Genomic DNA, 55,311 nt, shown 5'->3' with positions numbered 1-55,311 from the left:
GAGGACCAGGTCGGCTTCATCGACGAGCGCACCCGCGCCATCTTCGGCCGCGGCTATGCGGCCGAGCCGGAGGCGCTGGTCGCGCAGCTCCGCGGCGACGCAGCGATCGCCGAGGCCGACACGCTGCTGCTGACCATCCCCAACCAGCTCGGCGTCGACTACTGCGCCCATGTGATCGAGGGCATCCTGACCCAGGTCGCCCCCGCCCTCGGCTGGCGCTGACGGGGCGGGCCACCCCCGGGTGGGCCCCTGAATGAGCGTCCCTGAGTGAGTGCCCCTGGACCCTATCCGTCCCAGAGGACCGTGCGGTCGATGCTCTCGAGCGTCGGCCGCCCGGTCAGCGCCATGGCGGTCTCAAGCTCGGTGCGCAGGATCTTCAGCGCATGGATCACGCCCACCGGCCCGCCCACCGCCAGCGCGTGGAGGTAGGGGCGGCCGATGAGCACCGCCCGGGCGCCGAGGGCGAGCGCCTTCAGCACGTCGGTGCCGCGGCGGATGCCGCCATCGAGCAGCAGCGGCACCTGGCCCGCCACCGCCTCGGCGATCCGCGGCAGGGCCTCGATGCTCGCCGGCAGCGTGTCGAGGCTGCGGCCGCCATGGTTCGAGACGATGAGGCCATCGACCCCCTCCGCCAGCGCCCGCCTGGCATCCGCCGGCGCCAGGATGCCCTTGAGGAGCACCGGCAGCCGGGTGAGGGAGCGCAGCCAGGCGATGTCCCGCCAGCTTGCCGCGCCATCGAGCAGGCCGCGGAAGACCTCGCTCTCCGCCGGGCCCGCGCGGGTCGGCGGCGGCGGCGGCAACCCGCGGAGATTGACCGCCTCGACCCCCGGGGGCAGGCGGAAGCCGGCCCGCTGCTCGCGGTTGCGCAGGCTGACGGGGGCATCCGCCGTCACCACCAGGGCGCGGTAGCCGGCCGCCTCGGCGCGGCGGACCAGCGCTTCGGTGAAGCCGCGGTCATGCTGCACATAGAGCTGGAACCAGAGCGGCGCCCTGGCGACGCCGGCGATCTGCTCGAGGCTGTGGCTCGCCTGGGTGCTGACGACCATGGCGGCGCCGATGGCGGCGGCGCCGAAGGCCGCCGCCAGCTCGCCCTCGGGATGAACCAGGCGGTGGAAGGCGACCGGCGCCAGCAGGATCGGGAAGTCGAGCTCCTGGCCGAACAGGGTGAGGCGCGTATGCGGCGCCGGCAGCGCGGCCAGCACGCGGCTTTGCAGCCGCAGCCGGTCGAAGGCCTCGCGGTTGGCGCGCAGCGTCAGCTCGTCCGCGGCGCCGCCGGACAGGTAGGCCCAGGCCGGCTCGCTGATCCGCGGCCGGGCCGTGGCCTCGTAATCGGCGAGGGAGACGATGCCGGCCGGGATGGGGGGAGCGTGGTACATCGGCGCCGAACCTAGAACAGATCCCGACCGGGTGGACGCCCCGATCGGATGACGATGGTTCGATGCTCGAAGCGCGAGCATCGGCTTTGGTCCTGGGCTGCGGCCGCGCCGCGCATCCTCAATCCACAGGCGAGTTACGCAAAACGCATTACGTGTCCGACCCGTATTGCCCCTGTATCACAATGCAACTAAGAGTCACTCGCATTGAATGCCTTGTGAGGACGGAATGTCGAGACGGACGCTGCTGCTGTGTGGGGCTTCGCCGAGCGCCCTTGGCATGGGGCTGGTGATGGCAATCTCCGACACGGCGTCGGCACAAGTGGCACCCCCGGCGCTGGCCCAGGCCGAGACGGCGCCGGCCTTCGCCTCCTCGCCCACCATCGCATTGCCGACGCTCGATGTCCAAGCGCAGGAGCCGGCGAACACCCTGCAGCGCGGCACCGGGTTGAGCCGCATGCCCGGCACGGTGCAGGAGACGCCGCAGACCATCAACATCATCCCGCGCGAGATCCTGGAACAGCAGAACGTCACCACCCTCGACCAGGCGTTGCGCAACGTCCCCGGCATCACCGCCTCCATCGGCGAGGGCAATGGCGGCGTCAACGGCGACCAGTTCCGCATCCGCGGCTTCGCCACGCAGAACGACGTCTATGTCGATGGGCTGAAGGACTTCGGCTCCTACACCCGCGACGCCTTCAACATCGACAGCATCGCGGTGATGAAGGGGCCCTCGGCGACCACCTTCGGCCAGAACAACATCGGCGGCGCCATCAACATCAACACCAAGACGCCCTTCCTCGGCAACAGCTACGGCGGCAGCATCACCGGCGGCCTCGGCCCGCTCTATCGCGGCACCGTCGACATCAACCAGCAGCTCGACTCGACGACCGCCGTGCGGTTGAACCTGATGGGCCAGTACAACCGTGTCGTCGACCGCGACAAGATCGAGTCCGGCCGCTTCGCCATCGCCCCCTCGATCGGCTTCGGCCTCGGGACCAATGTCTCGCTGACCGTCGACTACATGCATTTCGAGGATCGGCGCATCCCCGATTACGGCGTGCCCATCGTGACCGCGCCGGGGCAGACCGTGGGCAAGCCGGTCACCGAATACGGGGTCAGCCGGAAGAACTGGTATGGCTGGGACCTCGACCGCGATGACGTGACGGTGGACCGCTTCACCGCCCGGCTGCGCTACGTGCCGAATGACTGGCTGACGGTGACCAACGACACCCGCTTCAGCTATGTGACGCGCAACTTCGCAGCCTCGCCGACGAGCTGCTCCTCGACCGGCGCCGGCAACTGCACCCAGTACCTGTTCGACAACAACCCCCTCACCGTGCCCACGGTGCAGGCCAGCGCCGCCGGCAACCCCTTCCACCAGGAAACCTGGGGGCTGCAGAACGTCACCACCGCGGTCGCCCGCTTCCACACCGGCTTCCTGCGGCATGAGGCGACCTTCGGGCTCGATGCCTGGCTCCAGCACGACGAGCGCACGGGCTATGCCTACAACCCGGCCACCCGGCCCTTCGTCAGCCTGTTCAATCCGAGCCATTCGGCCGCGGGCTTCAGCGTGGTGGCGGCGACCGGCGCCAATGTGCGCGAGACCGACCAGCGCTACCTGGGCGGCTTCCTGATCGACCGGGTCTGGCTGACGCCGCAGCTCTCGGTCATCGGCGGCGTGCGCGTCAGCAACTACGACATCGACTACAAGACCTATGGCAGCGGCGCCGCCACGACCATCATCTCCTCGAACAACACCTTCGCCGATCCGCGCGCCAGCCTGGTCTTCGAGCCGACCAAGACCCAGACCTACTACTTCTCCTACGCCACCTCCCACAGCCCGCCCGGCTCCTTCATCACCACCCAGCCGGCGACCTTCACCGTCGGCAACAGCGGCCTCTCGCCCGAGACCAACACCATCTACGAGCTGGGCGCCAAGGTCGGCGTCATCGAGAACCGGCTTGGCCTCTATGGCGCGCTCTACCGCATCGAGAAGGGCAACGCCTTCGTGTCGGACCCGATCTCGGGCACCATCACCCAGTCGGGCGACGAGCAGCGCAACCAGGGCATCGAGGTCGGCGTGACGGGCGCGATCACCCGCGACTGGGCCTTCACCGCCAACTACACCTACATGGACAGCGAAACGACGAAGTCCAGCACCGCGGCCAATCTCGGCAAGCGGGTGCAGTACGTGCCGAAGCACGCGGCGGCGCTCTGGACCACCTATGAGGCGATGCGCGACACGCCCTACCAGTTCACGGTGGGCGGCGGCATCACCTATCGCAGCCAGGCCTTCCTGAATGCGGCCAACACCGCCGAGGTCCCGGCGAATTTCACCCTGGATGCGGTGATCTCGCATAATTTCGGCGAGCGGCGGCAGTGGCGCGTGGCCGTCAACGGCTACAACCTCACCAACGAGCTGAACTACGACGCGCTGTTCGGCAACCGCGTCAACCCCTCGGCGGGACGCACGGTGCTGTTCAGCCTCGCCGCCGTATACTAAGAGCGTCCCCTTCTGCCCGAGTTGCGTCACGGCCTGCCGCGGCGAAGCCGCGGCAGGGCAACGGGCAGCGGCGGATCTGATGGGCGCTGTGACGAGCGGGGCCGGGACGGCCCCGCCCGGTGGCCGGCGGGCATGCGGAGGGGATGGGATGCTGATCCAGATCCGACAGGTGCTCTCGCCCGAGGAAGTGGCGCATTGCCGCCGTGCCCTCGAAGCCGCCGCCTGGGCGGATGGGCGGCAGACCGCGGGCGAGCAATCCGCCAAGGCGAAGTTCAATCTGCAAGTGCCGGAGGACAGCCGGGTCAGCCGCGAGCTCGGCGATCTCATCCTGCGGGCGCTCGGCCGCACGCCGCTCTTCACCTCGGCGGCCCTGCCGCTCCGCGTCTATCCGCCCATGTTCAACCGCTACGACAAGGGCATGAAATTCGACGCCCATGTCGACAACGCCATCCGCTACGTGCCCGGCACCAACGGCTTCCGCCTGCGCGCCGATGTCTCCTCGACCCTCTTCCTCACCGACCCCGCCAGCTATGACGGCGGCGAGCTGGTGGTCGAGGACACCTACGGGACGCATGCGGTGAAGCTGCCGGCGGGCGACATGGTGGTCTATCCGGCCACCAGCCTGCACCGGGTGAACGAGATCACCCGCGGCAGTCGCTGGTCCTCCTTCTTCTGGAGCCAGTCCCTGGTGAAGGACGACGGCAAGCGCGCCTTCCTCTACGACATGGACATGGCGATCATCGGCGTCCGCAAGTCCCTGCCGGACGACCACCCGAGCGTCCTCGCCCTGACCTCCAGCTACCACAACCTGCTGCGCCGCTGGTCGGAGATATAGGCCGCGGCCGGCGGCGCCGGCCGCGGCCCGCCCTCAGCGCCGCAGGCGCCGGATCTGGTAGCTGTCGAAGCTGTATTCCGAGAGCTGCAGCCACTGGTAGCCATCCTGGCGGAAGGCGCTCATGTCGCGGTAGATCTCGGCATAGACCGGATCGGCCTTCGCATACTCCTCGTGCATCTTCGCCGTCTCGTCGAAGCAGGCATCGAGCACGCTCTGCGGGAAGGGGCGGAGCTGCGCGCCGGCCGCGACCAGCCGCTTCAGGGCCTGCGGGTTCAGCGCGTCGTATTTCGCCAGGCCGAGCGAGGTGGTGGCCGCGGCGGCCGTCAGCAGGATGCTGCGATAGGCGGCCGGCAGCTCCTCGAACTTCCCCTTGTTGACGAAGAGCGAGAGGATGCCGGTGCCCTCCCACCAGCCGGGATAGTAGTAATAGGGCGCGACCTTGTAGAGGCCGAGCTTCTCGTCGTCATGCGGGCCGATCCACTCGGCGGCGTCGATGGTGCCGCGCTCGAGCGAGGGATAGATGTCGCCGGCGGCGATCTGCTGCGGCACGCTGCCGAGCCGCTGGAAGACATGCCCGGCCAGGCCGCCGATGCGGAATTTCAGCCCCTTCAGGTCCTCGGGCGAGCGGATCTCCTTGCGGAACCAGCCGCCCATCTGCGCGCCGGTGCTGATCAGCGGCCAGCAGAGCACGTTGTGCTTCTCGTAGAGCAGCTTGTTCAGCTTGTCGTTGCCGCCCGCCTCGTAGAGCCAGGCCATCTGCTGCCGGCTGTTCAGGCCGAAGAGCAGCACCGTGCCGAACATGAAGGCCGGGTCGGTGCCGATCGAGTAGGAGGAGGCGGTGAAGCAGCTCTCGACGAAGCCCTTCGAGGTGGCCTCGCGCGCCTCCAGCGCCGGCACGATCTCGCCGGGGGCGAAGATGCGGATGGTGAAATTGCCGTCCGTCGCCTCGCTCACCATGCGCGAGAGGTTGGTCGCCGCGCCGTAGAGCGTGTCGAGGTTGCGCGGGAAGCTGGAGGTGAGCCGCCAGCTCACCTTCGGCGCCGCCTGGGCGAGCGCGGGCGAGGCGAGCCCCGTTGCCGCCGCGGGCAAGGCCGCGGCCTGCAGCATCCTGCGTCTGTTCATGGATCGGTCCCTTCCCGTCGGGGCCTCTTCCGGTGCCCCCTGCGGCGAGGGTAGGACGGATGCCGGGCCAGCGGAATCGCCGGCGCGGACAATTTTGCCCGCGCCGCCGCCTCGCCGCGGGTTGACGCGGTGCAGCGAAAGCGATCCGCTGCCGATTGTCCGATCCTGCCGGAGCCCGCCGATGCGCCCGAACAGCCTGCACGCCGCCGACCTCGCCCATATGGTCCACCAGCAGACGGACCTCGACGCGCATGGCCGCGAGGGCGCGGTGCTGATCAGCCGCGGCGAGGGCGTGCGGGTCTGGGACACCGAGGGGCGGGAATACATCGAGGCGATGGCCGGCCTCTGGTGCGCCAGCCTCGGCTTCTCCGAGCGCCGGCTCGCCAAGGCGGCGCATGACCAGATGCTGGCGCTGCCCTATTACCACACCTTCTTCCAGAAGGGGCACGAGCCGAGCGTCCGGCTGGCCGAGAAGCTCGCCGCCATCGCGCCGGAGGGGCTGGAGCACGTGCTGTTCCAGTGCAGCGGCTCGGAGGCGAACGACGCCGCCATCAAGCTCATCTGGTACTACAACAACGTCACCGGCCGGCCGCAGAAGAAGAAGCTCATCGGCCGCATCCGCGGCTATCACGGCAACACGGTGGCGACCGCCTCGCTCTCCGGCCAGCCGCATATGCAGGCGGATTTCGACCTGCCGCTGACCGACCGCTTCCTGCACGTCTCGAACCCCAATTACTACCGCTTCGGCGAGACGGGGGAGAGCGAGGAGCAGTTCAGCGCCCGCATGGCGGCCGAGCTGGAAGCGCTGATCGCGCGGGAGGGCGGCGAGACTATCGCCGCCTTCTTCGCCGAGCCGGTGCAGGGCGGCGGCGGCGCCATCACCCCGCCGCGCGGCTATTTCGACCGCATCCAGCCGATCCTGAAGAAGCACGACATCCTCCTCGTCGCCGACGAGGTGATCTGCGGCTTCGGCCGCACCGGCCATCTCTGGGGCTCCGAGACCTATGGCATGCGCCCCGACATGCTCACCTGCGCCAAGCAGCTCACCGCCAGCTACCAGCCGCTCTCGGCGCTGCTGATCTCGGACCGCATCCATGCCGCGCTGCTGGAGGGCAGCCGGCGCAACGGCAGCTTCGGCCATGGCTTCACCTATGGCGGCCATCCGGTGGCCTGCGCCGTCGCGCTCGAGACGCTGGCGATCTACGAGGAGCGCGACATCCTCGGCCATGTGCGGCGCGTCTCCCCGGCCTTCCTCGAGGGGCTCGGGCAGTTCCGCGAGCATCCGCTGGTCGGCGATGTGCGCGGCGTCGGCCTGATCGCGGGGGTCGAGCTGGTGGCGGACAAGGCGACGAAGGCGCCCTTCCCGGCCGCCGCCAAGGCCGGGCTCAAGGTGCAGGAGGCCTGCGAGAAGGCCGGGCTGATCGTGCGCGCCATCGGCGACCGCATCGCCTTCACCCCGCCGCTGATCATCACCGAGGCGGAGATCGGCGAGATGTGCGCCCGGTTCCGCGCCGGGCTGGACGCCGCCTGGGCCGGGCTGCGGGACAAGGGCGCGCTGGCGGCGGAATAGCCGGCGCCGCGAAAGCTTCGCTTTCCCGATCGCTGGCGCTGCGGCTAGCCTCCCCGTGTCGCAAGACGCGGGGAGGAACATCGATGCGCAAGATCAGCCTGGCGGCCGCGGCCGCCCTGGCGCTGCTGCCGATCGCGGCCAGCGCCCATGATGGCCATGACCACGGGCCGGCGCCGCTGCTGCTGGCCCAGGCGGCCTCGCCGCCCGCCGCCGCCCCGGCCGGCGCCTGGTACCCCTCCAAATACGGCGCCAACGACCAGATCGGCGCCATGAACCTGCTGACGCCGCAGAAGGTGCTGGAGGCGGCGAAGCTGGTGACGCGCGGCCAGGTCTATGCCCTCGGCGTGCCGGTCGGGCGCGACACCCCGGCCTTCCCGCCGCGCTTCGCCACGGTGACGGTGATGATGCCGGACCAGTTCGCCGGCAGCCTCGTGCCCTCCGAGAACAAGATGTCCTATGCGGACGACATGTTCACCGGCTGGCTCGGCGTCGGCAGCCAGATCGACAGCTTCGCGCATCTCGGCATCGACAACACCTTCTACAACGGCAACAAGGCCGCCGACTTCATGCACACCACGGGGGTGACGAAGCTCGGCGTCGAGGGCATCCCGCCCATGGTCTCGCGCGGCGTGCTGGTGAACATGGCGCAGGCCCGCAACAAGCCGATGCTGGAGGAGGGCGAGATCATCACCGCCGACGACCTGCGCGCCGCCATGCGCGACCAGGGCGTCGAGGTGCGCCAGGGCGACGTGTTCCTCATCCATACCGGCTGGGTCGAGATGCTCGACCGCGACGCGCCGCGCTTCGGCAAGGGCGAGCCGGGCATCGATGTGGGCGCGGCGGAGTTCCTCGCCGGCCTCGGCGTGGTGGCGGTCGGCGCCGATACCTGGGGCGTCGAGGCGGTGCCCTTCAAGAATCCCAACCGCGTCTGGGAAGGCCACCAGGTGCTGCTGGCGAAGAACGGCGTCCATATCCTGGAAGTCATGGACACCCGCGGCCTGGCCCGCGACCAGGTGAAGGAGTTCCTCTTCGTGCTCGGCCAGCCGCGGCTGAAGGGCGCGGTGCAGGCGATCATCAACCCGATCGCCATCCGCTGAGCCCACCCCGCGGCGCCGCCCGGCGGCGTCGCGGGTCGCGCCGCGAGGCGCGCCTGTCGGCGTCGCGCCGCAAGGCGCGCCTTACGGCATCGCGTCACAAGGCGCGCCTTACGGCATCGCGTCACAAGGCGCGCCTTACGGCGCGACGCCGCGAAGCCCTGGCAAACCGGCGGTTTGCGCCCGGCCTCAATCGCCGCGGCGGAACAGCATCAGGGTCACCCAGCGGCCGCGGGTGTAGTTGAAGCCCGTCACCTGGCCGATCTCCTGCACCGACAGGCCGAGCGTCGTCGCCTCGTGCTCGAAGTCGCCCTCGGCGCGGTTGCCGACCGCGACCACCCGGCCCGTCCCGCCGGCCAGGAATTGCGCCGCCTCGGTGCCGGTGCGCAGCAGCCGGGCCTCGCCGCCGATGGCGAAGAGCACCGAGGGCTCGGAATGGCCGGTGATGCCGAACTCGCCCGGCAGCAGCCCGGGCGAGCGCGCCGCCAGGGTGGCGGCCAGGCGCGGCGCGATCCAGAGCGGCTCGAGCCGCGGCACCACCGCTTCCAGCACCGCGGCATAGAGCGGCACGGCGAGCAGCGCGCCGAGCAGCCCGGCCCGCCCCCAGGCGCCGCGCCGGGCGCTGCCGGCCACCAGCCAGACCAGCAGCGCCGCCAGCGGCAGCACCAGCAGCCCGCCGCCGAAGGGCTCCTGCAGCATCACCCAGCAGGCGGCCTCCGCCGCCACGGCGAGGCCGAGCGCCACCAGGCCGAACAGCCAGAGCGTCACCCGCTGCCACCAGCGCGGCGGCATGTGCCGCAGCGGGTCCATCGCCCAGGCGGCGCCGAGCAGCATCAGCGCCGGGTAGAGCGGCAGGGTGTAGTGCGGCAGCTTGGTCTGCACCGCCTCGAAGACCAGCCAGGAGGGCACCACCCAGGCGAGCAGGACCCGCGTCGGCGGGTTCAGCCGGTCGCGCCAGGCCGCCGGCAGGGCGGTGAGCACGATCCAGGCCGAGGGGAAGGCGGCGATGGCGAAGCTCAGCAGGTAGAAGCCAGGCGGGCCGCCATGCTTCTCCTCGCCGCTGCCGATCTTCGACAGCATGTCGCCGCCGACCGCCTGCTCGAAGAAGCGCCCGTCCGTTGCGATGCCGATAGCGACGAACCAGGGCGCCGCGGCGGCGACCATCAGCGGCAGCCCCCAGCCCGGCCGCAGGGCCCGCAGCCAGGGGGCGCCGCGATCGGCGATGGCGAGGGTGATGCCGGCCAGCAGCGGCACCATCGGCCCGACCGGCCCTTTCAGCAGCACGCTCGCCCCGAGCACCAGCCAGAAGCCGGCGGCCTGGCGGGCGGTGAAGCGCTCCGGCCGCAGATAGGCCTGCGAGAACAGCCCCATGGCCGCGGCGACGGTGGCCAGCAGCGCGGCGTCGGTCTTGGCGATATGCGCCTCGGCCACCAGCACCAGGGAGGAGGCGAGCATCGCCGCGCCGAGGAAGGCGGCCCGCCGCCCGACCAGGGAGCGGCCCCAGTGGAAGGTGGCCAGCACCGCCAGGATCCCGCCGAGCAGGCTCGGCAGCCGATAGGGCCAGATATCCCGCCGCGTGCCGAGCTGCGCCGCCTCCACCAGATGCACCGAGGCGGCCTGCAGCCAGTGGATGCCGGCCGGCTTCTTGTTGCGCTCCTCCTCGCCGACGCGGATGCGGACATAGTCGCCGCTCTCGACCATCTGCTTCGTCGCCTGGGCGAAACGGCTTTCGTCGCGGTCGGTCGCCGGCAGGGTGAAGAAGCCGGGCAGCCAGAGGGCGAGGCAAAGCAGCACCAGCGCCAGGCGGGGGCGGCGTTGCAGCGCTTCCGGCAGGGCGCCGAGGGAGCGGTCGGGGCTGGACGGCGCCGAGATATGCATGGGCGGGCGCACTAGCATGGGGCGGTGCCGGCGGCCATAAAGGGCGGCCTCATGGCAGCCCCCACCCAGAATCCGGCCCGTCGCGCCGCCGCCGCCCTGCTCGATGCCGTCCTGTTGCGGCATCGGCCGCTCGAGGAGGCGCTCGACGCCCTGCCGACCGATGGCCGGCCGCACCGGGTGCGGGAGAAGGGGCAGGCGCATCCCGGGGCCGCGGTCTCGCCGCGCGACCGGGCGGCGGCGCACCGGATCGCCGCCGCCGTGCTGCGCCGCACCGGCTCGCTGGATGCGGTGCTGGAGCCCTTCCTGCGGCGGGAGCCGCCCGGGCCGGTGCGCACCGTGCTCCGCCTCGGCGCGGCGGAGCTGCTGCTGCTCGGCACCCCCGCCCATGCCGCCGTCGGCAGTGCCGTCGACCTGGTGCCGAAGCCCTTCGCCGGGCTGGTCAATGCCGTGCTGCGGCGGGTGGCCGAGGCCGGGCCGGCGGCGCTGGCGGGGCTGGAGGCCGAGCGGCTGGACACGCCCGCCTGGCTCTGGAGCGCCTGGCACGCCGCCTATGGCCCGGCGGTGCGCGACATCGCCGCGGCGCACCGGCAGGAGGCGCCGCTCGATCTCAGCCTCGCGCCCGGCGCCGCGCCGCCGGAGGGCGGCGAGGCCCTGCCGACCGGCAGCCACCGCTACCCGGCCGGGACGCGGGTGACCGAGCTCGCCGGCTTCGCCGAGGGCGGCTTCTGGGTGCAGGACGCCGCCGCCGCCCTGCCGGCCCAGCTGCTGGCGGCGCGGCCGGGCGAGCGCGTCGCCGATCTCTGCGCCGCTCCGGGCGGCAAGACGGCGCAGCTCGCCGCCGCCGGCGCCGCGGTGACGGCGGTGGAGCGGGACCCGAAGCGGGCGGCGCGGCTGCAGGAGAACCTGACGCGGCTGCGCCTGCCGGCCGAGCTGGTGGTCGCCGATGCCCTGCGCTGGGAGCCCGGCGGCGCGGCCTTCGACGCCATCCTGCTCGATGCCCCCTGCACCGCGACCGGCACCATCCGCCGCCACCCGGACGTGCCGCATCTGAAGCGGCCGAAGGATGTCGGCGCGGCGGCGGGGCTGCAGCGGGAGCTGCTGGCCGCGGCGGCGCGGCTGCTGGCGCCGGGCGGCCGGCTGGTCCTCGCCACCTGCTCGCTGCAGCCCGAGGAGGGCGAGGCGCATCTGGCGGCGGCCGCGGCGCTCGGCCTCGCCCTCGATCCGGTGCGGCCGGAGGAGCTGCCCGGCCTCGCCGGGGCGATCACCGCCGAGGGGGCGGTCCGCACCCGCCCCAATCTCTGGCCGGACCGCGGCGGCATGGACGGCTTCTTCATGGCCCGGTTCCGCAAGGCCCGCTTCCACAAGGAATGACCGCCGCCAGCGCCGCCGCCGCTTGACGCCGCCGCACCGCCTGTCTCAGGCTGTGCGAAAGGCCGTGCGCAAAGGAACGCGGCGTTGGGGGAAGCGCAGGCGCCCCGGCCCCGCCGGATCCATGCACCAGCCTGTCCTGACGTCCGTTCCACCCGACGGGGACCACCCCGCGCGCCCGGCCACGAGGCAGGGAAGGACGGACGAGATGGAGCGCAACGGGACTTCGCGTCGCACGCTGCTGCAGGCCGGGGCCGGCCTCGGCCTCGCCGCCGGCGTGCCGGCCACGGCACGGGCGCAGACCGCGCCGGCGCGCGGCGGCGATCCGCTGCGGGTCGGGCTGCTGACCGACCTCTCCGGCCCCTTCGCTGGCGCCGGCAGCGTGCCGCTCTTCAACGGCTCCGAGGTGGCGATCGCCCTCTTCAACGAGCGCGGCGGCGTCGATGGCCGGCCGGTGGTCGCGGTCAGCGCCGATAGCCAGAGCAAGGCCGATGTCGCCATCAACGAGGCGGAGCGGCTGCTCGGCCAGGAGGGGCTCGAGGTGGTGATGGGGGTCTATTCCTCCGCCCATGCCGTGCCGCTCTCCGGGCGGTTCGAGGCGCAGAAGAAGATCATGTGGATCACCTCGGCGATCGCCACCGCGGTGCTGAAGGACAAGCATTTCCGCTACGTCTTCCGCCCCACCGTGCATTCCGACCAGTATGCCGAGGGCACGGTCTCGGTGATCCACGAGCAGGCGCAGAAGAAGCTCGGCATGGCGCCGGAGAAGGTGAAGCTCGCCGTCATCTACGAGGACGGGCCCTACGGCACCGGCGTCTCCTCGGCCATCGAGGCGAATGCGAAGAAGTTCAACATGCCGGTGGTGCTGAAGGAGGCCTATTCGGCGACCACGCCCGACCTCTCGACCCTGGTGACCAAGCTGCGGCGGGAACGGCCGGACGTCGTCTACCAGGCCGGCTACAACCCCGACATCACGCTCTTCCTGCGCCAGGCGCGCTCCGGCGGGCTGCGCTTCCGCATGCTCTTCGGCCATGGCGCCGGCTGGTCGCAGATCGACCGGCTGTGGGAGACCTTCGGCAAGGACCTGCAGGGCATGGGCAACGCCGACCCGGCGGCGACGCAGATGCTGGACTGGGAGAGGCTGCAGCCCGGCGTCGGCGAGCTGGCGAAGACCTTCGTCGCCCGCTACCAGGCGAAGCACAAGATGAACGACCTGCCGACGCATGCCTCGATGGGGTTCAACAACACCTGGATCTTCCTCGAGCACGTGCTGAAGCCCGCGGTGCGCAAGACCGGCGGCATGACGGCCGAGGCGCTGCGCGAGGCGGCGCTGCAGGTGGACATCCCCGAGGGCGGCACCATCCAGGGCTACGGCGTGAAATTCGAGCCGCCGGAATCCAGCATGGCCGGGCAGAACAGCCGCAGCCTCTGCGTGGTGATGCAGTTCGACAACGCCAAGTCGCATGTCATCTGGCCGGCCTCGCTGGGCCGCGACCCGGTGCTGCCGCTGCCCCCCGAAAGCCCCTACGCGCTCCGGTCCTGAGCATGGACGCGGCCGGCGCGCCGCTGCTGCAGGTGGAGGGTCTGACCAAGCGCTTCGGCGGCTTCACCGCCGTCGACAAGGTCTCCTTCACCGTCGCGCAGGGCGAGATCCTCGGGCTGCTCGGGCCGAACGGCTCGGGCAAGTCCACCACCTTCAACTGCATCGCCGGCACGCTGCGGCCGAGCGCGGGCTCGGTGCGCCTCGCCGGCGCCGAGATCGGCGGCAGCACGGCGGACGAGACCTGCCGCCGCGGCATCGGCCGCACCTTCCAGATCCCGCGCCCCTTCCGCGGCCTCACCCTGCTCGAGAACGCGACGCTCGCCGCCTTCTACGGCGCGGGCGGGCATATCGACCGCGCCGAGGCGGAGCGGCGGGCGCGCGACGCGCTGCGCCTGGCGCAGCTGCCGGACGACGCGGCGGCGACGGCGCATGGCCTCGGCGCCGCCGGCCTCAAGAAGCTGGAACTGGCGCGGGCGCTGGCGACCCAGCCGAAGCTGCTGCTCGCCGATGAGAGCCTCGGCGGCCTCGATACCGGCGAGATGCGCCAGGCCGCCGACATGCTGAAGCGCATCCGCGACGAGCGCGGCATCACCATCGTCTGGGTGGAGCACATCATGGGCGTGCTTCTCTCCGTCGTCGATCGCGTCGTGGTCCTCGACCATGGCGCCGTCATCTTCCGCGGCACCCCGGCCGAGGCGCAGGAGGATGCACGGGTCGCCGAGGTCTATCTCGGCCCGCCGGAGACCCGCGCGGCATGAGCGCGGCGTTGCAGCCGCCGGGCGCGGCCGCCCGGGCCCCGGGCGAGGCGCTGGAGCTCGCCGGCATCCAGGCCGGCTATGGCGACTTCCAGGCGCTGTTCGGCGTCGGGCTGCGGGTGGAGCCGGGCGAGGCGGTGGGCGTGGTCGGCCCGAACGGCGCCGGCAAGACCACGCTGCTCCGCGTCATCTCCGGCCTGATCCGGCCGCGCGCCGGCACGCTGCGCTATGGCGGGCGCGACCTCACCGAGGTGCCGCCGCATGCGCTGCCCGGGCTCGGCATCGCGCATGTGCCGGAGAACCGCCGCCTCTTCCCGCACCTCACGGTGGAGGAGAATCTCCGCGTCGGCGCCTTCACCCGCGCGGCCCGGCCGCAATTCGAGGCGCGGCGCGAGCATGTCTTCGAGCTCTTCCCGCGCATGAAGCAGCGCCGGCACCAGCTCGCCGGCACCATGTCGGGCGGCGAGCAGCAGATGTGCGCCATCGGCCGGGCGCTGATGTCCGGCCCGAAGATCCTCCTCCTCGACGAGCCCTCGGCCGGCCTCGCGCCCATCGTGGTGCAGCAGGTCTTCGAGCTGGTGCGGCGCATCCGGCAGGAGGGGCTGACGGTGCTGATCGTCGAGCAGAACGTGGCGCAGGTGCTGCGGGTGGTGGACCGCGCCTATGTGCTGGAGACCGGGCGCGTCGCGGCCGAGGGGCGCTCGGCCGAGCTCGCCGCTGACCCGGCGATCCGGCGCAGCTATCTGGGCGGCCATTGATGCGGCCCGACGACGCCCCGGGGGTCGTGGGACAGGCCCTGGGACAGGCCGGGGGACAGGCCGTGGGACACCGAGACAGCGCCCGGCGGGCGCGCTGAGGCCGGCCCGGAAAGGGATCACGCATGAACCTTCTCGACCCCTTCTTCCTGGAGGCGCTGGTCAACGGCATCCTCCTCGGCGGCGTCTTCGCCCTGCCGGCGCTGGGGCTCAACCTCGTCTTCGGCGTCGTGGACGTGGTCTGGCTCTGCTATGCCGAGCTGGTCATGGTCGGCATGTATGCGGTGTGGTTCCTCCACACCCAGGCCGGCTGGCCGCTGCCGCTGGCCTTCGTCGCCTGCCTGCCCATCGTCGCGGCGCTTGGGATGCTGCTGCACCTGCTGGTGGTGCGGCCGCTGCTGACCTCGCCGCCGATCAACCAGGTGCTGGCGACCGGCGGCGTGCTCTTCGTGTTGCAGGGCGCGGCGACGCTGGTCTTCTCCACCGAGTTCCGCTCGCTCGGCGTCGACATGCCGCCGATGGAGGTGGGGGAGGTCTTCGTCAGCGGCACCAAGCTCGCCGCCTTCTGCGCCGCGCTGCTCGGCGCCGCGGTGCTCTGGGCCTTCCTGAAATTCACCTATGTCGGCACCGCCATCCGCGCCATCGCGCGGGACCGCGAGGTGATGCCGCTGATGGGCGTCGATCCCCGCCGCATCTACCTCATCGCCTCGGCGGTCGGCGGCGCGCTGGCCGGCCTCGCCGCCTGCCTGCTGGTGGTGCAGCTCGACGTGCACCCCTTCGTCGGCCTCTCCTTCGGGCCGATCACCTTCATGATCTGCGTCATGGGCGGGCTCGGCAACATGCTCGGCGGCTTCCTCGCCGCCTTCCTGATGGGGCTGATCATCTCGGTCGGCGGCTTCTGGGGCACCACCGAATTCTCCTACGTCGTCGCCTTCGCCTTCTTCATCCTCGTCATGTTCATCCGGCCGAAGGGGCTGTTCGCGCGATGAGCGGATTCGCAAGGGACGTCGCCCTGCTCGCCATCGGGGTGGTGGTGCTGGGGGCGGTGCCGCTGCTCTCGCCGCCGGACTACGCCATGCATGTCCTCATCACCATGGTGCTGACGGCGCTGGCCGGCACCGGCTGGGCGATGATGGGCCGCTTCGGCCTGGTCTCCTTCGGCCATGGCGCCTTCCTCGGCGCCGCGGCCTACACCATGGCGTTGCTCTGGAACGAGGCGGGGCTGACGCCCTGGCTCGGCATCCCGGCCGGCATCCTCGTCGCGGTGGCGATCGGCATGCTGCTGGCCTATCCGGCCTTCCGGCTGCGCGTGGTCGGGCATTACTTCGCGCTGGTCACGCTCGCCGCCGGCGAGATCGTGCGCATCCTGATCGTCGCCCTGCGCGACCATACCGGCGGCTCGCTCGGCATGACGCCGGTGCAGGCGCCGCCGGGGCAGCAATTCCTCGCCATGCAGTTCGACAAGACCGGCTTCTGGTGGGTCGCCCTCATCGCCTGGGCGATCGGGCTGCTCGCCTGGCGGCTGCTCGACCGTTCCATGTCCTCGAAGGCGCTGGCGGCGATCTCGGAGGACGAGGACGCCGCGGCCTCCATCGGCATCCGGGTGACGCGGGAGAAGATGAAGGTGACGGTGATCTCCGTCGCCCTCGCCGCGCTGGCCGGGGCGCTGACGGCGCAGTACCGGCAATACCTCAACCCGGAATCCCTCGCCGGCCTCGGCATCTCGCTGCAGATCGTCTTCGGGGCCATCGCCGGCGGCATGTATGCGGCCTTCGGCCCGACCATCGGGGCGATCATCACCATCGGCCTCGACGAGGCGCTGCGCATCGGCTTCGGCACCGACTTCACCGGCGGCGCGCCGCTGGTCTATGGGCTGCTGCTGGTGCTGTTCATGCTGTTCATGCCGCGCGGCATCGCTGGGCTGTTCGAGCGGCGGGCGCGGCCGGCCACGGCCAAGCCGGCGGCGGAGCGGGCGACGGCTTGATCCCCGCGACGTCGCTGCGCGCCGTCGCGGGGGCCCCGTGAGTCCCTCCTGCCCAGGGCGCGTCACAGCCTGCCGCGGCGAAGCCGCGGCAGGACAACGGGCGGCGACTGGGGTGGCGGGCGTCTCAGGCTGGGTTGGGGGTGGGACGGGGCCGGCGCGGCCAGGCGAGGAGGGCGGCAAGCGGCAGCAGCCAGGCGATGCGGGCCTGGTAGCGGTCATGCGGGCCGGAGAGGGCGCCGGTCGCCGCCGCATTCGCCGTGATCCCGACCAGCACGCAGAGCACCAGGCCGAGGCGCCGCCCATCGCCCGCCCGCGCCGCCCATCCCCAGGCCAGCAGCGCCCCCGCCGCGCCGAGCAGCAGCGCCGCCGGATGCAGCAGCAGGACGGGCGCCGATGCCTGCCGCAGCACCCCGCGCGCCTGCAAGGAGGCCGCGAAGCGCGCCGCCTCCGCCGGCGGGAAGCCGAGGGCCAGCTCCCGCCCCACCGTCCCGGCGAGGTTCTCCGGCCCGAGCGTGTCGCCGACCCGCGCCAGGCCGAGCTGGCGCAGCGTGTTCCGCGCCGCCGCGCGCAGCACGCCGAGCGGCTCGCGCCGCAGCGTCTCGCGCAGGATCACGCCCGCCTCGGGGGCGAGGGCGATCGGGCCGAAACGCTCCGGTCCATCGCTCCGCGGCGGCGAGACCGGCCCGTCCGGCGCCCAGAGGACGACATCGGCATCCCCCGGCAGCCGCCCGGCCCAGCGGCAGAGATGCCAGCCTGCCTCCGGGCAGCGCGCCGCGATCGTGCGTGCCGCCGGCCCGTCGGCGACCAGCCGGGCCAGGGCGAAGACGGCGCCGTAGGGGGAGATGCCGAAGCGGCCATGGACCGCGAGATTCGTCGCCAGCAGCAGGGCAAGCGCGGCAAGCAGGGGCAGGGCGCAGGCCAGCGCCGGGCGCCAGGCGCGCCGCACCGCCAGCATCAGCAGGATCAGCGCCGCGGCGAGGGGCAGGTGCGACAGATGCGCCGCGGCGGCCTGGGTGGCGAGCAGCCCGAGCGCGAGGCGCTCTCCCCGCCCCAGCCGGTCCGCTGCGAAGCCAAGCAGGAAGAGGGCGAGGACGAGGGCCGGCGCCAGCCAGTCCGGCATCAGGAAGGCGGCGAACCAGGGCGCCGCCGTCGCCGCCGCCAGCCCGGCGCAGAGCAGCAGATGCGACCCGGTGGTGACACGTCCTGGAGCGTGATCGCCTGAGGGGGACCCACCGGAAGCGTGACTCACGGGTCCGCGAACCGGCGTGAGCGGATCATGGTCCAGCACCCGCTGCACCAGCCAGAGCAGCCAGGACAGCGCCAGCCCTTGCGCCGCCATCGGCAGCCAGAGGCTCAGGCGGAGATGGAACAGGTGCAGCAGCGGCCCATAGACCATCGGCTTGTCCCAGATCGGGATGCGCTCGATGGTCTGCGCCAGGAAGGCGCCGGTATCGCTGAAGACCAGGGGGTAGCCGTTCAGCGCCGCCGGCCAGAGCAGCAGCGCGGCGCCGCCGAGGATGGTCGGCCAGGCCCTCACGCCCGGCGCGTCACGCGGGGGCGAAGAGCTCGATCACATTGCCCTCCGGATCGGCCACCCGCAGCAGCCGTGGCGGCGCCCCGGCCGGGCCGGGCGCGTCCAGCACCGCGACGCGGGCGGTCAGCATGCGCCGGTGCCAGCGGTCGAGCTCGGCATCGGAGACCGGGAAGGCGAGCAGCGCGCTGCCCTCGGCATGCCGCGCCGAGGCGAAGAGGGCATCGCCGCGCGGCCGCAGCACCAGCTCCACCTCGCCGATGGTGAAGCGCAGCGCATTGCCCGGCTCGGCCGGCGCCAGGCCGAGGATGCGGGCGAAGAACTCGCGCTGGCGATGCGGGTCCTGGCAGGCCAGCTCGACGCGGGCGAGGCGCTCCGGGCTCATGCGCGCCCCGGCTCCCAGCGGGCGGCGGCGGCATCGTCCTCGGCCTTCGCCTCGACCCAGCGCGCGTCGCCGCCGGCGAATTCTTCGCGCTTCCAGAAGGGCGCCCGGGTCTTCAGCCAGTCGATCAGGAAGGCGCAGCTCTCGAGCGCCGCGGCGCGGTGGGAGGAGGCGGTGAGCACCAGCACGATCGGCGCCCCCGGCTCCAGCCGGCCATGGCGGTGGATGACGGTGCAGCCGGTGAGCGGCCAGCGGGCGCAGGCCTGCTCGGCGATGCCCGTGATCGCCCGCTCGGTCATGCCGGGATAGTGCTCCAGCACCAGCGCGGCGAGGCCGTCATCGGCGCGGCAGAGGCCGACGAAGCTGGCCAGGGCGCCGATATCGACCCGGCCGGCGGCGAGCGCCGCGCTCTCGGCGGCGAGGTCGAACGCCGCCTCCTGCACCCGCACGGTCGGCACGACTCGGCCGCCGGGCGTGTCCCGGCGCCCCTGGTTCAGCTCTCCACGGCCGTCGCCGCTCCGGCCATCGGGCGTATCGCAACGCGCCCGATTCAGCTCTTCGCGGTCGTCGCCGCTCCGACCATCGGGCGCGGTCATCCGCCGGTCACCGGGGGGAAGAAGGCGATCTCGGTGGCGCCGGCGAGGGGGGCGTCAGGGGTGGCGAATTCCTGGTCGATGGCGGCGCGGACCTGCCGCGCCTGGGCGAAGGCCGCGGCATGGCCGGGGCTGCGCGCTGCCAGCCAGGCGATCAGCCCGGCCACGTCCCGCACCTCGGGCGGCGGGGAGACCTCCTCCTCCGCGACGCCGACCTTCTGCCGCACCCAGGCGAAATACAGCACCCGCATGCCGGGCCTCACCGCTGGTTCGGCACGACCTGCACCTGCCCGTTGGGGCCGACGAGCGTCGTCGTGGCGCCGTCGTTGATGGCGGTGCCGGAGGCGCCGCCGGGCAGCACATAGCCCTGGATGCGGTCGGTGCCGCCGGTCGTCACCGCGGCGCTGCCGTTCGGGGTCACGATCACCCGGCCATCGTTGCGGCGCGCCGGCGGCCGGGTGTCGCCGGCCGGCGGCACGAAGCTCTGCTGCTGCGGCTCGGTCCGCACCGGCGGCAGGGGCGGCGGCGAGGAGGCGCCGCTGCGCAGGTTGGGCGGCAGCGGCCGCGGCTCGCCGGAGATCGGCGGGCGGTCGTAGTCGCCGGGGCGGTAATTCGGGATGCCCCGCATCGCCGCATCCGGATTGGCCAGGGTCGAGCGCGGCGCCTCCGGCACCGGCCAGACATCGCCATCCTCAGTGCGGAGCGGCGTGACCTCCGTCGGCGCGCCGGTGAGCCGGGCGATGGTGGTGCTCTCCTCGGGCGGCTTCGGATGCGAGGAGCCCCAGGGCATGCCGATCCTGCCGCCGAAATCGCCGATCCCGTCGGCGACCCGGGCGGAGCCGTTGTCGAACCAGCTGCAGCCGCCCAACAGCACCCCGATGCCCAGCAGGGTCACCCTGGCCGCCGTTCCGCCCATCCCTCGCATGAACCCACTCCTGTCGCCCCGCAGTCCGGAGCCCTGCCGGAAGATGCGCCGCCCCTGGCCCCGTCTCAAGGCCGGACTGCCGGCTCCCGCCGCGGCCCGGCGGGGCGGCCGGCGGAGTCGGCCTCGGCATGGTGCAGCCCGGCGACCAGATAGGTGCGCCCGGTCATCAGCGTCAGCGCCGCCGCCACCCAGAGCATCGCCTCGCCGATCAGCGAGACCGGCAGGACGGAGAGATGCAGCACCGAGGCGGCGGAATCGCCCGCCAGCAGCGTGCCGAGCGCCCCCATCTGGAAGCCGGTCTTCCACTTCGCCAGCCGCGAGACGGGCAGGCCGATCTGCAGCCCGGCCAGGTATTCCCGCAGGCCGGAGACCAGGATCTCCCGCAGCAGGATGACGATGGCCGGGTAGAGGGTCCAGTCGGTCAGCCGGCCGTTGCCGGCCATCACCATCAGCGCGGCGCCGACCAGCAGCTTGTCGGCGATCGGGTCCAGCATGCGGCCGAAGCCGGAGACGATCTGCCGCTCCCGGGCGATCTTGCCGTCGTAATAATCGGTGATCGCGGCGGCGGAGAAGACGATGCAGGCCGCGACATCGCCCCAGGGCGTGCGCAGGGCCACCAGCGCCACCAGCAGGGGAACGGCGGCGATGCGCGAAAGGGTCAGCAGGTTGGGCAGATCGGTCGGCATGCCGGCCGCAGTCATGGCCGAGCGCCCGGCGCGGGGCAAGCCCAGGATGGCGCCAGGCCGGCGGAGCGGGGCCCTGTGCCTGGTTGCCGGACCGGCACGATACGACAGGTGGGGCCCCGGGATGGGACCGACGTGCCGGGATGCGGGATCGCGGCCCGCGGCTTGTGGCGGCCCCGGGCCGGCATCACGTCTGGCGCCCGGCCGCTTGCTGTGGCGCAAGGCCCGCTCGCCGGGCCGCCGGTATGGATGGAGGACCCGCGGGCCGGCAGGCGGCCCGCGACAAGACCGGGAGGATGCCGTGAAGGCACGCGATCTCATGACCACCAGCCTCGTCGTGGTGCCGCCGGAGACGCCGGTGGCGGGCGTGGTGGAGCTTCTGGCCGGCCGCGGCATCTCGGCCGTGCCGGTGACGGATGCCGAGGGCAGGCTGGTTGGGCTGGTGACGGAAGGCGACCTGATCCGCCGCCTGGCCGAGGAGACGCGCGGCCCGCTCGGCTGGTTCCTCGGCCTCTTCGCCGATTCCCGGCGGCTGGCGCAGCGCTTCGCCAAGGCGCATGGCGCGAAGGCCGCCGACGTGATGACCCGCGAGCTGGTCACCGTCGACGAGGAGGCCGAGGCGGAGGAGATCGCCCGGCTGATGGAGCGCCACCAGATCCGCCGCGTGCCGGTGCTGAAGGATGGGAAGCTCGCCGGCATCGTCAGCCGCGCCGACCTGCTGCGCGCCGTCCTCGTTCCGCCCGAGGCGGCGCCCGGCGAGCAGACCGACGCGGCCCTGCTGAAGGCGATGATCGCCGCCATGCGGGAGCAGCCCTGGGTCGACACCTTCTACGTCTTCCCGAGCGTGAAGGACGGCACCGTCAGCTTCTACGGTTTCCACCGCTCGGAGGAGGTGCGCCAGGGCCTCGCCGTTCTCGCCCGGGCGGTGCCCGGCGTGACGGCGGTGGAGGACCGGACCGAGCCGATGCCGCGGATCCTGCGCACCTCGCTCTGATACGAACGGCCGTTGATGGTGCCCCATCAACGGCCCCCACTGGCAGTCCCCTCGGCGCCGGGCGTCATCCCTCCGCCATGCCGGGATGGAAATGCCCGTAGATGCGGCGGGCCACGCTCGGACCGATGCCCGGCGCGTTCTCCAGATCGGCCAGCGCCGCGTTGCGCACGCCGCGGGCGCTGCCGAAATGGTTGAGCAGCTTCCGCTTCAGCGCCGTGCCGACGCCCGGGATCTCGTCCAGCTCGCTCCGCACCAGGGATTTCGAGCGGCCGGCGCGGTGGGTGGTGATGGCGAAGCGATGCGCCTCGTCGCGCAGCCGCTGCAGGTAGTAGAGCACCGGGTCGCGCGGCGGCAGCTGGAAGGGCGGATGGCCGGTGCGGTGGAACCACTCGCGCCCGGCATCGCGGTCCGGCCCCTTGGCGACGGCGACCAGGGGGAGGTCGTCCACCCCCATCTCGGCCAGGATCTCTCGCGCTGCGTTGAGCTGGCCGAGCCCGCCATCGATCAGCACCAGGTCGGGCCAGGTGCCGCTCTCGCGCCCCGGGTCCTCCTTCAGGGCGCGGCCGAAGCGGCGCTCGAAGACCTCGCGCATCATGCCGAAGTCGTCGCCTGGCGCGACGGGGCCGCGGATGGAGAATTTGCGGTAGGCCTGCTTCAGGAAGCCCGAGGGGCCGGCGGCGACCATGACGCCATAGGCGTTGCTGCCCTGGATATGGCTGTTGTCGTAGACCTCGATCCGCTCCGGCGTCGCCGGTAGGTCGAAGACCCGCGCCACGCCCTGCAGCAGCGCCTCCTGCGCCGTGCCCTCGGCCAGCTTGCGCTCCAGCGCCTCCCTGGCATTGGTCGCGGCATGCTCGACCGCGGCGCGCTTGTCGCCGCGCTGCGGCCGGTGCAGCTCCACCTTCCGGCCGGCCTTGATGGAGAGCGCCTCGGCGATCAGCGCCTGCTCGGCCGGCTCATGGCTCAGCAGGACCAGCGGCGGCGGCGGCAGGTCGTCGTAGAGCTGGGTGAGGAAGGCCTCCAGCACCTCCTCCGGCCCCTGCTCGCCCTTGCTGAGGAAATAGGGCCGGTTGCCGTTGTTGCGGCCGCCGCGGAAGAAGAAGACCTGCACGCAGGTCTGCCCCGCCATCTGGTGCAGCGCGACGACATCGGCATCGCCGATGCCTTCCATGTTGATCCGGTCGCGGCCCTGCACATGGGTCAGGCCGCGGATGCGGTCGCGGATCGCCGCGGCGCGCTCGAACTCCAGCGCCTCGGCCGCCGCCTCCATCTCCTTGGCCAGCTCCCGCTGGATGCTCGGCGTCTCGCCGGAGAGGAACTGCTTCGCCTGCTGGACGAGGCCGGCATAGTCCTCGCGCGAGATGCGATCGACGCAGGGCGCCGAGCAGCGGCGGATCTGGAACAGCAGGCAGGGCCGGCTGCGCGTGTCGAAAACGGTGTCGCGGCAGCTCCGCAGCAGGAAGACGCGCTGCAGGGCGGTCAGCGTCTGGTTCACCGCCCAGGCCGAGGCGAAGGGCCCCCAATAGCTGGCGCCCTTGCGCCGCCCGCCGCGGTGCTTGGTGATCTGCGGATAGGGGTGGTCCTCGGTCAGGACCAGCCAGGGATAGGATTTGTCGTCGCGGAGGACGATGTTGTAACGCGGTCGCAGCCGCTTGATCAGGTTGGCCTCGAGCAGCAGCGCCTCGGCCTCGGAGGCGGTGGTGATGACCTCGAGGCTGCGGGTCTCGTGCACCATGCGCCGCAGCCGCTCGGGCAGCCGGGCGATCTGGGTGTAGGCATGCACCCGGCGCCGCAGCGCCCGGGCCTTGCCGACATAGAGCGCATCGCCGCGGGCATCGAGCATGCGGTAGACGCCCGGCGCATGCGGCAGCGTGGCGAGGGCGGCCTCGATGACCCGGACTCCCTCCATCACTGGAGCGTCAGCCGCTGGAGCGGCTTGGTCAGATTCCGCTTGACTCATGCGTTCCGATTAGGTTCGGCGATGGCCGGGAACACGGTGAAGGCCCCGGCCACCCTGTGGATAAGCTTGTGGATGTGGAAGCCGGGAGGGGTGCAACCGGTTGCAACTCCCCGGAAAAGCTTGAATGCCAAAGTTTCGGGCGCTTGTCTAAAATGCTGATGTCCAACGATTTCCACGAACCGAACTGGTTCGAAACGGTCACTTTGTAACCATTCTGTTTCAGTTAGAAAGAACCTGACGCTTTCGCGAGGGCGGTGGATGAGTTGCACGCAAACCTGCGTGTCAAGCCCGCGTCCTTTCGATGACAACCCCCACGGATGCGGCATCCGGGAAGGCGTCGGGCTTTTCCACACGCACTCGTGCTCGTAACACCCGCGGGTCCGACAGCGCTGCCTGAGCGATCCGTTCCGCCAGGGTTTCTACCAGGAGCAGGTGGCCCGAGGCGGCCTCCGCCCGCGCCGCCTTCACCAGCCGCTCGTAGTCCACCACCCGGCGGAAGTCATCCGCGCCGACCGCGCTCGGCGCCGCATCGTCCTCCACCGCCAGCTCGATCCCGATCACCACCCGCTGCGGCGCCGCCTTCTCGTGCGGATACACGCCGAGCCGCGCCTGCAGGGTGAGGCCCTGCACGAAGACCAGCCGCAGCCTCTGCCCGGCATCCGGCGCGAAGCTCATTCCTCCGGCCCCCCTGCCACGACGCCGCGCGGCGACCATTGCAGATGCTGCCCGCCATCGAGGGCGAGCATCTGGCCGGTCATGGCCGGCAGGGCGAGGATGGTCATGGCGGCGAGGGCGATCTCCTCCGGGCTGGTGCCGTGGCGCAGCGGCACGCTGGCCGCCTGGCGGTCGAACTGCGCCTGGCTCTGCCGCGGGCTGGGCAGCGCCGGGCCGGGGCCGATGCCGTTCACCCGGATGCGCGGCGCCAGCGCCAGGGCGAGGGATTGGGTCAGCGCCCAGAGACCGGCCTTGGACAGGCTGTAGCTGATGAAATGCGGCGTCAGCGACCAGACGCGCTGGTCGAGCATGTTCAGCACCGCGCCCTCGGCGGCGGCCGGCAGGGCGCGGGCGAAGGCCTGGATGAGCACGAAGGGGGCACGGAGATTGGGCTCCATATGCGAGTCCCAGCTCGCCCGCGTCACGTCCTCCCACTCGTCGCGCTCGAAGGTGCTGGCATTGTTGACCAGCACGCCGAGCGGGCCGAGCGCCGCCATCGCCGCCGGGACCAGCCGCTCGACCTCCGCCTCGCGCGCCAGGTCGGCCTGCAGGGTGACGGCGCGGCGGCCGAGCGTGCGGATCTCGGCCGCCGTCGCCTCGGCCTCGGCGGCGCTGTCCCGGTAGTGCAGCGCGAGATCGAAGCCCTGCCCGGCGAGCGCCAGGGCCAGGGCGCGGCCGAGCCGCCTGGCGCCGCCGGTGACGAGCGCCGCGCGGGGAATGGTCGGGGGAATGGGAGGGGTGGGGCTCATGCCTCCACCCTCTGTAGCAGCCTGCGTCATGGTCTGGGAACGCGCCGGGGCCGCCGTGCGGCGCGAACCGGGCGGTCGAGCGGCCGCGCTGGTCAGCCGTGCAGGCCGCCCGCGAGGGTAACGCCCGCGAGGATGGCGGCGAGGGCAATGAGCGACATGGCACAAATCACGGCTGCGATCCGGCAGGTTGAAGGGGCGGCGCTATAATCCGGTTACAGCCTAAGCGCCAGCAGAAACCGCGGCCCGCCGCACCTCCTCCCGGATCTCGGCCATCAGCCTGGCCTTCAGCGCCCCGAACTCCGGCGTCGTCTTCACCGTCCACTCGCGGGGATAGGGCAGCGGCACCGGGACCTCCGCCTTGATGCGACCGGGGCGGGCGGACATCACCAGCACCCGGTTCGCCAGGAAGATCGCTTCGTCGATGTCATGGGTGACGAAGAGCACCGTCTTGCGGTCCCCCTCCCAGATCTCCAGCAGCAGCTCCTGCATCAGCTCGCGCGTCTGGTGGTCGAGCGCCCCGAAGGGCTCGTCGAGCAGCAGGATCTCCGGGTCGTTGGCCAGGGCCCGGGCGAGCGCGGTGCGCTGCTGCATGCCGCCCGAGAGCTGTCGCGGCCAGTGGTGCTCGAAGCCGGCGAGGCCGGTGCGGGCGATGAAGCGGGCGGCGATGGCGGCCTGCTCCGCCTCCGGCAGGCCGCGCTCGACCAGGCCGTAGCGGATGTTCCGCTCGACGGTCAGCCAGGGGAAGAGGGTGTAGGACTGGAAGACCATGCCGCGATCCGGGCCGGGGCCGGCGACCGGGCGGCCCTCCAGGCTGACGGTGCCGGCGGTCGGGCGGTCGAGCCCGGCGACGATCCTGAGCAGCGTCGACTTGCCGCAGCCCGAAGGGCCGAGGATGGCGACGAACTCGCCCGGCGCGACGGCGAGCGAGGTGGGTTGCAGGGCCAGCGTCGGCGGGGTGCGGCCGCGCGCCGGGAAGGTGCGGGTGACGCCGTCGATGCGGAGCGTCTTGCCGCTCACAGCGCCGCCCAGGGGAAGAGCCGCCGGTTCAGCAGCTTCACCGCGAAATCCGTCACCAGCCCGATCACCCCGATCACCACGATGCCGAAGATCATCTGCCCAGTGTCCAGCAGCCGCTGGCTGTCCATGATCATGTGGCCGATGCCACTGCTCGCCCCGATCAGCTCGGCGACGATGACGTAGGTCCAGGCCCAGCCGAGGACGAGGCGGAGTGTCTCCGCCACCTGCGGCGCCGCGGCCGGGATCACCACCCGCCGCAGGATGCCGAGCGGGCGCGAGCCGAGGGTGTAGGCCGCCTCCACCAGGTCCATGCGCGTGCCGCCGGCGATCACCGCCACCATGATGACGAGCTGGAAGACGCTGCCGATGACGATGACCGCGAGCTTCTGCGCCTCCCCCACCCCGGCCCAGAGGATCAGCAGCGGGATGAAGGCCGAGGCCGGCAGGTAGCGGGCGAAGGAGAAGAAGGGCTCGAAGAAGGCTTCCACGGGTTTGAAGGCGCCCATCAGCAGGCCGAGCGGCACGGCGAAGGCGGCGGCGATCAGGAAGCCGCCGACCACCCGGAAGACGGTGACGGCGATGTCGCCGAGGAAGCCATACTCGGTCAGCAGCGACCAGCCGGCCGCCAGCGTCCGCCCCGGCGAGGCGAGGAACAGCGCCGGCACATGGCCGCCCTCGGTCACCCAGAGCCAGAGGCCGAGGAAGACCGCGAAGAAGCCGGCGCCGAGCAGGAGGCGGGCGCCGGGCGAGACCGGCCGCAGCGGCTGCATGCGCATCCCTCCCCGTTCAGCCCGGTGCCGGCAGGGCGACGTAGATCGCGGCATCCTCGCGCAGCAGCCGCAGCGCGACGCCCTCGCTGCCCGCCGCCCGCAGTGCCGCCGCCGCCTCCTGCGGGCCGCGGATGGCGGCGGTGCCGATGCCGAGGATGATGTCCCCCGTGCGCAGCCCCGCCGCCTCGGCGGTGCCGCCCGGCGTCACCCGCGTCACCAACGCGCCCTGCAACTCCGGCGGCAGGTGCTGCGCCGCCCGGGCCCCGCGGTTGATGGGGCCGAAGGCGAGGCCGTAGCCGTGATGCTCCGGCACCGGCGGCGGGGCAGCGGCCGGGGGCGGTGGCGTCTCGGCGAGGCGCGCGGTCAGCACCCGCTCCTGCCCGGCGCGCCAGACCGAGAGCGCCGCCGCGCTGCCCGGCGCCCGCAGCGCGATGCCATGCGCGATGGCGAGCGGCCCCTCCGCCGGCAGCCCGTCGAGCGCGGTGATGACGTCGCCCGGCTGCAGCCCGGCACGCGCCGCCGGCCCGTCCGGCGCCACGGCATCGACCAGCGCGCCCTGCGGCGGCGCGCCGCCCATCGCCCGCGACAGCTCCCGCGTCATCGCCTGGGCCTGCAGGCCGAGCCAGCCGCGGCGCACCCGGCCCTCCGCCGCCAGCGCCGTGACCACCGGCGCGGCGACCTGCGCCGGCACCGCGAAGCCGATGCCGACCGAGCTGCCGGTCGGGGTGACGATCGCCGTCGTCACGCCGGCGACATGGCCGGTGGCATCGAAGAGCGGGCCGCCGGAATTGCCCGGGTTGATCGCCGCATCGGTCTGGATCAGCTCGCCCCAGGCGAGGCCGCCGAGATTGCGTCCCCGCGCCGAGACGATGCCGAGCGAGACCGAGGCGCCGAGGCCGAAGGGATTGCCGACGACGAGCGCCCAATCGCCCGGCCGCGGCGGCGCCCCCGCGGCGAAGCTGAGGAAGGGCAGCGGCGGCGCGCCGAGCGGCAGCGCGATCCGCAGCACGGCGATGTCGGTGGCGGGGTCGCTGCCGAGCAGCCGGGCGGGGAAGTCCCGGCCATCGGCGAGGGTGACGGTGATGCGCTGCGCCTCGCCGGCCACATGGTGGTTGGTGACGACGGTGCCCTCGGCATCGACGAGGAAGCCGGAGCCGGCGCCGAGCAGCTCGGGCGGGGCCTGGGCGGGGCGGGCGCCATGGCCGCGCGGCGCGGTGGCGGCGTGCTCGAGCGTCTCGATCCGCACCACCGCCGGCTGCACCGCGGCGACGAGATCGGCGAAGCCGGGCGGCGGCGGCACCTCGGCGCGCGCCGGCGCCGCGATCAGGACGGCGGCGAGGGCCAGCAGGGCGCGGGTCGGGCGCATCCGCGGCAGGTCAGGCGAGGAAGCGCGGATCGAGAAGCTTCGACAGGTCGACCTCCTGGCGCACCACGCCGGTCTCGCGCTGCACCGCATAGGCCTTCTGCTGGAACGCCGGCAGGCCGTTGGCGACGTAGTCCCGGTTCTTCGCCGCATCCAGCCATTCGATGAAGGCGGCGCTCGCCTTGAACTGCTCGGCGCTCTGGTTCACCCGCTTGCCCATGATGCCGAAGCTCTTCTCCGGCTCGGCCTTGATCATCTCGACCGCGTCGAACCAGGACTTCACCACCCGCTTCACCGCCTCGGGATTCGCGTTGATGAAGGCGGGCTGGAAGGCGAGGGTGTCGACGATGCAGGGATGGTCGAGCGTCGTCGCCAGGATGCGGCCCTTGTCCTCGCCCATGCCGCGGACCTGGGAGAGATAGGGCTCATAGGTGGCGCAGGCATCGAATTGCCCGGCGACGAAGGCCTGCGCCGCCGGCTGCGGCGCCAGGGTCGCGGTCTGCACATCCTTCACCGAGAGCCCGTTCTCGCGGAACATGTAGGCCATGAGGAAGTAGGGCGAGGTGCCCGGGCCATCCACCGCGATGGTCTTGCCCTTGAGGTCGGCGAAGCCCTTGATGCCGGGCCGGACGCCGATGCCGTCGCCGCCATGGCTGCGGTCCAGCACCAACACCTGCACCAGCGGGATGGTGCTGGCCCAGAGGATCATGGTGTCGACCGTCGTCACCACGCAGTTCAGCGCGCCCGAGGCGAGGGCCAGGTTGCGCTCGCGCTGCGGCACGAATTTGGTCTCGACCTCGATCCCGTTCGCCTTGAACAGCCCGGCCTGCTCGGCCAGCGTCAGCGGGGCGAAGCCGGTCCAGCCCGACATGCCGATGGTGATCTTCGGCAGCCCCTGGGCGCGGGCGAGCCGCGGCGCGGTCAGCGCCGGCAGGGCGAGGGCGCCGGTCGTGCCGGCGAGAAGGCTGCGTCGGAACATGGCGGCGGCGACTCCCACGGCGTCCGGCCGAGCCTATCGGAGAGGATCGGCCGCGCAAGGGCTTATTGCGCCGCAGCAAGCATGCGGGCGAGGTGGATCAGAGATCCGGGTTCATCGTCGCGCTGCTGCCGAAGGGCCGGCTGTCCGGCAGCTCGTCCGTGCCCTGGCCGGTCTCCTGCGCCGCCGCGCCGCCCGGCGCCTCGCAGCACGCCTTGATGCTGGCGAGGGTGCGCTGCAGGGCGGCCTGCATCTCCGCATCGCCAGGCCCATGCGCCGCGGCACCCGGCTTCGAGGCCAGGTGGAGCTGCAGGGCGACGACCGAGCCGCCTTCCGCCGCCGTCACCTCCAGGCTGCCGCCATAGCCGTGCTGGCCATGCGAGCCCCATTGCATCCGGCGCGCCTCGGGCTCGGCCTTCAGCCAGCCCTCGTCGTGGTAGCCATGATCCTCGGCCCGCCCTTCGACGGCGACGTCGTCATGGTCGCCATGCCGGCCCTGCGGATCGACCCGCGTCACCGTCGGCAGGTAGCGTGGCATGTTGCGGATATCGGCGAGGAAGGCGAAGACCTCCGCCGCCGGGCGGGCGATCTCGACGCGGCCGGCATAGTCGCCCATGGGACGTTTCCTCCTGCTGTGCGGCGCGAACGCCGCGGCGGCGGAGGGCGTTCCCGCCCGCCCCGCCGGGGGGGCGGCTACCGCGCCCGGCCGCCGGCGGCGCGCCGGCCGCCGCCACGGGCGCGCTTCTCCGGATCGTAGCCGCCGCCCCCGGGGCCGAGCGGCTTCGGCTTCCAGTCCTGCTTCGCCTTGGGCGCCCGTCGCGCGCCGCCCGCCGCGCCGCGCGGCGCCGCCTCCTGCAGGCTGCGGCCGGCCAGGTTCGGCTCCAGGCCGAGATCGAGCGCCTCCAGCCGCTTGATCTCGTCGCGCAGCCGCGCCGCCTCCTCGAATTCCAGGTCCGCCGCCGCGGCGCGCATGCGCTTCTCCAGCTCGGCGATGGAGGCCCGCAGGTCCTTGCCGACGAACTGCGCCGCGGCATCGCCCTCCACCGCCTCGACCGTCACGTAGTCCTGCTCGTAGACCGACTGCATGACATCGGCGATCTGCCGCTTGATGGTCTGCGGCGTGATGCCGTGCTCGGCATTCCAGGCCATCTGCTTGGTCCGCCGCCGCTCGGTCTCCTCCAGCGCCCGCCGCAGGCTGTCGGTCATCCGGTCGGCATAGAGCACGACGCGGCCCTCGGCGTTGCGGGCGGCGCGGCCGATGGTCTGGATGAGCGAGGTGGTGCTGCGCAGGAACCCCTCCTTGTCGGCATCGAGGATGGCGACCAGCACGCATTCCGGGATGTCGAGCCCCTCGCGCAGCAGGTTGATGCCGACCAGCACGTCGAAGCCGCCGCGCCGCAGGTCGCGGATGATCTCGATCCGCTCCAGCGTGTCCACGTCCGAGTGCAGGTAGCGCACCTTCAGCCCGGCCTCGGTCATGTACTCGGTCAGGTCCTCGGCCATGCGCTTGGTGAGCGTGGTGACGAGGACGCGGCCGCCCCGCTTCACCGCCTCGCGGCACTCGGCCAGCAGGTCGTCCACCTGGCCCTCGACGGGCCGGATATCGGTGACGGGATCGATGAGGCCGGTCGGGCGGATGACCTGCTCGGCGAAGACGCCGCCGGCCTTCTCCATCTCCCAGGGGCCGGGGGTGGCGCTGACGAAGACGGTGTTGGGCCGGTAGGCCTCCCACTCCTCGAATTTCAGCGGCCGGTTGTCCATGCAGGAGGGCAGGCGGAAGCCGAAATCGGCGAGCACGCTCTTCCGCGCGAAGTCGCCGCGATACATGCCGCCGAGCTGGCCGACGGTGACATGGCTCTCGTCGACGATCAGCAGCGCGTTCTCCGGCAGGTATTCGAAGAGGGTCGGCGGCGGCTCGCCCGGGCCGCGGCCGGAGAGGTAGCGGGAGTAGTTCTCGATCCCCTTGCAGGAGCCGGTGGTCTCCAGCATCTCGAGGTCGAATTGCGTGCGCTGGGCGAGGCGCTGCGCCTCCAGCAGCTTGCCCTCCGCCTCCAGCTTCGCCAGGGTCTCCTTCAACTCCTGCTTGATCTGGCCGATCGCCTGGTTGAGGGTCGGCCGCGGCGTCACGTAGTGGCTGTTGGCGTAGATCGCGACCCGCTCCATCTCCGCCGTCACCTCGCCGGTCAGCGGGTCGAATTCGCGGATGCCGTCCACCTCGTCGCCGAACAGGCTGATGCGCCAGGCGCGGTCCTCCAGGTGGGAGGGCCAGATATCCACCGTCTCGCCGCGGATGCGGAAGGTGCCGCGGGCGAAGAAGCTGTCGTTGCGGCGGTATTGCTGCTCGACCAGCCCCTTGACCAGCGTGTCGCGGTCGATCCGCCCGCCGAGCTCGAGCTTGACCACCATGCGGCTGTAGGTCTCGACCGAGCCGATGCCGTAGATGCAGGAGACCGAGGCGACGATGATCACGTCGTTGCGCTCGAGCAGCGCCTGCGTCGCCGAGTGGCGCATGCGGTCGATCTGCTCGTTGATCTGCGCATCCTTCTCGATATAGGTGTCGGTGCGCGGGACATAGGCTTCGGGCTGGTAGTAGTCGTAGTAGGAGACGAAATACTCGACCGCGTTCTCCGGGAAGAACGACTTCATCTCGCCATAGAGCTGCGCCGCCAGGGTCTTGTTCGGCGCCAGGATCAGGGTCGGGCGTTGCACCGCCTCGATCACCTTGGCCATGGTGAAGGTCTTGCCCGAGCCGGTGACGCCGAGCAGCACCTGGTCCCGCTCATCCGCCCGCAGCCCGGCGACGAGCTCGCGGATCGCCGTCGGCTGGTCGCCATTCGGCTCGAAGGGCGAGACGACCTTCAGCACCCGCTCGGGCGGCGGGGCGGGGCGCTTCGGAGGATGGAAGAGAACGGGGGGAAGGGGGCTCATCTTGCCCCTGAATTTGGTGCCGCGGCCCCCCAAAGTCGAGCGTCAAGGCGGCTCGATACGGCACGGGCACCGATGCATCCGTCGGCCGCCGCCGCAGGCTGCGACGCGCCTCCGCCGGAGGGAGGCGAGACCCCCTGGCGACGCATGGCGCCGCCAGGGGGGAACGCTCAGCGCCGGCTGCGCAGCATGCTGGAGATCAGCCAGGTCGCCGCCACCGCGACGCCGATCGCCACCAGCGGGCGCGAGCGCGTGGCATCCCGCAGGTGGTCCGCCACGTCATAGGCCACGTCCCGCCCCTGCCGGGCATAGCCGCGGGCCTGGCGCGCATAGTCCCCGGCATGGTCGATCGCATCGGAGGCCGCCGGGCGCACCCGCCGCTCCACCAGATCCTCGAGCTGATGCCAGAGCCGCGCCAGGTCGCCGCGGGCATCGTCGCCCCGGTCGCGCAGGCGCTCGCCGGTGTCGCGCAGCCGCCCGGCGGCGCGGCGGCCATAGGTCTCGGCGTCGTCGCGCAGATCCTCGCCACGGTCGCGCAGGCTGGAAAGGTACCCCATCACGTCGTCCTCCGTCCCGGAATCGGTTCGGCTCCCTGAACGAAGGTGAGGGCCTTGGGTTCATCCCCTCCGTTCACGGAGCGCGCCGGGCTGGCTACAAGCCGGCATGGACGAGAGCGGGGAGCGGCCAAGGGAGCAGGCCGGGGAGCAGCCGGAGGTCGTGGTGATCGGCGCCGGCCCGGCCGGGCTGATGGCGGCGGAGGCCGCGGCGACGGGCGGCGCCGCGGTGACGGTGCTCGACCACATGCCCTCCCCGGCGCGGAAGCTCCTCATCGCCGGGCGCGGCGGGCTGAACCTCACCCATGCCGAGCCCCTGCCGCGGTTCCTCGCCCGCTACGGCGCCGGCCAGGACTGGCTGGCGCCCTGGATCGAGGCCTTCCCGCCCGCCGCCCTCATCGCCTGGGCGGAGGGGCTGGGCCAGCCGGTCTTCACCGGCACCTCCGGCCGGGTCTTCCCCCGCGCCATGAAGGCCTCGCCGCTGCTGCGCGCTTGGCTGGCGCGGCTGGCCGGGCTCGGCGTGGCGCTGCGGCCGCGGCATCGCTGGCGCGGCTGGGAGGCGGGGGCGCTCGCCTTCGAGACGCTGGCCGGGACGCTGCGGCTGCGCCCGGCGGCAACCGTCCTGGCGCTCGGCGGCGCCTCCTGGCCGCGGCTCGGCGCCGATGGCGCCTGGGCGGCGCTGCTGGAGGGGGTGGCGCCGCTGCGCCCGGCCAATTGCGGCTTCCGCATCGCCTGGTCCGCGCCGCTCCGCCAGCGCTTCGCCGGGGCGCCGCTGAAGCGCATCGCCCTCGCCTTCCAGGGCGAGACGGTGCGCGGCGAGGCGGTGCTGACCGAGACCGGGATCGAGGGCGGCGCGGTCTATGCCCTCTCCGGCGCGCTGCGCGAGGCGATCGCGGCGTGGGGGCCGGTCGAGCTCGCCCTCGACCTGCGGCCCGACCTTCCGGCCGCGGCGCTGGCGGCGCGGCTGGACGGGCCGCGCGGCGGCGTCTCCCTGGCCAACCACCTGCGCCGCGCCGGCCTCGCCCCGGTTGGCATCGCCCTGGTGCAGGAGGCGCTCCGGGCCGGCGCCACGGCGCCGCTCTCGCGGCTGGTGAAGGCGCTGCCGCTGCGCCTCGAGGCGCCGATGGGGCTGGAGCGGGCGATCTCCTCGGCCGGCGGCCTGCGCCGGGCGATGCTCGATGAGCGGCTGATGCTGCGCGACCGGCCGGGGGTCTTCGCCTGCGGCGAGATGCTGGACTGGGAGGCGCCGACCGGCGGCTACCTGCTGCAGGCCTGCTTCGCCACCGGGCGCGGCGCCGGGCTGGCGGCGCTGGCCTGGGCGCGGCGGTAACGGGATTCCGTCGCCGGGCTTTGCCCTTCCGGGAGGCCCTCGCGGCGCCGCGGGAAAAATCAGCCCAGCAGCACGAGGTCGTCGCGGTGGACGATCTCGTCGCGGCCGCGCCAGCCGAGCAGCGCCTCCAGCGCCTCGCTGCGATGGCCGGCGATGCGGCGGGCATCCTCGGCGTCATAGGCGGCGAGGCCACGCGCCAGCTCGTGCCCGGCCTCGTCCTGCACCCGGACCGGGTCGCCGCGGCGGAAGCTTCCCTCCACCGCCCGCAGCCCGGCCGGCAGCAGGGAGGAGCCGCGCGCCAGCGCCCGCGCCGCCCCGGCATCCACGGTCAGCGTGCCGAGCGGGGCGAGCGAGCCGGCGATCCAGCGCTTGCGCGCCGTCCGCCCCTCCGGCGCCGGCAGGAACCAGGTGCAGCGCGCGCCGTCCGCGATCGCCCGCAGCGGATGGTCGCGCTGGCCGAGGGCGATCGCCATGGCGCAGCCCGCGCCGGTCGCGATCCGCGCCGCGATCAGCTTGGTGCGCATCCCGCCCGAGGAGTAGCCGGGCGGCGGCTCGCCCCCCATGGCCATGATCTCCTCGGTCAGGCGCGGCACCACCGGCAGATGCGCCGCCATCGGGTCGCGGCGCGGATCGGCGGTGTAGAGCCCGTCGATGTCGGAGAGCAGGATCAGCGCATCGGCGCCGGTCATCTCGGCGACCCGGGCGGCGAGGCGGTCATTGTCGCCGAAGCGGATCTCGGCCGTCGCCACCGTGTCGTTCTCGTTGATCACCGGCACGCAGCCGAGCTCGAGCAGCGTGCCGAGGGTGGCGCGGGCGTTCAGGTAGCGCCGCCGGTCCTCGCTGTCCTCCAGCGTCAGCAGCAATTGCGCCGCCGGCAGCCCGACCTGGTCGAGCGCCGCCGCCCAGGCGCCGGCGAGGCGGATCTGCCCGACCGCCGCCGCCGCCTGCTTCTCCTCGAGCCGCAGCTTGCGGCGGGTGAGGCCGAGGGCGTGGCGGGCGAGGGCGATGGCGCCGGAGGAGACGAGGATCACCTCCGTGCCCTGGGCGCGGAGGCTGGCGACATCGGCGGCGACGCTGGCCAGCCAGCCGGCGCGGGGCGCGGCGGTGCGCGCCTCCACCACCAGGGCGGAGCCGATCTTCACCACCACGCGCCGCGCCGCCGCGAGCGTCGGGAGGTCGTTCTGGGCCTGCATGGCCGGCGCATAGCATGGGCGCCGGGCGCTGGGAAAAGCGCCGGCCGCAGGGCTGACCAGCGGCCTCCGGCGCCGGCGGTCCCCCCTGCGCGCCCCCCTTGCGCGCGCCCCTGCGGCCGCCGTGGCACGGGTCGGCGGCGATTCGATTGGCGGGCGGACGGAATGCTTGAGCGGCGGGCAGGGGCCGGTTATCCACGCCACCAACCGACCCCCCGCAATCGTGAAGGCGGACCAGGGCCGGCCGGCCGGCCCGGGGCCATCCCGGGCCATGCCGCCGGCAGGGCGGCGTGCGCACCTCGCGTGGAAGGCTCCGCTGCATGTTCTCTCGCCTGTTCGGCTTCCTCTCCGCCGACATGGCCATCGACCTCGGGACCGCGAACACGCTGGTCTACGTGAAGGGTCGGGGCATCGTGCTGAACGAGCCCTCCGTGGTCGCCATCGCCGATCACCGCGGCCGCAAGCAGGTCCTCGCCGTGGGCGAGGAGGCGAAGATGATGCTGGGCCGCACGCCCGGGAACATCGCCGCCATCCGCCCCCTGCGGGACGGCGTCATCGCCGATTTCGAGGTGGCGGAGGAGATGATCAAGCACTTCATCCGCAAGGTGCACAACCGGCGCAGCTTCGCCTCGCCGATGATCATCGTCTGCGTCCCCTCCGGCTCCACCGCCGTCGAGCGCCGCGCCATCCAGGAGAGCGCCGAATCGGCCGGGGCGCGCAAGGTGCTGCTGATCGAGGAGCCGATGGCCGCCGCGATCGGCGCCGGCCTGCCGGTGACCGAGCCCTCGGGCTCGATGATCGTCGATATCGGCGGCGGCACGACGGAGGTGGCGGTGATCTCCCTCGGCGGCATCGTCTATGCCCGCAGCGTCCGCGTCGGCGGCGACAAGCTGGACGAGGCGGTGATCAGCTACATCCGGCGCCACTTCAACCTGCTGATCGGCGAGAGCACGGCCGAGCGCATCAAGATCGAGATCGGCGCGGCGCGGGCGCCGGAGACCGGGGAGGAGGGGCCGCTGGCCGAGGTGAAGGGCCGCGACCTGATGCATGGCGTGCCGCGCGAGGTGGTGGTCAGCCAGCGCCAGGTGGCCGAGGCGCTGGCCGAGCCGGTCGGGCAGATCGTCGAGGCGGTGAAGGTGGCGCTGGAGAACACCCCGCCCGAGCTCGCCGCCGACATCGTCGACAAGGGCATCGTGCTGACCGGCGGCGGCGCCCTGCTCACCCGGCTGGACGAGGTGCTGCGGGACGCGACCGGCCTGCCCGTCGCCGTCGCCGAGGACGCGCTCTCCTGCGTCGCCCTCGGCACCGGCCGCGCGCTCGAGGAGATCAAGCGGCTTCGCCAGGTGCTGAGTTCGATGTATTGAACGGGAACAGAGGCGAGGCAGGCTCCCCCCGTTGATCCGTCTCAGCGTCCCGCTCCACCAGGCGCTGGCGCGCCTGTCGCTTCCCGCGCTGATCGCCGCGGGCTTCGGCCTCATGCTGCTCGGCAAGGCGGATGCGCTGCTGGCGGAACGGGCGCGCATGGCGCTCGCCGATGCCCTCGCGCCGGCCTGGGGGGCGCTGCGCCAGCCGGTCCTGGCGCTGCAGGGGGCGCTCGGCGAGGCGGCGGGGCTGCTCTCGCTGCGCACGGAGAATGCCCGGCTGCGCGAGGAGAACGAGCGCCTGCGCCACTGGCAGGACGCCGCCGCCTCCCTCGCGGCGGAGAATGCGCTGCTGCGCCGCCAGCTCGGCGTCCTGCCCGAGGCGGCGCCCGGCTTCGTCACCGCCCGCGTCGTCGCCGATGGGGGCGGGGCCTATGCCCGGGCGGTGCTGCTCTCGACCGGGCCGGGCCAGCCGGTGCGGAAGGGCGCGGTGGCGATGGATGCGCGCGGCCTCGCCGGGCGGGTGACGGAGGTGGGCAGCCGCTCCGCCCGGGTGGTGCTGCTGACCGACCTGAACAGCCGCATCCCCGTGCTGCTGGAGGGCAGCCGGGCGCGGGCCATGCTGGTCGGCACCAACACCGCCCGGCCGCGGCTGCAATACTGGCCTTCCGGCAGCGAGCCGCAGGAGGGCGAGCGGGTGGTGACCAGCGCCGAGGCGAATGCCTTCCCGGCCGGGCTGCCGGTCGGCCTGGTGCGGCGCACCGCCTCGGGCGCCGCCGAGGTGGAGCTCTTCGCCCGGCTGGACCGGCTCGACCTGCTGCGGCTCTTCGACTACCGCCTGCCCGGGATCCTGCCATGACGCATCCCGCCGCGACGCCTGCGCCGGGGGCGGGCCGCGCGCCGGTCCCGAGGGGATGGCGGTGAGCGGCCGGGCGGCACCGCTCGCGGGGCTGCTGCGGCGGCTCGACGCGCTCGCGCGGGCGCTGCTGCCGGCCGGCCTGACCCTGCTGCTGATGCTGCTCGCCGCCCTGCCCTCCGGCCTGCCCGGCCTGCTGCCCGCGGTGGCGCTGCCCTGCCTGGTCTTCTGGTCGGTCTTCCGCCCCGCCGCGTTGCCGCCGCCCGTGGTCTTCGGCCTCGGCCTGGTGCAGGACCTGCTGACCGCGGCGCCGCCCGGCACCGGGGTGCTGGTGCTGCTGCTGGCGCATGGCGTCGCCGGGCGCTGGCGGCGCCTGCTGGCGCGGCAGCGCTTCCTGCTGGTCTGGCTCGCCTTCGCCGGCCTCGCGGCGGGGGCGGCGGCGCTCGGCCTCGGGCTGCAGGCGCTGCTCGGCTGGCGGCTGCTGCCGGTGGCCCCGGCCTTCTGGCAGGCGCTGCTCGCCATCGGCCTCTATCCGGGCCTCGCCTGGCTGCTCACCCGGCTGCACGAGGCGATGCGCCGGGCCGAGGCGATGGCGTGAGGCCAAGGGCATGAAGGCTTCGTTCCGGCCGAGCGCCCGACCGGGCGCCGCGGGCCGCGCCGTCCGGCGCGCCTCCGCCATGCCCGGCCCATCGGAGGAGCGCGCCCGGCGCCGAGGGGGGCGCCGCGGGGAGCCCGTGCCGGGTCGCCGGCAAGGGCCGCCGGCATGAGCCTCTTTCCCGGCGGCCGGCGCGAGGAGGCGGAGCGGCGGCGGCTCTTCACCCGCCGCGCCGCCGCGCTCGGCCTCGGCCAGCTCGCCCTGCTCGGCCTGCTCGGCATCCGGCTCTGGCGCCTGCAGGCCGAGGAGGGCGAGCGCTACCGCACCCTGGCCGAGGAGAACCGCGTCTCGGCGCGGCTGCTGCCGCCGCCGCGCGGCCGGGTGCTCGACCGCAACGGCCTCGTCATCGCCGGCAACCGGCTGAACTGGCGGGCGCTGCTGGTCGCCGAGCAGGCGCAGGATGTCGGCGCGACGCTCGACGCCTTCTCCCGCCTGCTGCCGCTGCAGGAGCATGAGCGGGCGCGGATCGAGCGCGAGCTCCGCCGGCACCGCCGCTTCGTGCCGGTGACGGTGCGGGAGTTCCTCTCCTGGGAGGAGATGGCGCGCATCGAGGTGAACGCGCCCGACCTGCCGGGCATCCTGGTCGATGTCGGCACCACGCGGCTCTATCCCGAGGGCGAGCATCTGGCGCATATCCTCGGCTATGTCGCCCCGCCGGCCGAGCGCGACATGGATGGCGACCCGCTGCTCGCCCTGCCCGGCATCCGCGTCGGCCGCGCCGGCATCGAACGCTTCCACGAGATCCCGCTGCGCGGCCGCGCCGGGGCGGTGCAGCTCGAGGTGAACGCGCTCGGCCGGGTGATCCGCGAGCTCGATCGGCAGGAGGGCATCCCCGGGCAGGAGGTGCGGCTGACCGTCGATGCCGGGCTGCAGCGCGCCGTGCGCGACCGCATCGAGGCAGGGACCAGCGTCGTCGTGCTCGATGCCCGCAACGGCGAGGTGCTGGCCATGGCCTCGCAGCCCTCCTTCGACCCCTCGCTCTTCGAGGCCGGCGTCTCCGCCCGGCAATGGCGGGACTGGACGCGCGACCGGGCGACGCCGCTGATCAACAAGACCACCAACGGGCTCTACGCCCCCGGCTCGACCTTCAAGATGGTGGTGGCACTGGCCGGGCTGGAGGCGAAGGCGGTGACGCCGACCGAGCGCATCCACTGCTCCGGCCATCTCGATCTCGGCGACACCCGCTTCCATTGCTGGCGCCGGCAGGGCCATGGCAGCCTCGACCTGCGCGGCGCGCTCAAGCAGTCCTGCGACGTCTATTTCTACGAGCTGGCCCGCCGCATCGGCATCGACCGCATCGCCGGCATGGCCAACCGCTTCGGCCTCGGCGTCGATCTCGGGATCGATCTGCCGGGGGCGAAGCGGGGCCTGGTGCCGACCCGCGCCTGGCGGCAGGCCCAGGGCAAGGCCTGGAACCCGGGCGACACCATCGTGCACGGCATCGGCCAGGGCTTCTACCAGATCACCCCGCTGCAGCTCGCCACCATGGCGGCGCGGCTGGCGACCGGGCGGGCGGTGCAGCCGCATCTGACGCGCAGCCTCGGCGGCCAGCCCGCCCCGGGCGGGCGGCCGGAGGCCTGGCCGCCGCTCGGCCTGCCCGAGCGCGACCTGAAGCTGGTGCGGGAGGGCATGTGGGCGGTGGTGAACGAGGCCGGCGGCACCGCGCCCGCCGCCCGGCTGCCCGGTCCGTTCGGCGTCCTGGCCGGCAAGACCGGCTCGGTGCAGGTGCGCCGGGTCTCGCGCGAGCAGCGCGAGCGCGGCTTCCGGGCCGAGCGGCAGCCGCGGGAATGGCGGCCGCACGCCCTCTTCGTCGCCTTCGCCCCCTATGAGGCGCCGGTCTATGCGGTGAGCGTCGTCGTCGAGCACGGCATGAGCGGCGCCGGCGCCGCGGCGCCGCTGGCGCGCGAGGTGATGGTCGAGGCCTTCACCCGGCTGCGCGACCTGCCGCTGCCGCCGGCCCCGCCCCCGGGGCCGCGGGTGGCCGAGGCCGGCGCCGGGACCGGCGCCGGGGACAGGCGATGAGCGGCGCCGCCCCCTATGAGCGCCGGTTGCTGCTGCGCGACCGCGGCGGCGGGGTGCTGCGCAAGCTTTGGCGCATCCCCTGGGCCTTCGTGCTGCTGCTCGGCGGCATCGCCGCCATCGGCTATGTCGCGCTCTACTCCGCCGGCGGCGGGCCGGAGCCCTATGCGACGAAGCATGCGCTGCGCTTCGGCTTCGGCCTGGTGCTGATGCTCTGCCTCGCCCTGGTCGACATCCGGGCGATCGCCCGCCTCGCCTGGGCCGGCTATGCGCTCGGCCTCGGCCTGCTGGTGCTGGTGCTGCTGCACGGCAATGTCGGCAAAGGGGCGCAGCGCTGGATCGATATCGGGCCGCTGCAACTCCAGCCCTCCGAGCTGATGAAGATCATGCTGGCCCTGGCGCTGGCCGCCTGGTTCCGCCGCGCCAGCCGCGAGCAGATGGGCAACCCGCTCTTCCTGCTGCCGCCGGCGCTGCTGGTGCTGGCGCCGGTCGGGCTGATCCTGAAGCAGCCCAATCTCGGTACCGGCCTCATCACCGCGATGATCGGCGGCGCGGTCTTCTTCGCCGCCGGGGCGCGGCTCTGGCAATTCGCCCTCGCCCTCGGCGCCGCCGGCATCGCCGCGCCGATCGCCTATGCGCATCTGCACGACTACCAGAAGGCGCGCATCACCACCTTCCTCGACCCGGAGAGCGACCCGCTCGGCGCCGGCTACAACATCATCCAGTCGAAGATCGCACTCGGCTCGGGCGGCATCTGGGGCCGGGGCTTCCTGCAGGGCACCCAGGGGCACCTGAATTTCCTGCCGGAGAAGCAGACCGACTTCATCTTCACCATGATCGCCGAGGAATTCGGCCTGGTCGGCGCGCTGGCGACGCTGGCGCTGCTCGGCCTGGCGATCGGCTTCTGCTTCCTCACCGCCTTCCGCTGCCGGCACGCCTTCGGCCGGCTGCTCGCGGTCGGCCTCGGCACCAACCTCTTCCTCTACGTCTTCGTTAACATCGCCATGGTGACGGGGGCCATCCCGGTCGGCGGCGTGCCGCTGCCGCTGATCTCGCATGGCGGCTCGGCCATGCTGACGACCATGCTCGGCTTCGGCCTGCTGCTCTCGGTGCATGTGCACCGGGAGGTGGAATTCGCCGAGGCCGGGGAGGGGTGACGGGCGGCGCGCGCCTTATGCGAATGGCCGTTGATGTTGACACATCAACGGCCCCCTCAAACGCCGGGCGCAAACCTCCGGTTTGCTTGGCTTCGCGCCACTAGGCGCGGCGCCCTTCGGGCGCTCGGCATGAATGAAGCATTCATGCCGTTCGTATTACAGATACCGCTGGATATCCAGCGTGCTCTCCCGCCCGAGCGTGTCGAAATGCAGCGCCAGGAAGCGGTCCGCCGCCTCCCAGCCGTAGCGGCGCAGGGTCTGCAGGAATTCCCAGTCGCCGTTCAGCTTGGTCGAGAGCTTGAACTGCCGCATCCGCGCCTCGTCCTCGACGCAGTGGAGGAAGATGCGGCGGTAGCGCGGCTGCTCCAGCCGGCCGGAATCGAGCAGCCGCTGCACGAAGTCGATCGCCCGCATCTCCGCCATCAGCGCGGCGTTGAAGCTGATCTCGTTCAGCCGGTTCATGATGTCCGACGGCGTGGTCGGAAGCTCCTGGCGGTTCAGCACGTTGATCTGCACCAGCAGGATGTCCGGCGCGCCGCGCTCGTAGTAGAGCGGCCAGATCGCCGGGTTGCCGAGATAGCCGCCATCCCAATAGGCCTCGCCCTCGATCTCCACCGCCTTGAAGACGTTCGGCAGGCAGGCCGAGGCCAGCACCACGTCCGGCGTCACCTCGGCGCGGGTGAAGATGCGCGGCTTGCCGGTGCGGACATTGGTCGCCGAGATGAAGAGGCGCAGCGCCTTCTGGTCCTGCCGCAGCCGCGCCATGTCGAGGTTGTCGGCGATCACCTGCCGCAGCGGGTTGAACTCCACCGGGAAGGGGTTGAGCTGGTAGGGCGAGAAGACGCGGCTCAGCGTGTCGAAGGTCTGGTAGGCGACGGAATAGGTGAGGTCGTAGCCCCAGAGCGCCTTCTCGAGCGGCGTGTTGCGCAGCGGGCTGATGGCGAGGCGGGCGGCGACGTCGCGCCACAGCCGGTCGAGGGCGCGGCGCGCCCCCTCCCGCCCGTCCTCGGCCAGGCCCTGGACGAAGATCGCCGCGTTCAGCGCCCCGGCCGAGGTGCCGGAGACGGCGTCGAAGACCAGCCGCTCATCCTCCAGCAGCCGGTCCAGCACGCCCCAGGTGAAGGCGCCATGCGTGCCGCCGCCCTGCAGCGCGAGGTTGAGCCGCTTGGTGGCGACGGGCTTCGCCACCGCCGGCTGCGGCAGGGGCGCGGGCGTGGCGGAGGGATCGGGCAGGAGCTCGGGCGGCAGGGGGCCTTCGCCCCGCAGGTCGCCCTGCGGCGCGGCCGGGCGGGAAGGCGCCGGGCCGTCGCCGGCCGGCGCTTCCCCGCCGCCCGCCTCCGCCCCGCCTGGCGCCAGGCCCGTCCCCGGCCCCGCCTCCGTCTCCCGCGTCATCCGCGCGTCAGCTCGCGTACCAGCCGCCGTCGATCGACAGCGCCGCGCCGGTGACGCCGCCGCTGTTCGGGCCGCAGAGATAGAGCGCCATCTGCGCCACCTCCTCGACCTCGATCCAGCGCTTGGAGGGCTGGTGCACCAGCAGCAGGTCCTTCAGCGCCGCCTCCTCGGAGACGTTGTGCTCCTTGGCCAGGGTCTTCACCTGCGCCTCGGCCAGCGGGGTGCGGACGAAGCCGGGGCAGATGGCGTTGCAGGTGATCGCGGTCTGCGCCGTCTCCACCGCCACCGTCTTGGTCATGCCGACCACCGCATGCTTGGCCGAGACATAGGCCACCTTGAAGGGCGAGGCGATGAGGCCGTGGGCGGAGGCGATGTTGATGATCCGCCCCCAGTTGCGCGCCTTCATCCCCGGCAGCGCCGCCTTGATGGCGTGGAAATTGGAGGCGAAGTTGATCGCCATGATGGCGTCGAACTTGTCGTCGGGGAATTCCTCGATCGGCGCCACGAATTGGATGCCGGCATTGTTCACCAGGATGTCGAGGCTGCCGAGCGCCGCCTGCGTCTCCTGGATCATCTGCCGCACCTGCTCGGGCTTCGAGAGGTCGGCGCCGGAATAGGGCGCCTCCGCCGCCCCCATGGCCGCGCCCACCTCCTGGCGCGCCCTGGCGATCTCCTCCGGCTTGCCGAAGCCGTTCAGCATCACCTTCGCGCCCGCCTCGGCGAGGAGCTTGGCGATGCCGAGGCCGATGCCGCTGGTGCTGCCGGTGACCAGGGCGGTCCGGCCGCTGAGGATTGTCTCCATGGGTGCTGGGCTCCTTCGCAGGTGCGGCATGAACGCTCAGGGCAGGTGTTTGAGCAAGGTGATTACGCGTTTCGTGAAGGGGGAGAGCAGCTTCGGCGCATAGAAGGCGCCGGCGGCGCGCTTCCCCGCCTCGGCCAGGGTCGGATAGGGCAGGGTGAGGGAGGCGAGGGCCGAGAGCGGCAGCCGCCGGCCGATCAGCAGCCCGTAGGGGCCGGCCATCTCCCCCGCCCCGGCGGCCAGCAGGCTAGCGCCGAGCAGCCGGCCGCGCGACGTCGCCACCAGCTTCACCATCCCCTCGGGCCGTCCCTCGGCGATGGCGCGGTCGTTCTCGGCCAGCGGCCAGCGCAGGATGCGCAGGTCGCGGTGCCCCGCCGCCCGCGCCTCGGCCTCGGTCAGGCCGATCTGCGCCAGCTCCGGATCGGTGTAGGTGACGCGCGGCAGCGCCGCGTAGTCGAGCCGCGTGCCGGGCAGGCGGAACAGCATGGAGCGCACCAGCACCGCGGCGTGCTGCGAGGCGGCATGGGTGAGGCGGCGCGGCCCCAGCCCCTCGGGATCGGCGATGTCGCCGACCGCCCAGACCCGGCGGTTGGAGACCGAGCGGAGGTCGCGCCGGGTGCGCACCCCCTGTGGCGTGGCGGCGACATGCGCCGCCGGCAGGTCGAGCCCGGCGAGGCGCGGCGCCCGCCCGGTCGCCAGCAGCAGATGCGTCCCGGCGATGCGGGTGCCGTCGGCGAGGTGCAGGACCACGCCGGCGCCCGCCTGCGGCCCCTCCGGCTCGAGCTGCTCGACCCGCGCCAGCCGCGCCCCCTCGTGCAGGGCGATGCCCTCGGCCAGCAGCGCGGCGCGGAGCGGGTGGACCAGCTCCTCCTCCTCGCCCGGGGCGATGCGCGGCGCCGCCTCGACCAGCGTCACCAGGCAGCCGAGCCGGGCATGCGCCTGCGCCATCTCGATCCCGACCGCGCCGCCGCCGAGGATGACGAGATGCCCCGGTGGCTCCTCGAGCTCGAAGAGCGTCTCGTTGGTCAGCCAGGGCACGCCGTCGAGGCCGGGGATGTCGGGGATCACCGGGCTGCTGCCGGCGGCGATGACGGCGCGGCGGAAGCTGAGGCGGCGGCCGGCCGCCTCGATCACGTCCGGCGCCGCGAAATGCCCGGCCGCCTCGATCACCTCGACGCCCATGCCGCGGTAGCGGGCGGCGCTGTCATTCGGGGCGATGCGGGCGATGGCGCCCTGCACATGCGCCCGCACCCCGGCCCAGTCGATCTCGGGCGGCGGCAGGCGCAGGCCGAAGCGCCCGGCCTGCCGCGCCTCGGCCGCGGCGCGGGCGGCGGCGAGCAGCGCCTTCGAGGGGACGCAGCCGGTGTTCAGGCACTCGCCGCCCATCCGGCCGCGCTCGATCAGCGCCACGCTGAGGCCGAGGCCGCTGCAGATGGCGGCGACCGAGAGCCCGGCGGCCCCGGCGCCGATCACCGCCACGTCGAAGTCAGGCATTCAGTCTCCCCTCTGTTGTCCGCCCGGCGCCGCGTCCCGGCCGCCCTGCCGCCGGCGCCGCCACCAGGCCCCGAGCAGGGACAGCGCGGCGAGGCCGAGCAGCGGCAGCAGGATCCCCGGCGAAAGGATCACCGACAGGTCTGGCCGCCCCCCGGCCTCCAGCACCTGGCCGAGCCCCGCCCCGATGCCGGCGAAGACCGCGGTCGCCGGGATGATCCCGAGGAAGGTCGCCGCGGCATAGGGCGCGAGCCGCATGCCGGCCAGGGCCGGGGCGAGGTTGACCAGCCAGAAGGGCAGCACCGGCAGGAAGCGGAGCGAGAGGAGGACCCAGAAGCCGTCGCGCCGCAACCCCTCCGCCACCCGCGCGAGGCGCGGCCCGGCGCGGCGCGCCAGCGCCCCGGCCAGGGCGTGCCGGGCGGCGAGGAAGAGCAGGCAGGCGCCGAGCGTCGCCCCGGCCACCGCCGCGGCGGCGCCGAGCCAGGGGCCGAAGAGCAGGCCGCCGGCCAGCGTCAGCACCGTCGCCCCCGGCAGGGAGGCGCCGACGACGAGGATGTAGAGGCCGAGATAGAGCAGCGGCGCCAGGACCGGCCGCGCCGCCACGAAGCCGGCCAGCGCGGCGCGGTGGGTGGCCAGCGCATCGAGGCTGAGGGCGCGGTGCAGGCCGAGGGCATAGGCGAGGCCGAGCCCGGCGAGCAGCAGGCCGAGCGGCCAGAGCCGGCGCCAGGCGGGGGGCGCGGCGGGCGGCGCGGCGGGCCGCGGCGGGGAGGCCGGTGGCGGGAGGTCGGGCATCGGCTCCTGGCTTCGTCCTGCGGCCGGGGAGCGTTACCCCGGCCGGCCCGCCGGGGCCAGACGCGGCCCTCGCCGCGATTGACGGCGGCCCCGCTGCTTCCCTATAGGTGCGCGCCTTCGCCGCGGCCCCCGGATGGGTCGCCGGCCGTCGCCGCCATGCGCCCGGACCGATCCCGGGCGCCGCGCCGACGCCCTTCCTGTCGGAGATCAGAGTCGTGAAGCGTACCTATCAGCCCTCCAAGCTCGTCCGGAAGCGCCGGCATGGCTTCCGTGCCCGCATGGCGACGGTGGGCGGCCGCAAGGTCCTGGCCAACCGCCGCTCCAAGGGCCGCGCCAAGCTCAGCGCCTGACCCGGGCGCGGGAGCGGGGGCAGCCATGCCGGGGCGCCTGCCACGGCTGACCCGGCGCGGCGAATTCCTCAAGGTCGCCGGCCGGGGCCGCAAGGCCGCGCGGCCGGGGCTGGTGCTGCAAGCCCTGCCGCAACCCGCGGGCGGGCTGCGGCTCGGCTTCACCGCCACCAAGAAGATCGGCAACGCCGTCATCCGCAACCGCGCCAAGCGCCGGCTGCGGGAGGCGGCGCGGCTGCTGCTGGGCGCGGCGCCGCCCGCTTCCTGGGAGGCCGGCGGCTGGGACCTGGTGCTGATCGCCCGCGACGGCACCGGCGGCCGCCCCTGGCCGGCGCTGCTTGGCGACCTGCGCGGCGCGCTGCGCCAGGCCGGGGTGCCGGATGCCGGCCTGCCGGCCGCGCCGGCGGCGCCTGCCCGGGAACCGCGGCCGTGACGCCCGCGGCGCAGGCGCTGCGCGGTGCCGTCATCGCCTATCAATGGACGCTCCGCCCGCTGATCGGGGCGCAGTGCCGCTTCCACCCCAGTTGCAGCCACTACGCGCTGGAGGCGCTGCAGCGCCACGGCGCGCTGCGCGGCGGCTGGCTCGCCACCCGCCGCATCCTCCGCTGCAACCCCTGGCATCCCGGCGGCGAGGACCCGGTCCCGCCGGCGGCCGCGCCACGCGCCGCCACGCCTCCTGCCTTCCAGCCCGTTCCGAAAGGCTGACCCCGTTCCATGGACCAGAAGCGCCTTCTCGCGGCGATCGCCCTCTCGATCGGCATCCTGCTGATCTTCGACTTCCTCGGCCGGCCGGCGCGCGAGGCGCAGCGCGCCCAGCAGGCGGCGCAGCAGCAGACGATGCAGCAGCAGGCGGCGCAGGGGCAGCAGGCCGTCCCGACGCCGGGCCCGACCGGCCCGCTCGGCGCGCCCTCGGATGCCGCGCCGGCCGCCGGCGCGCCGCGCAGCCCGGCCGCGCGCCTGCCCGTCGAGGGGCCGCGCGTGCAGGGCTCGCTGAACCTGCGCGGCGCCCGGCTCGATGACCTGGTGCTGAAGGACTACCGCGAGACCGTCGACCGCAACTCGCCGCTGGTCCGCCTCCTGGCGCCGCGCGAGGGCGCCGCGCCCTACTACAACCAGTGGGGCTGGACGGCGGCGGATGGCCGCACCCCGGTGCCGGGCAACGACACCGACTGGACCGCCGAGGGCAGCCGCCTCGCCCCCGGCGCCCCGGTGACGCTGCGCTGGGACAACGGCCAGGGCCAGGTCTTCGAGATCGCGCTCTCGCTCGACGAGAATTACATGGTCACCGCCGAGCAGCGGGTGCGGAACGCCGGCGCCGAGCCGGTGCAGCTTCTGCCCTGGGCGCGCATCCGCCGCGAATACACGCCGCCGACCCAGGGCTTCTACATCCTGCACGAGGGCTTCGTCGGCGTGCTCGACGGCCGCCTGCGGGAGGAGACCTACTCCAGCGCCAAGTCGGAGGCCGCCAAGCGCAACGGCGTCGCCTTCGAGCAGGAGGGCCCGGGCGGCTGGGCCGGCATCACCGACAAGTACTGGCTGACGGCGCTGGCGCCGGTCGACCAGTCGGCGCGCTTCCGCGCCACCTTCCGCGCCCTGCCCGAGGCTGGCCAGGACCGCTGGCAGGCGGATTTCGCCCCGCCCGCGGCGCTGACCGTGGCCCCCGGCGAGACCGGCGGCGGCCAGGCGGTGCGGCTCTTCGCCGGCGCCAAGGAGGTGAACCTGCTGGATGCCTATGCCACGCGGCTCGGCATCCCGGATTTCGACAAGGCGGTGGATTTCGGCTGGTTCTACTTCCTGACCAAGCCCTTCTTCCACGTGCTGCACTTCTTGGGCTCGATCCTCGGCAATTTCGGCGTCGCCATCCTGGTGTTCACGCTGATCCTGAAGGCGCTGTTCTTCCCGCTGGCCAACAAGTCCTACAAGTCGATGGCCAAGATGAAGGTTCTCGGTCCGAAGATGACCGAGATCCGCGAGCGCTATAAGGACGACCCGGCCAAGGCGCAGGCCGAGATGATGGCGCTGTACCGGACCGAGAAGGTGAACCCGGCCTCGGGCTGCCTGCCGATCCTGATCCAGATCCCGGTCTTCTTCGCCCTCTACAAGGTGCTCTTCGTCACCATCGAGATGCGGCACGCGCCCTTCTTCGGCTGGATCCACGACCTCTCGGCGCCCGACCCGACCAACCTGTTCAACCTGTTCGGGCTGATCCCCTACGACCCGGCGCAGCTCTCGCACTACCTGCACATGCCGGCCTGGGCGCTGATCATGGGCGCGACGATGTACCTGCAGCAGCGGCTGAACCCGCAGCCGCCGGACCCGATCCAGGCCAAGCTGTTCCAGTGGATGCCGCTGATCTTCACCTTCATGCTGGCCGGCATGCCGGCGGGCCTGGTGATCTACTGGTCCTGGAACAACCTGCTCTCCATCGCCCAGCAATGGACCATCCAGCGCAACACCACGGCGAGCCGCCCGGGGACGGCGGCGGTGCCCGCGGCGGCGGTGCCGGCGGGGGCGGCGAAGCCGAAGAAAGGGTGAGCGGCCCCAGCCATCCCTCCGGGGGGGAGCCGCTGCCGGCGGGCGGCCTGATCGAGGCCACCCGGCCGGAGCAGCGGGCGGCGCTGCTCGAGGCCGGGCGGCTGCTCTTCGCCCGGCCCTGCGCCTTCTTCTACGCGGCGCAGCGGCTCGACCAGCTGCCGCCCACGGGGCTGCCGGAGGTGGCCTTCTGCGGCCGCTCCAATGTCGGCAAGTCCTCGCTGGTCAATGCGCTGACCGGGCAGAAGGCGCTGGCCCGCGTCTCGCAAACGCCCGGCCGCACCCGCCAGCTCAACTTCTTCGACCTCGACGGCCGGCTGACCCTCGTCGACATGCCGGGCTATGGCTATGCCCGGGCCTCGAAGAGCGTGAAGGCGGACTGGCAGGGGTTGATGTTCGACTTCCTGCGCGGCCGGCCGACGCTGCGGCGCGTCTTCCTCCTCCTCGATGCCCGCATCGAGACCAAGGCCGGCGACCGGGCGGCGATGGAGCTGCTGAACGACGCCGCCGTCGCCTTCCAGATCGTGCTGACCAAGGCGGACGACGCCAAGCCCTACTGGCTGGAGAAGCGCCGGGCCGAGGCCGAGGCGCTGGCCCGCAGCCACACCGCGGGGCACCCGCTGGTGATCGTCACCAGCGCCGAGACCGGCCTCGGCATCCCCGAGCTGCGGGCGGAGATGGCGGCGCTGGCGGCGCTGCCGGGGTGATTGGCGCCGGCCCGGCGCCGGCGCGACCGCGATGAAGGATTGATGGCAGCGCTGGCCGCCCCGGCCTCGCCGCGGCCGGGGCGGTGTTCCCGGCCGGCAAACTGTTCTACAGGGCAGGGCGAGCAATCCGGAAGCCTGGCCGATGAGCGACGACACGCCCGACCCGATGACGATCATTGCCGGCGCGCTGCCCTTCCTGAAGCGCTACGACGACCAGATCGTGGTGGTGAAGTATGGCGGCCACGCCATGGGCGAGGAGGAGACGGCGCTGCGCTTCGGCCGCGACATCGCGCTGCTGGAGCAGGTGGGCGTGCAGCCGGTGGTGGTGCATGGCGGCGGCCCGCAGATCAACGCCATGCTGAAGCGCCTCAACGTGCAGTCCACCTTCGTCCAGGGCCTGCGCGTGACGGATGAGGGGATGCTCGACGTGGTCGAGATGGTCCTCGCCGGCCCGGTGAACAAGCAGGTGGCGGAGGCGATCACCCGCGCCGGCGCCATCGCCGTCGGCGTCTCCGGCAAGGATGGCGGGCTGATCCGCGCCCGCAAGCTGCTGCGCCGGGTGTTCGACCCCGATTCGAAGACCGAGCAGGTGCTCGACCTCGGCTTCGTCGGCGAGCCGGAGGCGATCGACACGCGGGTGCTGGAGCTGCTGATCGGCGCCGACATCGTCCCGGTGGTGGCGCCGGTCGGCGTCGGCGCGGATGGCCAGACCTACAACATCAACGCCGACACGGTGGCCGGCGCGGTCGCCGGCGCATTGCGGGCCGAGCGGCTGCTGCTGCTGACCGACGTGCGCGGCGTGCTCGGCCCCGACGGCGCGCTGATCCCGGAGATGACGGTGGCCGAGGTGCGGGCCGGCATCGCCGCCGGCTGGATCTCGGGCGGCATGATCCCGAAGGTCGAGACCTGCATCTACGCCATCGAGAAGGGGGTGAAGGGCGTCGTCATCCTCGATGGCCGGGTGCCGCATGCGGTGCTGCGCGAGCTGCTGACCGACCATGGGGCGGGCACGCTGATCAAGCCCTGAGGCCGGGGCGGCGCGGGGCCTGCCCGGCGCGCGCCGCTCTCCGATTGCGGGCGGCTCCGCCGGCCGCGCGTCGACGTCCATCCACGCCCGTATCAGGCGCCGACCCGCTCGCGCAGCGCGACGGGCCGCGGGGCCGGGGTGTCCGGCGTCGCCAGCACCTCGATCTGCCACTGCATCTCCGTCTCGGTCAGCGGCCAGCCGCCCGCCTCCGGGATCGGGATCGCGGCCTCGGGCGGCACATGCCCGAGCACGCCCTGCGCCGGGCCGGCGCAGCGCGGGCTGAAGCCCGCCTTCCAGCACAGGCTGACCAGCGCCTTGGCGCTGCGGAGCTGCGCCACATGCTCGATGGCGCGCACCGCCACGCCGCTCCGCTCGGCGAGCAGCCGCAGCATGCGGGTGCGGTCGCCGCGCAGCGCCGCCTCCTCGAAGGCGAGGTCGGGCGGCAGCGGCGCCGCGCCGCGCCGCTCGAGCCGCAGCGCGACGCGGGCGCGCAGCACGCGGGCGAGGGTCGGGTCGAGGTCGCTGCGGGTGAGCAGCGGCTCCAGCAGGTGGTCGGCCACCATGGTGGCGAGCGTCAGCACCGCGCCCGCCGGCAGCCCGCTGCGGCGGACCAGGCTCTCCTGCCAGGCGGCATGCGTCGCCGCCTCGGCGATCAGCCGGTCGAGCGTCCGCTCGCGGATCGCCGCCGACCCGTTCGCCAGCAGCGCGGCGGTCGCCGCCTCGTCGGCGCGGGCGACCACCGCCTCCGAGATGCGCTCGCTGAGCTGCGGCCGGCGGGCGATGGCGGTCACGGTCTCCGGCACCGGCGGCGCCGCGAGCAGGGCCAGCAGGTCCTCCTCGGTCAGCAGCGGCGAGAAGCGGATGACGGGCGCCGCGACCTCGATCGCCGCATCCTGGGCGAGGCGGAGGATCAGGTCGTGCGGCGCCTCCGGCATCGCCTGCAGCTCCTCGGCGATGACCTTGCGCACCAGCACCGCGGCATCCGCGGCGAGGGTGCAGAGCGTGCTCCAGGCGAGGCTGCGCAACCGGTCCGTCGCCGCCGCCAGCTCGGGGGCCCGCGGGGCGAGCTTGCGCCCGACCAGCGCGCGCACCTGCGGATCGTGGTCGCCGGCGAGCAGGCTGTCCGCCTGCACCGGCGTTGCAGCATTGGCGGCGACGGCCGCCCGCACCGTCGGGCGTCCGTCGCAAGCGAGGAAGTAGAGGATCTCGGGCGCCACCTCCGGATGGGAGGCCAGGGCGAGGCGTTCGGCCAGCGTGCCCTCGGCGGCGATGCGCCGCGCCGCCTCGTAGCTCGGGGCGAGTCTCACGAGGCCAGCCGCCGCGGCAGGGCGGGGATCTCCGGCTCGGTGGCCAGCGCCCAGCGGTTCCGGCCGCCCCGCTTGGCGTCGTACATCGCGGCATCGGCGCGGGCGATGAGGCTCTCCGGCGCCTCGACGGCGCCGGGGCGGCGGATGGCGCAGCCGATGCTGACGGTGAGCGGCGGCGCGCGGCGTCCCGGCCGGTTGGCGAGGCCGGCGGCGGCGGCGCAGAGCGCGGCGGCGCGGGCGGCGGCGCGCTCGGCATCCATGTCCTCGAGCCAGAGGGCGAATTCGTCGCCGCCGAGCCGCGCCGCGAGGTCGATCGGGCGTGTCATCTCGCGCAGCAGCCCGGCGATGGCGACGAGGGCCGCATCGCCCGCTTCATGTCCCATTCGGTCATTGATCGGCTTCAGGTTGTCCAGGTCGAGGAAGATCAGCGCCCCCAGCGCCTTCCCCGCCCGCGCCGGATCGAGGGCCTGGCGGCCGAGCCGGCGGGCGAGGTCGTCGAGGAAGGCGCCGCGGTTCAGCAGGCCGGTCAGCGCATCGGTGCGGGCCTGCTGCTCCAGCCGCTGCTGCAGCGCCTGGTTGCCGAGCACGACGAAGAGCATGTCGGCCATGGCGACGAGCAGGTGCCGGTCATCGGCGTCGAAGCCCGGCCGGCCGGCGCCGCGCCAGGCGAGCAGCGCCTGCGGCGGCTCGCCGCCCGGCGCCGGCGCGGCCTGGGCGCGCGGGATGAGGGCCAGGGCCTCGCCGCCCGGGCCGCTGCGGAACGCCGGCGCGCGCGGGCCGGGCCGCCCGCCGAGGGTGGCCAGGAAGGGCGACGGGTCGGCGCCCTCGCGATGCGGCGCCGTCAGCCCCGCCTCGCCCCAGGCCAGCACCGCCGCGCCGTCGCAGCCGAGCGCGGTCCGCAGCGAATCGAGCGTCGCGGTCAGCATGCGCGGCGCCAGCACCTCGCGCCGGACGCGGCTGACGAGATGCTGCAGCACCTCGGCCCGGCGAAGCGCGGCGGCCTGGGCGGCGCTCTCGGCCATCTCCTGCGTCACGTCGCGGCCGGCGCCGCGCAGCCCGGCGAAGCGGCCGGCGGCATCGGCGAGCGGGGCGAGGGCGAGATGCAGGCAGGCGCTGCCGCCATCGGGCCGGCGGAACCAGGCGCGCAGGGTCCCGGCGGCGGCGCGGCGGGCGAAGGGATCGGGCTCGGGCGCGGCGAGCAGGTCGCGGCCCGGCCGGCCGAGCAGCGCCGCGGCGAGCCAGCCGAGCGGCGCTTCCGGCGCCAGGAAGGTGAGGCGGCCCTCGGCATCCGTCTCGAACAGCAGGTCGGCGGCGAGGCTGGCGAAATCCCGCCAGCGCTGGCGGGATTCGAGCAGCGCGCGCTGCAGGTCGGGCCCTGCGGCCGGCAGGGACGCGCCATGGCCGCTGGACGGGCTGACCGGATCGTCGAGGGGGCTCATGGGGCGACTATCACCGCGTGAGATGAATGATGCCTTATCGACACGGTCCCGGCGGCCGCGGCGCGCGTTGACGCCCCGGCGGCGCCTCGGCATGGTCCGCGGCGTCCGGGCCGCCACCGCCCGGCCGGTCACGCCTTGGGGTCACGGAACCATGAACGCCAGCACGCTGCAGTCGCGCATCGAAGCCCTCTGGGAACGGCGGGACACGCTCTCCCCGGCGACCGGCGGCGAGGACCGGGGGGCGATCGAGGCGGCGCTCGAACTGCTCGATTCCGGCCAGGCGCGGGTGGCGGAGCCGGTGGGCGGCCCCGGCGAATGGCGGGTGAACCAGTGGCTGAAGCAGGCGGTGCTGCTCTCCTTTCGCCTGACCGATTCCGCGCCGATGGCGACCGCCTCCGGCGCCTACGACAAGGTGCCGCTGAAATTCGCCGACTGGGGCGAGAACCGCTTCCGCGAGGCCGGCTTCCGCGCCGTGCCCGGCGCCGTGGTGCGCCGCTCCGCCCATATCGCCCCGGGCGTCGTGCTGATGCCCTCCTTCGTCAATCTCGGCGCCTATGTCGACCGCAACACCATGGTCGATACCTGGGCGACCGTCGGGTCCTGCGCCCAGATCGGCAAGAACGTGCACATCTCCGGCGGGGTCGGCATCGGCGGGGTGCTGGAGCCGCTGCAGGCCAACCCGGTGGTGATCGAGGACGACTGCTTCATCGGCGCCCGCTCCGAGGTCGCCGAGGGCGTGATCGTCGAGCGCGGCGCGGTGCTCTCCATGGGCGTCTTCCTCGGCGCCTCGACCAAGATCATCGACCGCGCCACCGGCCAGGTGCATGTCGGCCGCGTGCCCTCCTACGCCGTGGTGGTCCCGGGCAGCCTGCCCGGGCGGCCGCTGCCGGATGGCTCGCCCGGCCCCTCGCTCTACTGCGCCGTCATCGTCAAGCGCGTCGATGCGCAGACCCGGGCGAAGACCAGCATCAACGAGCTGCTGCGGGATTGAGGCGGATGGGCGAGAGCAGCCTCCTCCCCGGCGGCGGGACGCCGACCGATCCCCTGCCGCTCGCCCAGGCGCTGATCCGCTGCCCGAGCGTGACGCCGGCCGATGCCGGGGCGCTCGGGGTGCTGGAGGCGGCGCTCGCCCCGCTCGGCTTCGCCTGCCACCGGCTGCGCTTCGGGGAGGTGGAGAACCTCTATGCCCGGCGCGGCACCGCCAGCCCGCATTTCTGCTTCGCCGGCCATACCGATGTGGTGCCGCCCGGCCCGGCCGAGGGCTGGGCGGATGATCCCTTCTCGGGCGCGGTGCGGGACGGGGTGCTCTATGGCCGCGGCGCCTGCGACATGAAGGGCGGCATCGCCGCCTTCGTCGCCGGGCTGACGGACTACCTCGCCGCGCATCCGGATGGCCCCGGCAGCATCAGCCTGCTGATCACCGGCGACGAGGAGGGGCCGGCCCGGGACGGCACCGTGAAGGTGCTGGACTGGATGGCGGCGCGCGGCGAGATCCCGGACATGGCGCTGGTCGGCGAGCCGACCTCGCGCGCCCGGCTCGGCGACATCGTCAAGGTCGGCCGCCGCGGCAGCATGACCGCCTGGATCACCCTCTTCGGCACCCAGGGGCACAGCGCCTATCCGCAGCGCGCCGACAACCCGATCCACCGGCTGGTGCGGGTGCTGCACCGGCTGACCGCGCAGCCGATCGACGGCGGATCGCAATTCTTCGAGGCGACGACCCTGCAGGTGACCGGCTTCGATGTCGGCAACGCGGCCAACAACGTCATCCCCGGCGAGGCGCGGGTGATGCTGAACATCCGCTTCAACGACCTCCATAGCAGCGCCTCGCTGACCGAGATGCTGCATGCGGCGCTGCGGGCCGAGGAGGCGCGCTACGAGATGCGCGTCGAATGCTCGGGCGAGAGCTTCCTGACCCGGCCCGGCCCCTTCGTCGAGGCGCTCACGCGCGCGGTGCGGCGGGCGACGGGGGAGGCGCCGGCGCTCGATAC

52 protein-coding genes (2 of these 52 running past the window's edge) are annotated in these 55,311 nt (G+C 73.1%); 26 read left to right on the top strand and 26 right to left on the bottom strand.

Features of this window, described 5'->3' with window-relative positions; all coding sequences use genetic code 11:
- A protein-coding gene (locus DOO78_RS06450) for an LLM class flavin-dependent oxidoreductase (RefSeq protein WP_111468911.1) crosses the window boundary here: on the top strand, nt 1-222 show its final stretch. It extends 801 nt beyond the left edge of the window; 222 of the gene's 1,023 nt are visible here — the last part of the coding sequence; the start codon falls outside the window, past its left edge; the stop codon is at nt 220-222.
- Nucleotides 223-284: 62 nt separating this feature from the next.
- On the opposite strand, the gene DOO78_RS06445 is transcribed toward DOO78_RS06450, so the two are convergent.
- The gene (locus DOO78_RS06445; RefSeq protein ID WP_111468910.1) at nt 285-1,376 is read right to left on the bottom strand and encodes an alpha-hydroxy acid oxidase; all 1,092 of its coding nucleotides are present in this window, start codon (nt 1,374-1,376) and stop codon (nt 285-287) included.
- Nucleotides 1,377-1,665: 289 nt separating this feature from the next.
- Between DOO78_RS06445 and DOO78_RS06440 the strand changes: the two genes are divergently transcribed.
- Entirely contained in the window at nt 1,666-3,879 is a 2,214-nt protein-coding gene (locus tag DOO78_RS06440) for a TonB-dependent receptor (protein ID WP_243634427.1), read from the top strand.
- Between the two features lie 148 nt (nt 3,880-4,027).
- The gene (locus tag DOO78_RS06435) at nt 4,028-4,714 is read left to right on the top strand and encodes a Fe2+-dependent dioxygenase (protein ID WP_111468908.1); all 687 of its coding nucleotides are present in this window, start codon (nt 4,028-4,030) and stop codon (nt 4,712-4,714) included.
- A gap of 33 nt (nt 4,715-4,747) precedes the next feature.
- On the opposite strand, the gene DOO78_RS06430 is transcribed toward DOO78_RS06435, so the two are convergent.
- On the bottom strand, nt 4,748-5,836 hold the full coding sequence (locus tag DOO78_RS06430; protein WP_111468907.1) for a TRAP transporter substrate-binding protein: 1,089 nt from the start codon (nt 5,834-5,836) through the stop codon (nt 4,748-4,750).
- 181 nt (nt 5,837-6,017) lie between these two features.
- Here DOO78_RS06430 and DOO78_RS06425 point away from each other — a divergent pair, with 181 nt between their 5' ends.
- Both DOO78_RS06425 and DOO78_RS06420 read left to right on the top strand, forming a co-directional pair.
- Nucleotides 6,018-7,406, top strand: a complete 1,389-nt coding sequence (locus tag DOO78_RS06425; RefSeq protein WP_111468906.1) for an aminotransferase — start codon at nt 6,018-6,020, stop codon at nt 7,404-7,406.
- 83 nt (nt 7,407-7,489) lie between these two features.
- Complete coding sequence (locus tag DOO78_RS06420; RefSeq protein WP_111468905.1) at nt 7,490-8,503, top strand: cyclase family protein; 1,014 nt, start codon at nt 7,490-7,492, stop codon at nt 8,501-8,503.
- A 186-nt stretch (nt 8,504-8,689) separates the two neighbouring features.
- Here the strand turns inward: DOO78_RS06420 and DOO78_RS06415 are convergent, their stop codons facing one another.
- Complete coding sequence (locus DOO78_RS06415) at nt 8,690-10,378, bottom strand: ArnT family glycosyltransferase (RefSeq protein ID WP_243634426.1); 1,689 nt, start codon at nt 10,376-10,378, stop codon at nt 8,690-8,692.
- A 51-nt stretch (nt 10,379-10,429) separates the two neighbouring features.
- On the opposite strand from DOO78_RS06415, the gene DOO78_RS06410 reads away from it, so the two are divergent.
- From DOO78_RS06410 to DOO78_RS06385, 6 genes are all read left to right on the top strand, one after another.
- A complete protein-coding gene (locus DOO78_RS06410) occupies nt 10,430-11,749 on the top strand; it encodes an RsmB/NOP family class I SAM-dependent RNA methyltransferase (RefSeq protein WP_243634425.1) in 1,320 nt (439 codons plus the stop codon).
- Between the two features lie 205 nt (nt 11,750-11,954).
- The gene (locus DOO78_RS06405; protein ID WP_111468904.1) at nt 11,955-13,289 is read left to right on the top strand and encodes an ABC transporter substrate-binding protein; all 1,335 of its coding nucleotides are present in this window, start codon (nt 11,955-11,957) and stop codon (nt 13,287-13,289) included.
- 2 nt (nt 13,290-13,291) lie between these two features.
- On the top strand, nt 13,292-14,047 hold the full coding sequence (locus DOO78_RS06400; RefSeq protein ID WP_243634424.1) for an ABC transporter ATP-binding protein: 756 nt from the start codon (nt 13,292-13,294) through the stop codon (nt 14,045-14,047).
- Nucleotides 14,044-14,802: an ABC transporter ATP-binding protein gene (locus DOO78_RS06395; protein WP_111468903.1), complete on the top strand. Its 759-nt coding sequence runs from the start codon at nt 14,044-14,046 to the stop codon at nt 14,800-14,802. The genes DOO78_RS06400 and DOO78_RS06395 overlap by 4 nt, the downstream gene beginning before the upstream one ends.
- A gap of 122 nt (nt 14,803-14,924) precedes the next feature.
- A complete protein-coding gene (locus DOO78_RS06390; RefSeq protein WP_111468902.1) occupies nt 14,925-15,788 on the top strand; it encodes a branched-chain amino acid ABC transporter permease in 864 nt (287 codons plus the stop codon).
- A complete protein-coding gene (locus tag DOO78_RS06385) occupies nt 15,785-16,783 on the top strand; it encodes a branched-chain amino acid ABC transporter permease (RefSeq protein WP_111468901.1) in 999 nt (332 codons plus the stop codon). The genes DOO78_RS06390 and DOO78_RS06385 overlap by 4 nt, the downstream gene beginning before the upstream one ends.
- Nucleotides 16,784-16,907: 124 nt before the next feature.
- Here the strand turns inward: DOO78_RS06385 and DOO78_RS06380 are convergent, their stop codons facing one another.
- From DOO78_RS06380 to pgsA, 6 genes are all read right to left on the bottom strand, one after another.
- Nucleotides 16,908-18,320 carry a hypothetical protein gene (locus tag DOO78_RS06380; protein WP_243634423.1) on the bottom strand — a complete coding sequence of 471 codons (1,413 nt, stop codon included), beginning with the start codon at nt 18,318-18,320 and terminating at the stop codon, nt 16,908-16,910.
- A 10-nt stretch (nt 18,321-18,330) separates the two neighbouring features.
- Entirely contained in the window at nt 18,331-18,699 is a 369-nt protein-coding gene (locus tag DOO78_RS06375; RefSeq protein WP_111468900.1) for a VOC family protein, read from the bottom strand.
- A complete protein-coding gene (locus DOO78_RS06370; RefSeq protein WP_207802809.1) occupies nt 18,696-19,154 on the bottom strand; it encodes a molybdenum cofactor biosynthesis protein MoaE in 459 nt (152 codons plus the stop codon). Before DOO78_RS06370 ends, DOO78_RS06375 begins: the two co-directional genes overlap by 4 nt.
- 134 nt (nt 19,155-19,288) lie before the next feature.
- Nucleotides 19,289-19,540, bottom strand: a complete 252-nt coding sequence (moaD, locus tag DOO78_RS06365; RefSeq protein WP_111468898.1) for a molybdopterin converting factor subunit 1 — start codon at nt 19,538-19,540, stop codon at nt 19,289-19,291.
- A gap of 8 nt (nt 19,541-19,548) precedes the next feature.
- Nucleotides 19,549-20,214, bottom strand: coding sequence for a hypothetical protein (locus DOO78_RS06360; RefSeq protein ID WP_128080009.1), 666 nt, complete (start codon nt 20,212-20,214; stop codon nt 19,549-19,551).
- A gap of 65 nt (nt 20,215-20,279) precedes the next feature.
- Entirely contained in the window at nt 20,280-20,900 is a 621-nt protein-coding gene (gene pgsA, locus DOO78_RS06355; RefSeq protein ID WP_111469075.1) for a CDP-diacylglycerol--glycerol-3-phosphate 3-phosphatidyltransferase, read from the bottom strand.
- Between the two features lie 298 nt (nt 20,901-21,198).
- Here pgsA and DOO78_RS06350 point away from each other — a divergent pair, with 298 nt between their 5' ends.
- Complete coding sequence (locus DOO78_RS06350) at nt 21,199-21,891, top strand: CBS domain-containing protein (protein ID WP_243634422.1); 693 nt, start codon at nt 21,199-21,201, stop codon at nt 21,889-21,891.
- Nucleotides 21,892-21,955: 64 nt separating this feature from the next.
- Here DOO78_RS06350 and uvrC read toward each other — a convergent pair whose 3' ends face one another.
- From uvrC to DOO78_RS06300, 10 genes are all read right to left on the bottom strand, one after another.
- Complete coding sequence (gene uvrC / locus DOO78_RS06345; RefSeq protein WP_243634421.1) at nt 21,956-23,800, bottom strand: excinuclease ABC subunit UvrC; 1,845 nt, start codon at nt 23,798-23,800, stop codon at nt 21,956-21,958.
- Nucleotides 23,801-24,133: 333 nt separating this feature from the next.
- A complete protein-coding gene (folB, locus tag DOO78_RS06340) occupies nt 24,134-24,526 on the bottom strand; it encodes a dihydroneopterin aldolase (RefSeq protein ID WP_165838752.1) in 393 nt (130 codons plus the stop codon).
- Nucleotides 24,523-25,314: an SDR family oxidoreductase gene (locus DOO78_RS06335; protein ID WP_111468893.1), complete on the bottom strand. Its 792-nt coding sequence runs from the start codon at nt 25,312-25,314 to the stop codon at nt 24,523-24,525. Before DOO78_RS06335 ends, folB begins: the two co-directional genes overlap by 4 nt.
- 219 nt (nt 25,315-25,533) lie before the next feature.
- On the bottom strand, nt 25,534-26,331 hold the full coding sequence (locus DOO78_RS06330; protein WP_111468892.1) for an ABC transporter ATP-binding protein: 798 nt from the start codon (nt 26,329-26,331) through the stop codon (nt 25,534-25,536).
- The gene (locus tag DOO78_RS06325) at nt 26,328-27,101 is read right to left on the bottom strand and encodes an ABC transporter permease (protein ID WP_111469074.1); all 774 of its coding nucleotides are present in this window, start codon (nt 27,099-27,101) and stop codon (nt 26,328-26,330) included. The genes DOO78_RS06330 and DOO78_RS06325 overlap by 4 nt, the downstream gene beginning before the upstream one ends.
- A gap of 16 nt (nt 27,102-27,117) precedes the next feature.
- Nucleotides 27,118-28,467 (bottom strand): trypsin-like peptidase domain-containing protein, encoded by a 1,350-nt coding sequence (locus tag DOO78_RS06320; protein ID WP_165838751.1) that lies wholly within the window; start codon nt 28,465-28,467, stop codon nt 27,118-27,120.
- A gap of 10 nt (nt 28,468-28,477) precedes the next feature.
- Nucleotides 28,478-29,443 (bottom strand): ABC transporter substrate-binding protein, encoded by a 966-nt coding sequence (locus tag DOO78_RS06315; RefSeq protein WP_111468890.1) that lies wholly within the window; start codon nt 29,441-29,443, stop codon nt 28,478-28,480.
- Between the two features lie 97 nt (nt 29,444-29,540).
- Nucleotides 29,541-30,056: an SRPBCC family protein gene (locus DOO78_RS06310; RefSeq protein WP_111468889.1), complete on the bottom strand. Its 516-nt coding sequence runs from the start codon at nt 30,054-30,056 to the stop codon at nt 29,541-29,543.
- Between the two features lie 77 nt (nt 30,057-30,133).
- On the bottom strand, nt 30,134-32,368 hold the full coding sequence (gene uvrB, locus DOO78_RS06305; RefSeq protein WP_111468888.1) for an excinuclease ABC subunit UvrB: 2,235 nt from the start codon (nt 32,366-32,368) through the stop codon (nt 30,134-30,136).
- Nucleotides 32,369-32,535: 167 nt separating this feature from the next.
- Nucleotides 32,536-32,922: a hypothetical protein gene (locus DOO78_RS06300; RefSeq protein ID WP_111468887.1), complete on the bottom strand. Its 387-nt coding sequence runs from the start codon at nt 32,920-32,922 to the stop codon at nt 32,536-32,538.
- Between the two features lie 106 nt (nt 32,923-33,028).
- Here DOO78_RS06300 and DOO78_RS06295 point away from each other — a divergent pair, with 106 nt between their 5' ends.
- A complete protein-coding gene (locus tag DOO78_RS06295; protein WP_111468886.1) occupies nt 33,029-34,249 on the top strand; it encodes a TIGR03862 family flavoprotein in 1,221 nt (406 codons plus the stop codon).
- Between the two features lie 59 nt (nt 34,250-34,308).
- Here the strand turns inward: DOO78_RS06295 and proB are convergent, their stop codons facing one another.
- Nucleotides 34,309-35,442, bottom strand: coding sequence for a glutamate 5-kinase (gene proB / locus DOO78_RS06290; protein ID WP_111468885.1), 1,134 nt, complete (start codon nt 35,440-35,442; stop codon nt 34,309-34,311).
- Nucleotides 35,443-35,759: 317 nt separating this feature from the next.
- Between proB and DOO78_RS06285 the strand changes: the two genes are divergently transcribed.
- The 5 genes from DOO78_RS06285 to rodA all read left to right on the top strand — a co-directional run bounded on the left by DOO78_RS06285 (nt 35,760) and on the right by rodA (nt 41,487).
- Nucleotides 35,760-36,803 carry a rod shape-determining protein gene (locus DOO78_RS06285; RefSeq protein WP_111468884.1) on the top strand — a complete coding sequence of 348 codons (1,044 nt, stop codon included), beginning with the start codon at nt 35,760-35,762 and terminating at the stop codon, nt 36,801-36,803.
- A gap of 31 nt (nt 36,804-36,834) precedes the next feature.
- A complete protein-coding gene (mreC, locus tag DOO78_RS06280; protein WP_111468883.1) occupies nt 36,835-37,659 on the top strand; it encodes a rod shape-determining protein MreC in 825 nt (274 codons plus the stop codon).
- Nucleotides 37,660-37,720: 61 nt separating this feature from the next.
- Nucleotides 37,721-38,254, top strand: coding sequence for a rod shape-determining protein MreD (locus DOO78_RS06275; protein WP_243634420.1), 534 nt, complete (start codon nt 37,721-37,723; stop codon nt 38,252-38,254).
- A 165-nt stretch (nt 38,255-38,419) separates the two neighbouring features.
- Nucleotides 38,420-40,333 (top strand): penicillin-binding protein 2, encoded by a 1,914-nt coding sequence (mrdA, locus tag DOO78_RS06270; RefSeq protein ID WP_111468881.1) that lies wholly within the window; start codon nt 38,420-38,422, stop codon nt 40,331-40,333.
- On the top strand, nt 40,330-41,487 hold the full coding sequence (gene rodA / locus DOO78_RS06265) for a rod shape-determining protein RodA (RefSeq protein ID WP_111468880.1): 1,158 nt from the start codon (nt 40,330-40,332) through the stop codon (nt 41,485-41,487). Before mrdA ends, rodA begins: the two co-directional genes overlap by 4 nt.
- A 156-nt stretch (nt 41,488-41,643) precedes the next feature.
- On the opposite strand, the gene DOO78_RS06260 is transcribed toward rodA, so the two are convergent.
- Genes DOO78_RS06260 through DOO78_RS06245 form a run of 4 tightly spaced genes read right to left on the bottom strand, consistent with a single transcriptional unit; the run spans nt 41,644 to nt 45,961 of the window.
- Nucleotides 41,644-42,879 (bottom strand): patatin-like phospholipase family protein, encoded by a 1,236-nt coding sequence (locus tag DOO78_RS06260; protein WP_111468879.1) that lies wholly within the window; start codon nt 42,877-42,879, stop codon nt 41,644-41,646.
- Nucleotides 42,880-42,886: 7 nt separating this feature from the next.
- Entirely contained in the window at nt 42,887-43,681 is a 795-nt protein-coding gene (locus tag DOO78_RS06255) for a 3-hydroxybutyrate dehydrogenase (RefSeq protein ID WP_111468878.1), read from the bottom strand.
- A 36-nt stretch (nt 43,682-43,717) separates the two neighbouring features.
- Nucleotides 43,718-45,172 (bottom strand): dihydrolipoyl dehydrogenase family protein, encoded by a 1,455-nt coding sequence (locus DOO78_RS06250; protein WP_111468877.1) that lies wholly within the window; start codon nt 45,170-45,172, stop codon nt 43,718-43,720.
- Nucleotides 45,173-45,961 (bottom strand): TVP38/TMEM64 family protein, encoded by a 789-nt coding sequence (locus DOO78_RS06245; protein ID WP_111468876.1) that lies wholly within the window; start codon nt 45,959-45,961, stop codon nt 45,173-45,175.
- A 215-nt stretch (nt 45,962-46,176) separates the two neighbouring features.
- On the opposite strand from DOO78_RS06245, the gene rpmH reads away from it, so the two are divergent.
- The 6 genes from rpmH (at nt 46,177) to argB (ending at nt 50,574) form a co-directional block, all read left to right on the top strand.
- Nucleotides 46,177-46,311, top strand: a complete 135-nt coding sequence (rpmH, locus tag DOO78_RS06240) for a 50S ribosomal protein L34 (RefSeq protein ID WP_043334407.1) — start codon at nt 46,177-46,179, stop codon at nt 46,309-46,311.
- 25 nt (nt 46,312-46,336) lie between these two features.
- Entirely contained in the window at nt 46,337-46,741 is a 405-nt protein-coding gene (gene rnpA / locus DOO78_RS06235; protein WP_111468875.1) for a ribonuclease P protein component, read from the top strand.
- The gene (gene yidD / locus DOO78_RS06230; protein WP_111468874.1) at nt 46,738-47,013 is read left to right on the top strand and encodes a membrane protein insertion efficiency factor YidD; all 276 of its coding nucleotides are present in this window, start codon (nt 46,738-46,740) and stop codon (nt 47,011-47,013) included. The genes rnpA and yidD overlap by 4 nt, the downstream gene beginning before the upstream one ends.
- 9 nt (nt 47,014-47,022) lie before the next feature.
- On the top strand, nt 47,023-48,843 hold the full coding sequence (yidC, locus tag DOO78_RS06225) for a membrane protein insertase YidC (RefSeq protein ID WP_111468873.1): 1,821 nt from the start codon (nt 47,023-47,025) through the stop codon (nt 48,841-48,843).
- Nucleotides 48,840-49,547, top strand: coding sequence for a ribosome biogenesis GTP-binding protein YihA/YsxC (gene yihA, locus DOO78_RS06220; protein ID WP_408887561.1), 708 nt, complete (start codon nt 48,840-48,842; stop codon nt 49,545-49,547). Before yidC ends, yihA begins: the two co-directional genes overlap by 4 nt.
- 142 nt (nt 49,548-49,689) lie before the next feature.
- Nucleotides 49,690-50,574 carry an acetylglutamate kinase gene (argB, locus tag DOO78_RS06215; RefSeq protein ID WP_111468871.1) on the top strand — a complete coding sequence of 295 codons (885 nt, stop codon included), beginning with the start codon at nt 49,690-49,692 and terminating at the stop codon, nt 50,572-50,574.
- Nucleotides 50,575-50,666: 92 nt separating this feature from the next.
- Here the strand turns inward: argB and DOO78_RS06210 are convergent, their stop codons facing one another.
- On the bottom strand, nt 50,667-51,881 hold the full coding sequence (locus tag DOO78_RS06210) for a DUF2336 domain-containing protein (protein ID WP_111468870.1): 1,215 nt from the start codon (nt 51,879-51,881) through the stop codon (nt 50,667-50,669).
- A complete protein-coding gene (locus DOO78_RS06205) occupies nt 51,878-53,320 on the bottom strand; it encodes a sensor domain-containing diguanylate cyclase (RefSeq protein WP_165838750.1) in 1,443 nt (480 codons plus the stop codon). The genes DOO78_RS06210 and DOO78_RS06205 overlap by 4 nt, the downstream gene beginning before the upstream one ends.
- A 151-nt stretch (nt 53,321-53,471) precedes the next feature.
- Between DOO78_RS06205 and dapD the strand changes: the two genes are divergently transcribed.
- Together dapD and dapE are read left to right on the top strand one after the other, a co-directional pair.
- Complete coding sequence (gene dapD / locus DOO78_RS06200) at nt 53,472-54,311, top strand: 2,3,4,5-tetrahydropyridine-2,6-dicarboxylate N-succinyltransferase (RefSeq protein ID WP_111468868.1); 840 nt, start codon at nt 53,472-53,474, stop codon at nt 54,309-54,311.
- Nucleotides 54,312-54,316: 5 nt separating this feature from the next.
- On the top strand, nt 54,317-55,311 hold the 5' portion of the coding sequence (dapE, locus tag DOO78_RS06195; RefSeq protein ID WP_111468867.1) for a succinyl-diaminopimelate desuccinylase. It continues 166 nt past the right edge of the window; the window shows 995 of its 1,161 coding nt (coding positions 1-995); its start codon is at nt 54,317-54,319; the stop codon falls past the right edge of the window.

Origin of the sequence: Roseicella frigidaeris (assembly GCF_003258945.1) — a bacterium.
GTDB lineage: Bacteria > Pseudomonadota > Alphaproteobacteria > Acetobacterales > Acetobacteraceae > Paracraurococcus > Paracraurococcus frigidaeris.
The sequence above is the reverse complement of the archived record's forward strand: the minus strand, read 5'-3'. Positions and strand labels throughout refer to the sequence as shown.

What these genes read in the sequence shown, in the direction of transcription:
- DOO78_RS06445 (WP_111468910.1), bottom strand. Translation starts at nt 1,376, where the DNA reads ATGTACCACGCTCCCCCCATCCCGGCCGGCATCGTCTCCCTCGCCGAT.
- DOO78_RS06440 (WP_243634427.1), top strand. Translation starts at nt 1,666, where the DNA reads ATGGCAATCTCCGACACGGCGTCGGCACAAGTGGCACCCCCGGCGCTG.
- DOO78_RS06435 (WP_111468908.1), top strand. Translation starts at nt 4,028, where the DNA reads ATGCTGATCCAGATCCGACAGGTGCTCTCGCCCGAGGAAGTGGCGCAT.
- DOO78_RS06430 (WP_111468907.1), bottom strand. Translation starts at nt 5,836, where the DNA reads ATGAACAGACGCAGGATGCTGCAGGCCGCGGCCTTGCCCGCGGCGGCA.
- DOO78_RS06425 (WP_111468906.1), top strand. Translation starts at nt 6,018, where the DNA reads ATGCGCCCGAACAGCCTGCACGCCGCCGACCTCGCCCATATGGTCCAC.
- DOO78_RS06420 (WP_111468905.1), top strand. Translation starts at nt 7,490, where the DNA reads ATGCGCAAGATCAGCCTGGCGGCCGCGGCCGCCCTGGCGCTGCTGCCG.
- DOO78_RS06415 (WP_243634426.1), bottom strand. Translation starts at nt 10,378, where the DNA reads ATGCATATCTCGGCGCCGTCCAGCCCCGACCGCTCCCTCGGCGCCCTG.
- DOO78_RS06410 (WP_243634425.1), top strand. Translation starts at nt 10,430, where the DNA reads ATGGCAGCCCCCACCCAGAATCCGGCCCGTCGCGCCGCCGCCGCCCTG.
- DOO78_RS06405 (WP_111468904.1), top strand. Translation starts at nt 11,955, where the DNA reads ATGGAGCGCAACGGGACTTCGCGTCGCACGCTGCTGCAGGCCGGGGCC.
- DOO78_RS06400 (WP_243634424.1), top strand. Translation starts at nt 13,292, where the DNA reads ATGGACGCGGCCGGCGCGCCGCTGCTGCAGGTGGAGGGTCTGACCAAG.
- DOO78_RS06395 (WP_111468903.1), top strand. Translation starts at nt 14,044, where the DNA reads ATGAGCGCGGCGTTGCAGCCGCCGGGCGCGGCCGCCCGGGCCCCGGGC.
- DOO78_RS06390 (WP_111468902.1), top strand. Translation starts at nt 14,925, where the DNA reads ATGAACCTTCTCGACCCCTTCTTCCTGGAGGCGCTGGTCAACGGCATC.
- DOO78_RS06385 (WP_111468901.1), top strand. Translation starts at nt 15,785, where the DNA reads ATGAGCGGATTCGCAAGGGACGTCGCCCTGCTCGCCATCGGGGTGGTG.
- DOO78_RS06375 (WP_111468900.1), bottom strand. Translation starts at nt 18,699, where the DNA reads ATGAGCCCGGAGCGCCTCGCCCGCGTCGAGCTGGCCTGCCAGGACCCG.
- moaD (WP_111468898.1), bottom strand. Translation starts at nt 19,540, where the DNA reads ATGCGGGTGCTGTATTTCGCCTGGGTGCGGCAGAAGGTCGGCGTCGCG.
- DOO78_RS06360 (WP_128080009.1), bottom strand. Translation starts at nt 20,214, where the DNA reads ATGCGAGGGATGGGCGGAACGGCGGCCAGGGTGACCCTGCTGGGCATC.
- pgsA (WP_111469075.1), bottom strand. Translation starts at nt 20,900, where the DNA reads ATGCCGACCGATCTGCCCAACCTGCTGACCCTTTCGCGCATCGCCGCC.
- uvrC (WP_243634421.1), bottom strand. Translation starts at nt 23,800, where the DNA reads ATGGAGGGAGTCCGGGTCATCGAGGCCGCCCTCGCCACGCTGCCGCAT.
- folB (WP_165838752.1), bottom strand. Translation starts at nt 24,526, where the DNA reads ATGAGCTTCGCGCCGGATGCCGGGCAGAGGCTGCGGCTGGTCTTCGTG.
- DOO78_RS06335 (WP_111468893.1), bottom strand. Translation starts at nt 25,314, where the DNA reads ATGAGCCCCACCCCTCCCATTCCCCCGACCATTCCCCGCGCGGCGCTC.
- DOO78_RS06325 (WP_111469074.1), bottom strand. Translation starts at nt 27,101, where the DNA reads ATGCAGCCGCTGCGGCCGGTCTCGCCCGGCGCCCGCCTCCTGCTCGGC.
- DOO78_RS06320 (WP_165838751.1), bottom strand. Translation starts at nt 28,467, where the DNA reads ATGCGCCCGACCCGCGCCCTGCTGGCCCTCGCCGCCGTCCTGATCGCG.
- DOO78_RS06315 (WP_111468890.1), bottom strand. Translation starts at nt 29,443, where the DNA reads ATGTTCCGACGCAGCCTTCTCGCCGGCACGACCGGCGCCCTCGCCCTG.
- DOO78_RS06310 (WP_111468889.1), bottom strand. Translation starts at nt 30,056, where the DNA reads ATGGGCGACTATGCCGGCCGCGTCGAGATCGCCCGCCCGGCGGCGGAG.
- uvrB (WP_111468888.1), bottom strand. Translation starts at nt 32,368, where the DNA reads ATGAGCCCCCTTCCCCCCGTTCTCTTCCATCCTCCGAAGCGCCCCGCC.
- DOO78_RS06300 (WP_111468887.1), bottom strand. Translation starts at nt 32,922, where the DNA reads ATGGGGTACCTTTCCAGCCTGCGCGACCGTGGCGAGGATCTGCGCGAC.
- DOO78_RS06295 (WP_111468886.1), top strand. Translation starts at nt 33,029, where the DNA reads ATGGACGAGAGCGGGGAGCGGCCAAGGGAGCAGGCCGGGGAGCAGCCG.
- proB (WP_111468885.1), bottom strand. Translation starts at nt 35,442, where the DNA reads ATGCAGGCCCAGAACGACCTCCCGACGCTCGCGGCGGCGCGGCGCGTG.
- DOO78_RS06285 (WP_111468884.1), top strand. Translation starts at nt 35,760, where the DNA reads ATGTTCTCTCGCCTGTTCGGCTTCCTCTCCGCCGACATGGCCATCGAC.
- mrdA (WP_111468881.1), top strand. Translation starts at nt 38,420, where the DNA reads ATGAGCCTCTTTCCCGGCGGCCGGCGCGAGGAGGCGGAGCGGCGGCGG.
- rodA (WP_111468880.1), top strand. Translation starts at nt 40,330, where the DNA reads ATGAGCGGCGCCGCCCCCTATGAGCGCCGGTTGCTGCTGCGCGACCGC.
- DOO78_RS06260 (WP_111468879.1), bottom strand. Translation starts at nt 42,879, where the DNA reads ATGACGCGGGAGACGGAGGCGGGGCCGGGGACGGGCCTGGCGCCAGGC.
- DOO78_RS06255 (WP_111468878.1), bottom strand. Translation starts at nt 43,681, where the DNA reads ATGGAGACAATCCTCAGCGGCCGGACCGCCCTGGTCACCGGCAGCACC.
- DOO78_RS06250 (WP_111468877.1), bottom strand. Translation starts at nt 45,172, where the DNA reads ATGCCTGACTTCGACGTGGCGGTGATCGGCGCCGGGGCCGCCGGGCTC.
- DOO78_RS06245 (WP_111468876.1), bottom strand. Translation starts at nt 45,961, where the DNA reads ATGCCCGACCTCCCGCCACCGGCCTCCCCGCCGCGGCCCGCCGCGCCG.
- rnpA (WP_111468875.1), top strand. Translation starts at nt 46,337, where the DNA reads ATGCCGGGGCGCCTGCCACGGCTGACCCGGCGCGGCGAATTCCTCAAG.
- yidC (WP_111468873.1), top strand. Translation starts at nt 47,023, where the DNA reads ATGGACCAGAAGCGCCTTCTCGCGGCGATCGCCCTCTCGATCGGCATC.
- argB (WP_111468871.1), top strand. Translation starts at nt 49,690, where the DNA reads ATGAGCGACGACACGCCCGACCCGATGACGATCATTGCCGGCGCGCTG.
- DOO78_RS06205 (WP_165838750.1), bottom strand. Translation starts at nt 53,320, where the DNA reads ATGAGCCCCCTCGACGATCCGGTCAGCCCGTCCAGCGGCCATGGCGCG.
- dapD (WP_111468868.1), top strand. Translation starts at nt 53,472, where the DNA reads ATGAACGCCAGCACGCTGCAGTCGCGCATCGAAGCCCTCTGGGAACGG.